Source organism: Algoriphagus aquaeductus (assembly GCF_003253485.1).
Classification (GTDB): Bacteria; Bacteroidota; Bacteroidia; order Cytophagales; family Cyclobacteriaceae; genus Algoriphagus; species Algoriphagus aquaeductus.
On record NZ_QKTX01000003.1, the window covers coordinates 346,028 to 402,234 of the forward strand.

Consider the following 56,207-nt stretch of genomic DNA (forward strand, 5'->3'; position numbering starts at 1 on the left):
CCCGTGCTTTGATGCCTCGGACGCTTTGGTCCTTGACCAGGTAAAAAGGGGAGTCAAGCGGAAACTCCAAAATATCGATTTGATCGAGGATGTCCTGTCGAATGTCGGTTTCGTCCAGTTCGGGGACTTGTGGAGGTTTTTTGCCAAAGCTGATCTCTGTCGTGGCTGAGCGAAAAAGCTCATTCGTGCTCACGACAGCCTTTCGCTTGTTCTGAAGAAAATGCGCCTCCCACAGCAGTTCCTGCTTAGTTTTGCCGGTAAACCGAAAGCAGGTCATCCGGATCAGAATCAGCAGCTGCTCCAGTCCGATCTCCACGCGGGCTACAAAGTCCGCCAAACCCAGAAATGGCCCATTTGCTCTCCGCTCCGAAAGCAGTTTTTCGACGGTTGCTTTTTCCAGGTATTTCATGTGGATAAAGCCGAGGAAGACAGTTTTTCCTGTGATTCGGGTCAGGTATTCGCTCTCGTTCAGATGTGGAGCCTGGATGTCTGCCCCGTTCATCCGGAGCTCGTGTACATAGAATTCGGTGTGGTAAAATCCCCCGAAGTTGTTGATCACGCCGACCATAAACTCCAGTGGAAAATAGGCCTTGAGGTACAGGCTTTGATAGCTTTCCACGGCGAAGGAGGCCGAGTGTCCTTTGGCGAAGGAATACCCCGCAAAGCTCTCGATCTGATGCCAGACCTCAGCTGCGACTTTTTCCTCCCGGCCCAGCTTTTTGCAGTTTTCGAAAAATTGGTCCTTCACTCGCTGGAATTCATCCTTGGAGCGGGATTTTCCGCTCATTCCTCTGCGCAGTACGTCCGCTTCGCCCAAACTCAGTCCGGCAAAGTAGTGCGCTACCTTAATCACATCCTCCTGATAAACCATGATGCCGTAGGTCTCAGGCATGATGTCTTTCATGACAGGATGTGCTTGATTTCGGCGGTCTTCACTGATGTGTCGCAGGATGTATTCCCGCATCATTCCCGATCGGGCTACACCCGGGCGGATGATGGAGCTGGCGGCGACGAGTTCCAAATAGGTGTCTGCCTTCATTTTGGCAAGCAGCATGCGCATGGCGGGCGACTCCACGTAAAAGGCACCAATGGTGTGTCCGGTGCGGAGGTGTTCTTTGATTTTGGGATCCGTTTTGAACTTTTCCACTTCCCGAATATCCACTTGGATACCTTGGTTTTGGTAGATGATCTCCAGAGCCGACTTGATGTGGCCGAGCCCCCGCTGACTCAGGATGTCAAACTTGTGCAATCCGATATCTTCCGCTGTGTGCATGTCGATATGCGCGAGCGGAAACCCCTTCGGAGGCATATCAGTCGCCGTGTAGTAGTGGATCGGCTTATGTGAGATCAATATCCCACAGGCGTGAATCGTCAGATGCGAAGGCATGTCGTGCAGCACCTTCGAGTATTTGATAATCAACTTGCCAAATTGATCGGGTTCGTAGCCTTCCTTATCGGCATGATGGATGAGCGATTCGATGTCGGTCTTGGGCAGGCCAAAGACCTTGCCCAGCTCCCGCAGCATGGAATTGTATTGAAAAGTACTGTAAGATCCCAGCAGGGCTACATGTTCTTCTTGCTTTCCGTTGTATTTGCGGAAAATGTAATCTGTCACCTCATCCCGATCCGTCCAGCTGAAGTCGATGTCGAAATCGGGGGGATTTTCCCGATACAGGTTGATAAAGCGCTCAAAATACAAATCCAGCTCGATCGGATCCACGTCCGTGATGCCCAAGCAGTAGGCCACAATGCTGTTGGCACCGGAGCCCCGACCGACGTGATAGAAGTTGCGGTGCTGCGCAAAAGTCACGATATCATAGTTGATCAGGAAATAGGAGACAAAGCCCTTTTGCCGGATGAGTTCGAGTTCCTTGTCGATCCGTTCGGAGATTTTTGGAGAAAAATTCGGGTAGCGATTGAGGGCACCTTTGAAGGTCTCTTGTCGGAGAAAGTCAAAGTCTTCCCAGTCTGAGCCCAAGATGTCCCGTCGGTTTTTCACCGCTTGGAAGTAAAAGGAAAACTGGCATTGCTCGAGGAGTTTTTGGGCATTGACGAGGAGGTAGCTGTGGTTTTCGCAGCGGGCAATGAGGTCGGCGTAGGAGTAGAATTGATCCGTAGGATCAGCCTGTTCCGATGCGGGAAGCTTGCTTAGCAAGGTGTTCAGATCCATGCTGCGCAAAAGTCGATGGGCGTTGAACTCGAGTTTGGAGCTGAAAGTAGCCGGCTGCAGGAGTACGAGTTTTTCCTTTCGTCGATACCAAGGTGAGTTCAGTACTTTGTTGAGTTGTGCGGGATGCACCCCGACGTATTCATTTTCCCGCAGGGGAAAGGCCTTCTCCGAAAAGGGATAGATCACAAAGCTGTTTTCAAAAGCCGGGGCCTTGGACTTAAATTCCCGCTTGCGGGTCAGATGCTCGGAAAGGTGTTTATTGAGTTCGAAAAAACCCTCCTGATTCTGCGCCAGGCCGATGTATTGCTGCTGTACCCCGTTGCGGAAGTCGATGCCGATTACGGGATGGATGCCTGCTTTTTGTGCAGCACGCATAAAGGGAAACACACCGGCCGTGCAGTTGATGTCGGTCAGGGCAAGGGAGTCGAGTCGTTTGCCTTTCGCCTCAGCGATCAGCGCTTCCATAGACATCGTCCCGTATTTGAAGCTGAAGTGAGAATGGCAGTTGATAAACATGTTCGATTTTTGATTGGGTAGAACCTTCGAGGTTTTTGGAAACCTCAAAGGTTTCGAGATATACTCCGTGAGATACGCTTCGCGAAATACGCTCCCTGTGGTCGTGAGATAGTTTGTGTCGGATTACAAATCCTACGATAGGACCTCGGGATTCCAAATCCCGAGGAGCAGATATCCAGACGCTGGACTTGATCGGATTTTAGCTTTCGGATTGCAAATCCAGAGGAGCTAAGCTTTTCCAAAGTTTCGAACTTTGGAAAAGCTGTTAGCGGGCATTAAAATGTTAATAATTTCAACATTTTAATGTTTATAAATTAAACAATAGGATTGGAATCAAGTCAAGGGATTGACTGATTTTTGGAGGAAAATGTCAGGAAAGAGGGTGGGGGGTACTCGTGCAGAAAATTGAATTCAATCAAAAAAGATCAGATAGAATCAAGCAGTGCTTTGATGTAGGCATCAGTAACATTTTCTTTTTCTGATTTATCATAAATCGATAGGAGAAAGACGCTGTCTTCATGGATTACAAAACTGGTAATCACTCTTGCTCCACCTGATTTTCCTCTGCCCTTACTTTTAATCGCTAGCCTGATTTTATAGCAATTTTTAAAAATGGGAGTGCCTTGAGTTGGGGCCGCTGATAGGCTTTCAGCAAGTTTTAAAATGTCAACTTTGAGCGAAGGATATTTTTTGACAAGCTTTTTGAGCTCTTTGTCAAATTCTGGCAATGTTTTGACCTGATAGGTCATAGTTCACTGAGTACGTCTTTAATATCCCTTGCTTTTAATTTACCAGCTTTGGCATCCAACATTTCCTTATAGCCTTGAGCCACACTTTTGGCAATTTTGATCGACTCCTCATCAGTTTCTGAAGTGGTAAATTTCACTTTAAGAGCCTGGAGAATAGCTTTAACAGTATTGGACTCTTCTTTGTCTTTTGTTTCTATCAAGATCGTTTCCATGGATTAAATATAAATTTTTAATCAACAGGTAGTCAAAATTTAAATTGAGCAAAAAATTTTTAAGAGAAAACTTTTAGGCCTTCGCCAGTGTCAGTTGAAACTCCAATGGGCTGCAAGGCTGGAACTCATCAGCGGCCAAATCCTCAAAAATCTCTTCATCGGCCTGAATCTCCGTTTTTTCGATCTTTCCATCCGGATGGACAATCAGTTCGATCCCGGTGAAATCTGTCGGGTTTACCATGACCAAAACTTGATAATCGTCAAATACCCGCTTGAAATACTGTGAAATTGCTTTGGCCATACTTTTTTATGCGAAGCTAATCAATCATTTCCTGTTATTGAAAGAGGTGACAGGTGCTGCGTAGTAGATCACATCAGCAGGTGGCTTTTGGGTAGCTTTTATCTGATCGAATACAAAAAAGGTGTGGGCAAGAAAATCTTGTTCATTTAGGGGCTTCACGGGATTAATCCCGAAATTCTCTACAATGAAAACAGGCCCAAAAGGTCCGATGATCTCAAGCCCATTCCGATTTCGTGTTCGTTTCAATTTGAAAACTTCTCCTCCCACAAATTCAAATCGGGCATTTCCCCAAAAGTAACTTCCTTTTCCTCTTGCCACTTGCAGTTTGGAGTCTTGGTCAACAATTCTTGCGTTTTTTAGAATTCCATTGGCATTATTGTAGAACATGCGGAAAACACGCCCATCGTAATGAAGATCTGCATATTGAAATCCGGGATCGATTTTCAACAGCGTGTTTTCACCTCCGGATTCCTGGTATTTCACCTCAATCATCGGGACTTCCCAGGACGCGGCTGATTGAGACTTGACTTGGAAGGAGAGGATCATCAGTCCGAAAAGCAGAAAAATAGAACGGGTTTTCATGGGAGTGGCTGTTAGTTGTTAGCCTTAACGAAATCATTTGGTTGAGGTTCAGTTGCTTTGAAAGCAAATTCGACCCATTCATTTATCAAAATGGCAGATAAAAATTATTTTTTTTGAAAAATCCGAAATGATGCTTTGTCTTTTCCAATCCCTTTCTAAATTTGCTCACCTATTATGAAAACAATCGCAAACAAATACTGGTGGTGGCATTCTTCAACTTTCCAAGGGAAAGCTCAGAAAGCCGTTGCCTAAATTTTGCGCAGCACATATCACAGAAGGCTTACTGGATTTCCCGGTAAGCCTTTTTTTATGCCAAAAAATAATCCCTGATGAACCACGTCAAGTATCCGATTCTCACTACGTACCGTAAGCGACTGGCTGATACCATCACGCCGGTGAGCATTTACCTGCAGATCCGGGACCGATTTGCCAATCCGATTTTGCTGGAGTCTTCTGACTATCACGGACAGGAAAACAGCTATTCCTACATCTGTTTCAATCCTTTGGCGACTTTTGACTTCAATGCCGGGCAGGTCACCGAGAAGCTTCCCGATGGCAAAGAACTAGTCTACGAAGTCACAGCACAAAAGCGTCTGATGGACTGTCTGCGGGCTTTTGGGAATAAATTTGATCCGACTCCGGACAAGTTTAAGTTCAGTACCAACGGGCTTTTTGGATACATTCAGTACGATACGGTGGGCTGGTTTGAGGATATCAAACTGAGCAAAACTTCGCCCAATGAGATCCCTATGATGCACTATGCGATGTATCAAAACATCATCGTAGTGGATCATTACAAAAACGAATTGCACCTCTTTGAACACCGAGTGGCAGGAGCAAACAATGCCGAATACATTGCTGAGATCGAAACGCTTCTTAACAATAAGAACATCCCGGCTTATTCCTTCAAAACCGTGGGCGAGGAAGTTTCCAATTACACCGATGAGGAGTTTTTGAAGATTCTCAACCAAGGCCGCGAGCATTGCTTCCGAGGAGATGTATTTCAGATTGTGCTTTCGAGACGCTTTTCCACTGAGTTTAAAGGCGATGAATTCAACGTCTATCGTGCACTCCGTTCAGTTAATCCTTCACCCTATCTGTTCTATTTCGACTATGGTTCTTTCAAAGTCTTTGGCAGTTCGCCCGAGGCACAGATTGTGGTCAAAAATCGTAAAGCGACCATTTTTCCGATTGCGGGTACTTTCCGAAGAACAGGCAATGACATTGAGGATGCGGAATTGGCCAAGAAGCTCTTTGATGATCCCAAGGAAAATTCAGAGCATGTGATGCTGGTGGATTTGGCCAGAAATGACCTTTCCCGATCCTCTGACTTGGTTGAAGTAGATGTTTTCAAAGAAATTCAATATTACTCCCACGTGATTCACCTGGTTTCTAAAGTGACCGGCCAGCTTGCTCAAGGCGCGAATCCGCTTCAACTCGTTGCGGATACTTTTCCGGCGGGTACCCTTTCCGGTGCTCCGAAATACCGGGCGATGGAACTGATCGACGAACTCGAAAATGTCAGCCGCCAATTCTACGGCGGAGCGATCGGCTACTTGGGGTTCAATGGAGATTTTAACCACGCCATCTTGATCCGATCTTTTGTCTCCGAAAATAATCACCTGAGATTCCAAGCTGGAGCAGGAGTGGTAGCTAAATCATCCATTCCTTCTGAATTACAGGAAGTGGCGAATAAGCTGGAGGCGCTGAGAGTGGCTTTACGGGCTGCTGAACAAATTTAAACCTATTGAACCATGCGAATATTGGTATTAGATAATTACGACTCCTTCACCTACAACTTGGTCTATATCGTCCGGCAGTTGGGTTATGGAGCGCAGATGGATGTCTTCCGAAATGATAAAATCAACTTGGAAGATGTCGCCAACTACGACAAGATTCTCCTTTCTCCCGGTCCGGGTGTTCCTTCCGAAGCTGGGATTATGCCGGAGTTGTTGAAGAAATATGCCGCCACCAAGTCGATTCTTGGGGTATGTCTGGGACATCAGGCGATCGGGGAAGCATTTGGCGGAAGCCTGATCAATCTGTCTGAGGTGCTTCATGGAGTAGCCTCTGAGGTGACGGTGCAGGATGATTTGTTATTCAGAGACATTCCGAAAACCTTCAAAATCGGTCGTTACCACTCTTGGGTGATCGATGAATCGACGCTTTCTCCGGATTTGGAAGTCATAGGAAGGACGCCTGATCATCAGATTATGGCGGTGCGCCACAAACAGTTTGATGTCCGTGGAGTTCAATTTCACCCCGAAAGTATTTTGACCGAAAATGGAGTCAAAATCATGCAAAACTGGTTAGAATCTTAAATTTGAAGTTCACCCCACCACTAGCCTTAACATGAAAGAGATTTTAAACCAATTGATCGCACATCAGACCCTATCGCAAGATCAGGCTCGCGAAGTGCTCAAAAATATTGCAACAGGAGGATACAATACGAGCCAAATAGCCGCATTCATGACGGTTTACTTGATGCGAAGTATCACGGTGGAGGAATTGCGGGGTTTCCGTGAGGCCATGCTTGAGTTATGTATTCCCGTGGAAATCGACGAATACGATGCTATGGACCTTTGTGGTACAGGCGGTGATGGCAAGGATACGTTTAATATTTCTACACTTTCTTCCTTTATCGTTGCAGGGGCAGGTCAAAATGTTGCCAAACATGGCAATACAGGAGTGTCTTCCATCTGCGGTTCCTCTAACCTGCTCCAGTATTTCGGTTACCAGTTTACTAACGACATCGGAGAAATCCGACGTTCTCTGGATGAAGTCGGACTTTGCTTTTTGCATGCTCCGCTTTTTCACCCTGCCATGAAAAATGTGGCTCCGATCCGAAAAGAGCTTGGGGTGAAAACTTTCTTCAATATGCTAGGCCCGATGGTAAACCCAAGCTTTCCAAAAAAACAATTGGTTGGGGTTTTTAGCCTTGAACTGGCGCGTTTATATGGCTATTTGTATCAGGAGACCGAAGGGAAATTTTCCATTCTACATTCCTTGGATGGATACGACGAGATTTCGCTTACGGGTCCTTTTAAAATGATTTCCAACTCGGGAGAAAAGCTTTACAATCCAGAAAATATCGGCCTTTCCAAACTCACAGCAGAAAGCATCAAAGGTGGAGATACCGTGGAAGAATCGGCTAAGATCTTCGAAAATGTCCTTCGCGGAAAAGGTGAAAAAGCCCAAAACGAAGTGGTTATTGCCAATGCAGCAGCGGCTTTGGTTACAGCCCGTGAAGGATTGAGCTTCTCAGATGCCGCCCTCGAAGCCGAGGAGGTTTTACTAAGCGGCAAAGCCCTCAAGGTGTTCAATGGTCTCGTCAATCCCCTAACTACCATTTCATTAGCCTAATCATTGATTATGAATATTTTAGAAAAAATCATCGCGGACAAATTCAAAGAAGTCGAGGAGAAAAAAAGCTTGGTTCCTGTCAAGTTGCTGGAGAAAAGTACTTTTTTCTCAGGTCCTACCGTGTCCATGAAAAAGTACGTTACTCATCCTGACAAGTCCGGCATCATTGCAGAATTCAAGCGAAAGTCTCCTTCCAAAGGCTGGATCAATGGTTCTGCCTCTGTGGAGCAGGTTAGTATCGGCTATATGCAGGCTGGCGCTTCGGCTTTGTCAATATTGACCGACAAGGAATACTTCGGCGGTACCAATGAGGATCTCAAAATCGCCCGAAAATTCAATTTCTGCCCCATTCTTCGAAAGGACTTTGTCGTGGATGAATACCAAATCTTAGAAGCCAAATCCATCGGGGCGGATTGCATTTTGCTGATTGCAGCAGCTTTGGAACCGGAAAAACTCAAGTCATTGGCCTATTTCGCCAAGAGCTTGGGCCTCGAAGTGCTGATGGAAGTGCATGATGCAGAAGAACTGGACCGCAGCCTTTGTGATGGGTTGGATCTGGTTGGGGTGAACAATCGGAATCTGAAGACCTTTGAGGTGTCCATTGATACTTCTCTTGCCTTGGTTGATCGGATTCCGTCCAATTTTATGAAGGTTTCCGAAAGCGGGATTTCTGATCCAGCTACCTTGATTCAGTTGAAAAAAGCGGGTTTTGACGGATTCTTGATCGGGGAAAACTTCATGAAATCCAGCCGTCCGGAGCAGGCTGCTTACAATTTCATTAAGGAATTTCGAATGCTGCTAGAAACCGAATTCACCAAAGCCTGATGGAACTCAAAGTCTGTGGCATGCGGGAACCGGAGAATATCCGAAGTTTGATTTCGGAAGTGAATCCGGATTGGATGGGATTGATCTTTTATCCCAAGTCGCCTCGCTATGTCCCAGATGAACAGGCTGCTGAATTGAAGGGACAGCCAGTGAAAAAAGTTGGGGTTTTTGTCAATGCAAGTGAAGCGGAAATCCTGAGAAAAGTAGATCAATTTGGGCTTTCTGCCATTCAGCTACATGGAAGCGAGTCGCCTGATTTTGTGAAAAGTCTTGCTGAAAAAACCGAGGCCGAACTCTGGAAAGTAGTTTCAGTAGGAACCGAGATCGATTGGAAAAGTCTGGAAGGCTACCTGCCATTTGTGAGCAAGTTTCTTTTCGATACCGCTACAGCGGCCCATGGAGGTTCGGGAAAGCGCTTTGACTGGAAAGTTTTGGAAACTTATCCCTTTGACAAAGGCTTTCTGCTGAGTGGAGGATTGGATGGAGAAAGTGCTGAGGAAGTCTTGGCTTTGCGACAGCAAATCCCCCAACTCAAAGGCGTCGATCTCAATTCCAAATTTGAAGATGCTCCCGGAGTGAAAAACATTGAAAAATTGAAGAATTTCAAAAGTCGCTTGATTCAATCAGGCACGAATAACTAACCACCTTATAACTAGTAACCGATGATACGTGTAGATGAAAAGGGATTTTACGGAAAGTTTGGCGGGGCGTATATCCCCGAAATGCTCCATCCGAATATTGAGGAGCTGAGGGATAACTACGAGGCGATTGTGGCAAGTCCGGAGTTCCAGCAGGAGTTTCAGACCTTGTTGAGGGACTTTGTGGGTCGTCCGACACCGCTCTATTTCGCCAATCGTCTTTCGGAAAAATATGGCGCTAAAATCTACCTCAAGCGGGAAGACCTCTGCCACACCGGCGCGCATAAAGTCAATAATACAGTAGGGCAAATCCTTTTGGCCAAAAGACTGGGCAAAAAGCGAATCATCGCCGAAACCGGTGCCGGTCAGCACGGAGTGGCTACGGCTACCGTCTGCGCCTTGATGGGCATGGACTGCACGGTGTACATGGGCGAGTTGGATATTCAGCGTCAGCGTCCCAATGTAGAGCGGATGCGAATCCTCGGAGCCAAAGTGGTTCCGGCAACTTCAGGTTCCAAAACCCTCAAAGACGCGACCAACGAAGCCATGCGTGCCTGGATCAATGATCCTGTCGGAACGCATTACATCATCGGTTCGGTCGTAGGTCCTCATCCTTATCCGGAGATGGTGGCACGGTTCCAATCTGTGATTTCAGAAGAAATGAAGTGGCAGCTGAAGCAAAAAGAAGGACGTGAAAATCCCGATGCCGTCATCGCCTGTGTCGGTGGTGGATCGAATGCCGCAGGAGCTTTTTACCATTACTACAATACCCCTGAAGTTCGCCTGATCGCAGCCGAAGCTGCTGGACTGGGCGTGTATTCCGGGAAGTCAGCGGCAACAACCGCGCTCGGTACTCCTGGGATTTTGCATGGTTCGAAGACCATCTTGATGCAGACCGAAGACGGACAAGTGGTGGAGCCGCATTCCATTTCGGCAGGCCTAGACTATCCTGGAATTGGGCCTGTTCACGCGCACTTGTTTGACATCGGAAGAGCGGAGTTTGTAGCTGTGGAAGATGAAGATGCCATGAAAGCCGGAATTCTACTCAGTCGAACCGAAGGAATCATCCCGGCTATTGAGACTGCCCACGCCATCCATGCCCTCAACATGATCGAATACCGAAAAGACGACGTGCTCGTGATCAACCTTTCCGGCAGAGGAGATAAGGATTTGGAAACGTATATCAAGTGGGGAGGATATTGATTTCGGATTTCGGATTTCAGATTTCGGATTTCAGATTTACGACATGGATATGGACCTCAATCCTTAAATCCAATAGAGGTTTGAATTTGGTTAATTGCTCTACTCCACTCATCATCTCATAAATCGTAATTCGTAAATCGTACTTTTCAATACCTACGCAAAAAATAGCCATTACACTGATGAATAGAATTCACTACTTATTCAATACCAAACAGGATCGGGTGCTCTCGATCTACTTTACGGCGGGATTTCCCAAGCTGGAAGATACCATTCCGGTCATGGAAGCCATCGAGGCGGGAGGTGCAGACATTATCGAAATCGGGATTCCGTATTCCGATCCGATTGCCGACGGTCCCACGATCCAAGACAGCAATATGATCGCTCTGGAAAATGGCATGAGCATGAAGAAGCTCTTTGATCAACTTAAAGGTTTCCGTGCCAAAGTCCACCTTCCGGTAGTTTTGATGGGATATCTGAATCCGATCATGCAGTTTGGGATGGAGGAGTTTTGCAAAAAGTGCAAGGAAGTCGGAGTGGACGGACTTATTGTTCCTGACTTGCCGATGCAGCAATACTTGGATGAGTACAAAAGCCTGTTTGACTCCTACGGCTTGGTCAATACCTTTTTGATCTCTCCACAGACTTCCGAAAAGCGTATTCGGGAAATCGATGAAAATACCGACGGGTTTATCTACATGGTGTCTTCCCATTCGATTACGGGAGCCAAGGCGGATATTTCAGAAGAGCAGATTGCCTATTTCGAGCGGGTGAAAGCCATGAACCTCAAAAATCCCCGACTAATCGGCTTTGGTATTTCCGATGCACAGACCTTCACTACCGCTTCTAAATACAGTAATGGAGCGATTATCGGTTCGGCATTTATCAAAACAGTAAAAAATTCTCAAAACCTGAGTAAAGACATTCAAGAATACATTCAGTCTGTGATTAGTTAAATGAGCTTTTCCAAAGTTTCAAACTTTGGAAAAGTTTCAACACTACTCACAATGGCGTAAATCAAAAATCGTACTTCCCCATGATTATCCAACTTCAACCCGATATCACCGATTCCCAAAAAGAAAAACTGATCTCCAAAGTCAATGAGAGCGGTTATAAAACCACCGAGGTTAAAACCCAACTTGGCGATTACATCATCGGTATCGGCAAAAATGAATTTGACATCCGCCGCATCGGTCAGATGGACGGCATTCAGGACATCCACATCGTCTCGGACGAATATAAGCTCGTGTCCAAAAAGTGGAAAGCGAAGCCGACTTCAGTTGATCTAGGCGATGGGGTTTTTATCAAGGATGGGGAAATGGCCATCATTACCGGCCCATGCTCCATTGAGTCCGAAGAGCAGATCCGCAAAGTGGTCAATCACTGCGTGGAAAACGGTATCACCATGATGCGTGGTGGGGTGTTCAAGCCTCGAACTTCCCCTTATGCTTTCCGAGGGATGGGCATCGATGGTCTGAAATTGTGGCATTCCATCGCATCCGAAGCCGGTGTGAAGATCGTCACCGAAGTGATGCAGACTTCCCAAATCGAGGAAATGTACCCTTACGTCGACATTTACCAAGTTGGTGCGAGAAACTCCCAAAACTTCAATTTGCTTGACGAACTCGGCAAAGTGGACAAAGCCGTGATGATCAAGCGTGGGATTTCCGGTACGATCGAGGAACTTCTGCAATCTGCGGAGTATGTATTCTCCGGTGGAAATGAAAAACTGATCCTTTGCGAACGAGGTATCCGAACTTACGAGCGCGCCTCCAGAAATACGCTTGACCTCAACGCCATTCCGATCTTAAAAGCCAAATCTCACTTGCCGGTAATCGTTGATCCTTCACACGGGATTGGGATTCGAGCCTATGTGCCGCAGATGGCCTTGGCAGGAGTCATGGCCGGTGCGGATGGGATCATCTATGAGTCGCATGAAGTTCCTGAGAAAGCTTACTCTGATGGACAGCAAACCCTGGACTTTGCCCAAAGTGCGAGACTCGCCGCTTGGATCAGAGAGATTTTTGCGAAAAGGAAAACGTTCGAGCTGTTGTAAAAAACGATACAGGTTTGAATAACTATCCTGCTTCTGGAGAAGCAGGACAACAAGTTCCCGCTGTTATGCTGCTTTTCCAAAAGCAGCATTTTTTGTTTTCAACGTCCAGCTCCTAGAGAAGCAGGTCAACAAAAAAGCTTAAAATCAAAGGATTTTAGATAAGTCCTGTCTTCCTACAATCGCCATAATTTCGACCGTTTCCTCATTTAATCGAAAGTAAATACTGTCAGACCCGCAGACGCAGCGTCTATATCCTGTTTTGATGTGATCTACAGATTCAAATGAGAAAGGCCTTTCTGCAATCATATCAAAGCAGTTGAAAAAATTATCGAAATACCGGTCAGCCTGACTCATTCCGAACCTTTTTACTCCAAATTGGTAAATTCGGATCAAGTCCGCCTTAGCTTCCTCGCTTAATCTATAATTAGCCATTTACCAAAGCTTTTGCTTCAGCCAAAATCTGCTCTTTGGTATCGGAGGTAAATCCACCTTTTTCGGCTTTTTCAATTTTTGCTCTTAGCCAATCTATTTCAGCCTGCTGTTTCCTTGCTTGCCTGATCAGATCATTGATCAATTCACTTTTGCTTGAATATTCCTGATTATCCACTTGGGATTTTAGCCACTCGTCATTTGGAGGGGTAAGGGATATGCTTTGTCGTGCCATATTTAATTGATTTGATGTAATATTACACCAAAAACGAATCACCATCAAGCTGTTTCTAACCTTCTTAGGAAATAATCCAGAACCAGTAGGTTTTTGATTACGTACGGAAAAAGGTACATTTGATAAAATTCTGCAGCGATGAAAGTGGTGAATTACACGGACCTGAGAGTCAATTTGAAGAAATGGTTTGATTTGGTAGTGGATGATATGGAAGAGGTCATTATCAAGCGAAAGGACAACAGGGATTTGGTCTTGATTTCGTTAGAGGAGTACAATGCGCTCAAGGAAACCAGCTATTTGCTCTCCGGAAAAAACCGTGAGGTTTTGATGAAATCACTGGAGGAAGCGAAAGCTGGGAAAGTGGTTGAAAAGCCTTTGATTGAGGAATGAGGATCGCCTGGACCCTCACAGCTTGGGAGGATTACCTGTACTGGCAGACGATCGACAAGCAGAAACTCAAGCGCATCAACGAACTGGTCAAGGCGATCATTCGTGATCCATTTAAAGGAATCGGCAATCCAGAGCCGTTAAAACATGACCTACAAGGCTTTTGGTCAAGAAGGATTGATGGAGAACACCGACTGGTTTATTCCTTTCAAAATTCCGAATTGTTGATCATTGCCTGTCGATACCACTATTGAAACCCAAAAAAATATTGGACTTTACTCAAAGTGCGGGACTAGTGGCTTGGATCAGAGAGATTTTCGCAAAGAGGAAAACTTTCGACCTTCTGTAAAAAACTTTTGTACCAAGCCAAAACCCTGATTAAATTCGAAGCATGAATCCAACTCCAAGAACCTACGTGCATCATTCTTATCACTTCCTCCAATGAGGGATAGGAATGACTTTGGTTTTTGCTGAAGATATAAAAAGGCCTATTCCGTAACCGGTTTAGGCCTTTTCTGGTTTTAGAAGTAAAAAGTACTGTTATAAACCCAAATAGAAAATGAGTAACCAAGCCAAAGACTGGGTCTTTTCCGACCCGAGACTGAAAGAAATGAGGCAGGATTACGCTGCATACACCGAGGAAGATTTTAAAGTATGGAAGATTCTCTTCGAAAGGCAGATGCCCAACCTACCCAAGGCAGCCTCCAAGGCCTATTTGGAAGGGGTGAAGACCGTGAATTTTACTGCGGATCGCATTGGCAATTTTGAGGAGCTAAACGAGATCCTTTTGAAAACCACCGGATGGGCAGTTCAGGTAGTTCCAGGGCTGATCGATGACGATTTGTTCTTCGGCTTGCTGAACAACAAGCGTTTTCCATCGTCGACTTGGCTTCGCAAAATGGAACAGCTAGACTACCTCGAGGAGCCGGACATGTTTCACGATGCCTTTGCCCACATGCCTTTGCTGACCAATCAGCACTATGTGGATTTTCTGGAAAAGCTCAGCGGAATTGCGCTGAAGCACATTCAGGATCCTTGGGCGATCCAGTTGCTGAGCCGGATTTATTGGTTTACGATTGAGTTTGGATTGATTCGGGAAGAGGGAGAGTTAAAAGTGTACGGCGCTGGGATTTTGAGTTCGGCAGGAGAGACGAAGTTTTCACTTTCTGACGAACCCAAGCATTTCCCCTACGATGTGCGCCACATCATGAGTACCGAGTACTGGAAAGATCGCTTTCAGGATAAATACTGGGTGATCGACAGCTACGAACAGCTTTTCAATTCCCTTCCTGATATTGAGGAAGTGTTGGAGGAGATGCTGGCTGAGAAAGAAGCAAGAAGCTAGATACAAGACACAAGAAAACGGTTGGATGTCGGATGACCGATGTCGGATGTAATTCATCGGACACCGGACATCGGACACCGGACTTCAACAAATGAAAATAGCAGTAATCAAATACAACGCGGGCAATGTTCAATCGGTCCTCTATGCCTTGGAGCGATTGGGGGTAGATGCGGTATTGACGGATGATCCTGAGGAAATTCACGCGGCCGACAAGGTCATCTTTCCCGGTCAGGGAGAGGCAAGTTCGGCCATGACTTACCTCAAAGCCCGCCAACTTGACCAAGTAATCAAGGATATAAAACAGCCCTTTTTGGGGGTTTGCTTGGGATTGCAGTTGCTTTGTGCCCACTCCGAGGAAAATGACACCGAGTGCTTGGGGATCTTTCCAGTGAAAGTGAAGCGCTTTATTCCGGAGAATTCACAGGAATTCAAAGTGCCTCATGTGGGCTGGAACGAACTCGAAAATTTAGCCGATAACGTGTTGCTGAAGGACCTTCCCGATTCGAAGTTCCTGTACTACGTGCACAGCTACTACGCTGAGTTGAGCGAAGCTACAATTGCCACGACGCATTACATTCATGACTTTACCGCCATTCTTCACCGGGATAATTACTGGGCGATTCAAGCTCACCCGGAGAAAAGCAGCACGGTAGGGGAGAAATTGCTAGCTAACTTCTTAAACATTTAAAGGATTTACGATATACGATTTTTGATTTACGACATGTTGAGGAACTTCAGGTGAAATTCTCAAAGTTTAAATTTTGGGTGGCATGATTGAAGTTCAGAAAAGGTCGTAAATCGTCATTCGGAGATCGTAAATTATCCCCCCAGCCCCCTTTGAAAGGGGGAGTTGGCCTAATAGAACCTCAAACCTTAAATCCCGCAAGTCTTGTGTCTTAGGTCTTGCATCTAAAGTCTTACTATGTATATCATTCCCGCCATCGACCTCATCGGAGGCAAGTGCGTTCGCCTCAGTCAGGGCGATTACAGCAGCAAGAAAGAATACCACGACGATCCGCTCGAAATGGCGAAGCGCTTTGAAGGCGCAGGGATTACTCGCTTGCATTTAGTGGATTTGGATGGTGCCAAAGCCAAAAAAATCATCAACGGTGATGTTTTGGAGCGAATTTGTGCCGGCACGAATCTTCAAGTAGATTTTGGTGGAGGTATTCAGTCGGATGAGGAGATCGAAAAAGCCTTTGCACTCGGAGCCAAGCAAGTGACAGGAGGAAGTATTGCGGTGAAAAATCCAACTCTTTTCGACGAGTGGATTACCAAGTACGGATCGGAGAAAATTATCCTCGGTGCAGATGCAAAAAACAAGAAAATCGCTGTGGGAGGTTGGGAAGAGACCACATCCGTGGAATTGATTCCTTTTATCCAAAGCTATTTCGACAAAGGAATCCGCTATGTGATTTGCACCGATGTGGCCAAAGATGGCTTGCTTCAAGGCCCATCGGTGGACTTGTACCGTGAGATTTTGCAGGAAATTCCCGAGTTGAAGCTCATCGCCAGTGGAGGAGTGTCTTCCGTCAAAGACCTCGAAGAACTCGAGAAAGTCGGGGTTTACGGAGCGATTGTAGGCAAAGCGTATTATGAGGGAAGAGTGACGTTAGAGGAGTTAGCAAGTTTTGGATGATTGAAATATGCTGCGCGAGATCCGTTGAAATACGCTTCGCGAAATATTTACTCCAACATTATGACTAAACTATTTCTATTTATTTCTTCCCGATTTATCGGGATTTATTTCAACAGTATTTCCATTTTATGCTAACCAAACGAATCATCCCCTGCCTCGATATCAAAGACGGCCGCACGGTCAAGGGAGTCAATTTTGTCCAGCTTCGGGATGCCGGCGACCCGGTCGAGTTGGCCAAAATCTACTCAGATGAAGGGGCGGACGAACTCGTCTTTTTGGACATCACAGCAACAGTCGATAAGCGAAAAACCCTTGCAGAATTGGTGACCAAAGTGGCCAAGGCGATCAATATTCCATTTACCGTAGGAGGAGGAATTTCCACCGTGGAGGACGTGAAGGTGCTTTTGGCAGCTGGAGCGGATAAGATTTCCATCAACTCCGCAGCAGTGAAGAATCCCGGAGTGATTGACGAAATGGCCAGAGAATTTGGTTCGCAGTGTGTGGTGGTGGCCATCGATACCCGGAATGTGGACGGGATTGATTTTGTCCATACGCATGGGGGAAGAAAAGCCACTTTGCTCAGAACCCAAGCTTGGGCCCAGGAAGTTGCCGATCGGGGTGCGGGAGAGATTTTACTTACGTCTATGGATCATGATGGGACCAAGGCGGGTTTTGCCAATGAACTCACAGCGGAGATTTCATCAGCTTTGTCCATTCCCGTGATTGCTTCGGGAGGAGCAGGAAATATGCCGCATTTCAAGGATGTGTTTACCTTTGGCAAAGCGGATGCAGCCTTGGCAGCGAGTATTTTCCACTTCAAGGAAATCGGAATTCCGGAGTTGAAGGAATATTTGATTGGAGAGGGGATTAGTATTAGGAAATAATTGAGAATGAATTATAGAAATGCCCTGCGAGATAAAAATGAAGATATGCTTTGCGAGATAATGAATTAAGATGTGCAAAGCGAGATGGCTGCTAAACAGCGAATTACATATCTCAGCTTTAGCCTTATCTTTTAAAATATCTGCGCAGCTATCTTATTGTATTTCAAAGAAATAGAAAACATGAATATCGATTTCACGAAAATGAACGGCCTCATCCCTGCCATTGTGCAAGATGCCGTGACTGGAAAAGTCCTGATGCAGGGCTTTATGAACGAGGAAGCAATGGCCAAAACGCAGGAGACGGGAATGGTGACTTTTTTCTCCCGTAGCAAAGACCGTCTTTGGACCAAAGGCGAGACTTCAGGCAATTTTATGGAGTTGGTATCCATTTCAGTGGATTGTGACGGAGATTCGATTTTAGTCAAAGCCAATCCCAAAGGTCCCGTATGCCACACCGGAACTGATACTTGTTGGGGCGAGGAAAATGCTTCGAAAACGGGCTTTATTGATCAGCTACGAGCCATCATCAAAGACCGAAAAAACAATCCTTCTGACAAATCCTACACGGCATCTCTTTTTGCCAAAGGCATCAATAAAATCGCTCAAAAAGTAGGAGAGGAAGCTGTGGAAATCGTGATTGAAGCGAAAGACAATAACAAGGAGCTATTTTTAGGCGAGGCAGCCGATCTGCTTTTTCACTACCTCGTTCTTCTCGAAGCTAAAGGGTATGAGCTGGATGAGGTGATGGAGGTGCTGATCCAACGGCATAAAAAATAAACCAAAAGCCCGGTCAATTGTCCGGGCTTTTGGTTTTAGAAAGCGGGGAATTCTTGCTGCAAGCCTTTGAAGGCATCGATGATTTCCCATTTAGGTTTGTAATAGGTATCTGCCATTCTACCGCTCACATTTCCTGTCTGTATGTATTGGAGGGCTGCGGCTAGCCTTAGGTCTCTAGGATCTCCCCAAGGGAACTGTGGACTGTCACCAACTCTAAAATCAGCAGGGAATCCATCAAAATATTCTGCTTTTCCCTGTGCATTTGCTGTGGCAAAAGTAATCGGAACAAGCTCCACGTTGTTGTCTAGGAGGGTTCTGCTATATCTCGATAGAGGAAATGAACCAACTGGTTTTCCAAAGGTATTGTCACCTACTATCACGACTTGCATGTATGGAGTCAAATTGTTGATGACCAATTCAGACGCCGAAGCAGAGCTTCTGGAGGTAATAAAGATTACCCTAGTCAAATTGAGATTTCCAATTTTGCTGAAGTTTACAGAAGCGTTGCTTGCCGATTTCAGGTCATTCAGTTTATTGGTGTACATCAATCTGCCTGAGTTTGCAGTTTGAATCAGGTAATTGCTGATCTGTGTGCAGACATCTACCGATCCACCCCCATTGTACCTCAGGTCAATGATCAATTCTTGAATTCCCTGACTTTGGAAGAATTCCATTGAACTTTGCACTTCAGAACTTCTAATAGGGTTGAGTCCTGCTGTAGCACGGAAGCTTTGATAAGCCCAATATCCCACTTTTTTTCCGCCTGCCTCAAAAATCCTTTGATCCAATACCGAATTCGATTGGTACTCGGCTTTTATATTGGTTCGGGTAGTGGTGGTTCCGTCAGGTAGTCTGAAGGTAAAGGAATTGCTTATACCAGGATCTGGTCCTCCGAGCTTGAAATCATATCCGCCAGAGGCCAGTTTGTACTCAGAGATAGGTTTTCCATTGATTTGGGTGATTTCCCATCCACGTTTCCAACCGTCTTTTCCAGCAGGAGCTTCGTCAAAAACAAAGGAAACGAACAATCTTTCATCTGAGGTAAATGCAAATCCAAACCCGTGTCCTGCATTTCTTCCTACAAAGGAATTATTGAAGGCTTCCTGAGTAGTCAGGTAAGAGAAGCGGTCAAGCGGTTTGAAGATAATCCCGTCCAGCAATTCCTCGTTGGATAAGAACTTGGTCAGGTCCACAGTAGCAGGTATTCTGGTATTCCAGAAATACCACTCCCGCATGGTATCTACGATCGCTTTTTTGACATCAGATCCGTTTTGGGTAGGGGTGGGATCTTCTTTGGGATCACATGCTACAAATGCTATCCACACTATTCCAATAATCCACTTGAGCTTTTTCATAATCCTATTTTATTTCTCTTCCTAAACGGATTAAGATGGGGGATTTGTTTTCTTAAATGGCGATATCGTAGACTTTCACCGTCTTCCACATATGGGAATATTTGGCGATGAATTCGAGGTGAAGCGGGTCAGACTGATAGGCAGCCTGAGCCTCTAAAGAATCAAAAAACATGGTGCAGGAAACATGGAAACTATGGTCTACCACTTCTCTTTTTTCGGTAGGGGCAGGAGTTCCCATGATAAACTGAGCCACATCCTTGCAGCGTCCAAGCATAGGGGCAGCATCTGTCATAAATTCTTTGAGATCAGAATCCTTGTGTAACCAAAAGTAAACTTGATGAATCATTTTTTGAGCTGACATAGTGTTTGAGGTTAGGGTGTGAATGGGTAAAACACTCGCAGCGCCTGCTGCGGTGAGGGTTTTTATAAAAGATCGACGTGATTTCATTCCTCTTTCGGAAGCTTTTTGATGGTTGGTAATTCCCCTTTAAAGGTGGATAAAGATAAAGATATAAATTGCTTTTCGAATGAAGGATTGGAGTAGACAAGGTGGGAATGTTGATCGTTAAAAGTGAAATTTCATGAAATACAGGACTTTGGGAAAAACCGGTTGGCAAGTTTCTGAGATTGGTTTGGGGACTTGGCAAGTAGGTGGAGGTTGGGGAAAGCCTTTCGACTTGAAGAAAGCTGAATTGATTTTGAATTCTGCTTTGGACCAAGGGATCAATTTTGTGGATACAGCAGATGTCTACGATGGTGGTCTTAGCGAAGCTTCTGTAGGTAGAGCAGTTCGACAAAGTAAAAATAAAGTCTACGTCGCCACCAAATGCGGCCGACGGATTCAGCCACATCTTAATGAAGGCTACACTCCTGAAAGACTTCGAAAACACGTTGAAGACAGCCTAAGTAATTTGGGCTTGGGGCAAATAGACCTGATTCAGTTGCACTGTCCACCATCGGAAGTTTATAAGCGAGATGAGATTTTTTCACTTTTTGAGGATTTGAAAAAGGAGGGGAAAATTGCCGAAATGGGGGTAAGTGTGGAGCGGATCGATGAAGCGATTGGGGCGATGGAGTATGAAGTGGTTTCTACGGTTCAGGTGATCTTCAATTTATTCAGGCAAAAGCCAATTGAACAGCTATTTCCACTTGCCGAAGCAAAGAATGTAGGTTTGATTATCCGTGTCCCTTTGGCAAGCGGGCTATTATCAGGGAAAATTACTCCATCGACTATCTTTCAAAAGGATGATCATCGCTTCTTCAATCGTGAAGGTAAAGCCTTTGACAAAGGGGAGACCTTTTCAGGGGTTCCTTTGGAAAATGCCTTTCCTGCTTTGGAAGAATTAAAGGGATACTTTGCGGATGATCACAACTTGGCTGCTCAAGCTCTGAGATGGATTTTGATGTTTAAACAAGTAGGGACAGTAATTCCCGGAGCCTCTTCTGTGGATCAAGTGGAAAAAAATATCCGAGCATCTCAATTGCCTCCTTTGAGTCCGCATCAGATGCAAGAGGCGGTAAGGATTTATGAAAAGTATATCAAACAAGAAATTCACCCTCAGTGGTAAAACAACGGGGCCGGAGATATTTTCCGGCCCCGCTGTTTTAAAGAACTATTCGGGAAGCTAAGTTTTTGAAATAAGGGTTCTGGTCAGAAATCAAGAAGTAATTGGTGGTGATTTTTTCGTTTCGCTCCATCAAAATCAACGATTCTTCATCGGCATGGATTACTTTTAGCTCTCTGGCTTTGGTAGGTAGGTCTTTGGTTTTGACATAGATTTCGCCCTCTTTTTCCAATACTTCTGTAATTCTGAACATGATTGGTTTTCTGTCTTCGCCATAGGTTGTGGCAATGGTTCGCTCTGGAGACCAAGCGTTGCGGTTTAGTCTGTGTGTCTGGTAATGATGGAAAGATCGGGTATTCACCAGCTCTTTTACTTTACTAGCGTTAACCTTTTTGGTGGAATAGCCGGTGCCATTGAATGTCGTTTGGGTAGAAGATCCTGCTTGGTTTTGACTACCGAATCGGTTGCCGCGCTGGTAGACATCCCCAATGTACACCACATTTGCCCCGATCATGGCTGCTTCGGCTTTCAATTTGTCCAAGGCTCTATTTTTCACTTCATTGATGCTGGAAAGTGTCGTCACTCCCGTGGCTTTGCTAAACAATTCTCCAGTTGGCTCTAGTCCCGCGATGTCCTCTGGATTGTAAGTGATGAATACCTTTTCAAAATCATCCAAGCCATTCACTTCTTTGATTGGGCTTTCGAAAACCTCCTCTCGTCCTGATGAAAAGACAATTTTGGTGACTTGGTGCTTGCTGATGGTGTAGACCGTTTCCTCATTTGGATAAGAGTACTTGATGCTGTTTAGCCCGACTTCTTTGATGGAGACTTCTTTTTGCCCATCTAGGAGGAAAAGTACATCAGGTTGTTTTTGTCCAAAAGCACTTGAAAAATTGGCTAAAATGGCGAGGGAAAGGATTGATTTTTTAATCATGCTTATAAGGGTTTGCTATTAATGGACGGGAGAATTTGCTTTGGGTTCCGTGTTTTTCCATTTTTGCAATAAAAAGATTAATAAAAAGCAAAAGTAAGCAAAACGATTAAAACCGTTTATATACAATGCTTTATGAAACAGTAGTCTTAGTTTGGAACTCGGTGTCTGATAGGTTTTAGTCGTGAAAGCACAAAGTTAGGTTACTAATTCGTTACCGATTGACAAAGGCAATCTATAAACTAACTATCTATATTTCAGTGTTTTGCGTTCTTTTTCATATTCCCTTGTAACTCAATATAATTTAATTTTAACATTAAACATTTGAGTTATGGAGCAGACAAAAAAATCCACGTTCAAACTACTTTTCTACCTGAAAAAGAATGAGCCAAAAAAGAACGGTAACGCCCCTGTTATGGCACGTATTACCATTGATGGAATAGCTAAAACTTTAGGAACAAAGTTAGAAATCAACCCTAATAATTGGGATTTAAAGCATGGAAGAGTTGAAGGCAAGAGTGCCAAAGCATTGAGTATTAATCAAAAATTGGATAACATACGGGGACGTATTGACACTATTTATGAAGATATGCTAAAACACGAGGGATTTGTGACAGCACAAAAACTAAAACTTGAATTTCTCGGTGTTGGTGTTATGGAAGATTCCTTGCTGAAAGTATTTAAAAAGAACAATGAGGACTTTGGAAAAATGGTGGCAAAAGGAGAACGAGCCAACAGTACATACTACAAATACAAATGTAATCGAAAAAGGTGGAGAATGATGGATCAATTTCAAATACAATGCTGTTAAGCCCATCGTGATAATTTATATTTCCTCTTTTAAAATAGATTTGATCACGATCCGTTCGTCCAGAACGGTAATATCGGTAAAAATCCGAATTACAAACATGCTCACTGTATTCTCGTTTCAGATGTGCTAACTGCATAGTGAAATAGTTATAATACATTTTACCAGTATCAACCGGGCAAGTGGTTTCTATACGATAGATCTTGTTGTAATAGATCAATTTTCCAAGTATTTGAGGTTTTATGGTACGAAAGAAATTTATCTCTTCAGTGTCATTCTCAAATCCTTCTTCCAGTATATGTTTCTTAACAGAAAATAAGTGATCTTGCAAATATTGAGTCATCTCAAAAGCCTCATCAATAATCCTTTTACTTTCTAATGAAATTTTATCCTCCTTATTGTGGATTTCTAAAATAATGTTCTGTAAAGTATATTCCATAATTAATAATTTTGTGAGGATTACCTAAGTTTCAATAAGAATTCCCCAGTTAAATCACAAAATTTATAATTACAAATGAATAAAACCCCCAAGTTGGGTGGAACTTGGGGAATTTTTTCTGGCCCAAAAGAACCTAAAAAATTGAATGAGGAAGATAAAAATAGTATAAAAAGATAAAATCTCTTGACCTATTTTTTGTATTTTTGTTTTGTTGTTACAAGGAAAACAAGATTAAATGAATGCAATGAGCACCATTACTAAATCGTTACCTATAGTATTTTCCATTCTTGTAAACTACTCTTTATTACTCACTTTAGGCTAGATTAGTTTTTTTTTAATATAAAAGACGCTAGCTCAGATAATAATTTGTTAATAAGAAATATGAAAAAAATAGGTTTTGGTGGAGGCTGTCATTGGTGTACAGAAGCCATATTTCAGGCTTTAAATGGCGTTGAGTCTGTGGAGCAGGGCTGGATCTCCTCATTGAACCCCTATGATACATTTTCAGAAGCCGTTATTGTCCATTTTAATGAAGGCATCACACTGGATGTGTTAATTGAAGTGCATCTGCTGACGCATAGTAGCGCAAGCGCACACAGTATGCGTTACAAGTATCGTTCGGCAGTGTATTATATTGATCCCAATGATAAAGACACTATCGAAATAATAATCAATAAACTGTCAAAGGAAAATGACACCAAATATATTACACAGACACTGCCCTTGGCAGACTTCAGATTGAATTCGGAGCGTTTCCTCAATTATTATAAAAAAGACAAACAGAAACCTTTCTGCCAAACCAATATAAATCCTAAACTAGCTGCAATACGCAAAACATTCGGTCATCATATTCGAAATGATTTTTAAGATGGGAAGAATTGCCAAAATATCGGGTGATAACGGTAAGAGAAAGGGTATTGCCGTATATTAACTTTGTGGAGTTAGATAACAATTAAAGTTTTTAGTTATGAGAAAAATAGAAAGTAAACAGGAATTTGAAGAAACAATTCAAAAAGAAGCAAGCGTAGTTGTAGATTTTTACGCCGACTGGTGTGGTCCTTGCCAGACGCTATTACCCACATTGGATGACCTGTCCAAAGACTTTGAGGGGAAGGTCAAAATAGTTAAAGTTAATGTTGATAATCAACAGGAACTTGCCCAGCGTTTTGGTGTGCGTAGCATCCCCACATTGATCTTTTTCAAGAACCAAAAAGCTGTGGAGACCATAGTAGGTCTTCGAACCAAGGATGAACTTCAAAAGAAGATATCCGCGTTGGAAATAGGAAATAAATAGTAACATTCAAAATAAATAGTTATGTTAAACTGGAATGATATCATCAAGTTCGTAAACAAAGGTAATCCTGTTCCGACTCGCAGGGTGGAAAAAACAGACGAGGAATGGAAAGAACTGTTAAGCCCCGATTCGTATTTTGTTACCAGGGGGAAGGGTACTGAGCGAGCACATAGTTCGGATATGTGCGGCTTATTTGAACCGGGTAAATATGAATGTATCAGTTGTGGAACACCTTTGTTTGATGCAACTGAAAAATTTAACAGCACTTCTGGCTGGCCTTCTTTCACTCAGCCCATAGCTGTTGAAAATATTGCCTACCATAAGGATGGTGGTTATGGTATGATAAGAGTGGAAACGACCTGCAATGTCTGTGATGCGCATTTGGGCCATGTTTTTCCGGATGGTCCTGCACCAAGTGGTCTTAGATACTGTATCAATGCCGTGGCGCTTAAGAAAGTAGAGGGCTGAGATCTCTCAAGCATTTCAGATCAAAAATTTTAAAGAACTTAAATAAAATAAAAGCTATAAGTAATGGAAAATTTGAAAAAAGCATATTTGGCGGGTGGATGTTTCTGGGGCATGGAAGATCTTTTCAGAGCACGTCCTGGCGTAATTAATACCGAAGTCGGGTACTTAGGGGGACAGAACGATAATCCCACCTACGAGTATCATCCCGGCCATGCAGAGGGTGTTGAAATTACCTATGATCCAAGCAAGACAACTTATAGGGAGTTATTGGATTATTTTTTCAGGGTACATGATCCCAGCACGGTAGATAGGCAGGGCAATGACAGGGGCAAAAGTTACCGCTCGGCACTATTCATTCAGAACGATGAAGAAGGAAATGATGCCGTGGAAATGATCAAATTAGTTGATGATTCGCAACGCTGGCCTGGAAAGGTAGTAACGACATTGGAGCCGTTCACAAAATTTTGGCCTGCCGAAGACTACCATCAAGATTATCTGGTCAAAAATCCGAATGGCTACACCTGCCACTTTGAGCGCTTTGGAACTTTTTTGTAAAGCAATGAACAAAGTAACGGCAGAAATTTACCAGCTGCATCCCGATCGGTATATATTGGTCTCTGGACAGGAGGAAGGCGCACCTACATGCCCTTATGAAAATGTCCAACAATGGGTTGGCTATGATACCTTAACCAAAGAATATATTCGGTTTACAAAGTCGGTATACAAAAAGCTTGTTGAAGAAATGGAAAATAAAAAAATAAAGATATGAATATAGTAGTTTTCTTATCGACCGCACTCGGCTTCTTCGCCATGACAGGTTGTAGCAACAGTATGAGTAACAAAGCCGAGCATAATAAGGGCTTGGAAGAAAAAGTAAGCATTACTGAAATGACAGGCAATAGCGATAGCACGGACGTTATCTATTTTGCCGGAGGATGTTTCTGGGGAACAGAGCATTTTTTTAAACAGGTAGATGGTGTTATCGCTACCGAAGTAGGCTTTGCCAATGGCCGTACCGACAATCCGACATATGAGGATGTAGTACAGAAAAATACGGGCTACGCTGAAACCGTAAAGGTTACATACGATGCTGAAAAATTGGATTTGAATCTGTTACTTGATTTGTATTTCCTTGCTATTGATCCTACGAGCGTAAATAAACAGGGTAATGATATCGGTGATCAGTACCGTACGGGCATTTATTACACCTCAGGCCAGCAGTTACCACTTATAAACCAACGGATAAATAAAGAGGCGGCAAAACATATCAGAGCTATAGCAGTTGAAGTAACCCCCATAAAGAAATATTATAAAGCCGAGGATTACCATCAAGACTACCTGGATAAGAATCCGGGAGGATACTGCCATATTAATCCGGCACTTTTTAAAGTGGCGAAGGAAGCTAATAAGGCAACCAATAAATGATAATATCATCAAAAAACTATAAAAAATCATGAAAAAAGTAGCAATCAACGGATTTGGTCGCATAGGAAGGGCAGCATTAAAACTGATTTTTGAAACCGATGACCTTGAAGTCGTCGCCATAAACGATTTGATGTCGGTAGAAAATGCAGCATATCTGCTTAAATACGACAGTAACTATGGTAAGTATGCTAAAGATGTTAAATTTGAAGGAGACAGCTTATTTGTGGGGGATAAAGAAATCAAGTATTCCAGTCTACGCAACATTTTAGAGTTACCATGGAAAGCACTCAATGTAGACGTTGTTATTGAAAGTACCGGCATATTTACCAACAGTGCCGATGCTGAAGGGCATATTCTGGCTGGTGCTAAAGCAGCTGTAATTTCAGGTCCTACAAAAGACACTCCAACAGTTGTTTATGGCGTAAATACTACAGATGATAAGACATTGGTCTTTTCTTGTGCAAGTTGTACGACCAATAACATCAGCCCTGTAATAGAAATTTTGGGAAGAAGGTTAGGTATAAAAAAAGCAATTCTTAATACCATACATGGATATACTGCTTCACAAAGCCTTGTCGATGCGCCTTCGAAAAAAGAGCCACGCATGGGTAGAGCGGCCGGCTTGAATCTGGCACCGGCTGCTACGGGAGCAGCCATAGCGACTACTAAAGTATTACCTCAGTACGCCGGAAAGTTCGACGGCGTTGCCATTAGAGTTCCCGTCCCTGTTGGCTCCATTTCGGATATTACTTTTATTGCTGAGAGACCTACCACGGTTGAGGAAATCAATCAGATTCTGTCAGAAGAAGCGACCACAGAACGGTATAAAAAAGTGATCGCTGTAACAAATGAACCCCTTGTATCAACTGATATCATAGGAAGTGCTTTCGCTTCTACCGTAGATTTAGAAATGACAAGGGTTGTTGATGGAGACCTAGTGAAAATAATGGCTTGGTATGACAATGAATGGGGATTTACCAATCAGATGATCAGACAGATTCAATCAATATGGCAACCTGAATAAACTGATTTAAGCGCACATGCTTACGTCGATTAACTGCATTCCCCTTCTGAAAAGGATAGGGGAATTTTGATATTTATTGTTATGGAAATTTTGAACAACCAAATCCAACCCTGGCATTTGGAAAGTATCGGACAGAAAGATCTTCCACATTACGATAGCTTCAAAGGAAAACCCTTATTGATCTTGTTTTTCTATTTAGGCTGTCCGGGATGTGTAGGAAGAGCTATCCCATTTGCCAATAAAATGGCGTATGAACACGGGGACAAGATGAACGTATTAGGGATTCATAGCAATTTTGAAGGTCCCGAATATACCAATGATGAAATTATTGAAAATTTAAAGTCATTGCATGTTAGGTTTCCGGTTTTTAGGGATGCCGGTATGGCCACCACTTTTCACGATTACCAAGCCGGGGGGACACCTCACTGGGTTTTGGTAGATAAAAACGGTAAGGTAGTCCGTTCCATATTTGGTTCGGATCCCAATCGAGCATTATTATGGTTAGATTACGCAATTATTGAAGAGTTGGAAAAGTGAATTAGAATTTACCTTCAAAACATTGCAACTTTTGAATATTCAATATGACTATATATAAAGATCATCCACTGAAAATATATAACTCACTTTCGAACGAAAAAGAAATATTCACACCGATTCAAGATGGTCACGTTGGGATGTATGTCTGCGGTCCGACGGTGTACAGTAATGTACATCTTGGTAATGTAAGGACATTCCTCTCGTTCGATATCATCTATCGCTATCTTCTGCATTTAGGCTATAAAGTCCGTTATGTGCGTAATATCACTGATGTAGGACACCTGGTTGATGATGCAGATAGCGGTGAAGATAAAATTGCAAAAAGAGCGCGTTTGGAACAACTTGAACCAATGGAAATTGTTCAACGCTATACCGTTGATTTCCATGATATCCTCCAAAAATTCAACCTTTTGCCGCCAAGCATTGAACCAACGGCGACCGGTCACATGATTGAGCAAATCAATGTCATACAGAACATCATAGATAAGGGCTATGCCTACGAATCGAATGGATCGGTATATTTCGACGTGGCAAAGTATAGTGAGGATTACGATTATGGTGTGCTCAGCCATCGGGACCTGATACACACGCTTGATAACTCCAGACCACTTGACGGCCAGTCTGACAAACGGAATGAACAGGATTTTGCGCTATGGAAGCGTGCTGATCCACACCATATAATGCGCTGGCCTTCGCCGTGGAGCGATGGTTTTCCGGGATGGCATACGGAGTGCACCACAATGAGCACAAAATACCTTGGGCAAAGATTTGACATCCACGGTGGAGGTATGGATCTGAAATTTCCACATCATGAATGTGAAATAGCTCAGGGAGAAGCCTCCACGGGCCATGCACCGGTTAACTACTGGCTGCATGCCAATATGTTAACGCTGAATGGAAAGAAAATGTCCAAATCTAGTGGAAATAATATTCTGCCAGATGAGATTTTGGCTGGCGACAATCCTGTTCTTAGCAAAGCGTTTTCAGCTTCGGTGACGCGTTTTTTTATGTTACAAACGCATTATCGAAGTATTATGGATTTTTCGAATGAGGCGATCCTGGCTGCTGAAAAAGGATACGACCGCCTGATGAAAGCGATAAATAGCTTATCGAAGCTTGAGCCTGGAAATAGATCGACACTCGACATCGCTGGTTGGGAAGCCAAATGTTATGAGGCGTTGGATGACGATTTTAATACGCCGATACTTATCTCACACCTTTTTGAAGGCGTTACGTATATTAATCAACTGAAAGACAAGACTGCCATACTTTCAGCAACCGATCTGGAACATTTCAATAAAGGTATTTCAACCTTTGTTTTTGACGTACTAGGATTGGAAATGAGATCGGGTGTGTATGACAGCTACGCTGAAAAACTCGACGGGACAATCAAATTACTAATTGAAATTAGGAATAAGGTGCGAGCAGATAGAAACTTTACTTTGTCAGATCAGATACGCAACCGACTCGCTGAGTTAGCTATCAAATTGAATGATTCAAAGGAAGAAACAACTTTTAACTATTGATCTGATTTAAAGATTCGCTTTAAATTAAATTGTGTTTTGAGATTATATGTATTTTTGATAATAATATAGAAGTACTTTAAATTGAATATTAATATGATCTATCAAGGAAAGCAGAACGAATACTTTGAGTTGGAGTATGTAGATTGTGACAATTTCAGAAGCTTTAGGCCGATTGTATCTGGGGCTCTGCAGCTACTGTGGTTTCAATCTGACGGAAACAAATTGATCATCGATGGCATTCACCAAACTTTTAATAACAACCAGATTGTTAGTCTCTCTCAATACCATCATGTGCAATATGAGCAGATTAACGCTATGAAAATGCTTCGGTTCAATTCAGAATTCTATTGCATAATTAACCATGATAGCGAAGTCGGCTGTAAAGGTGTATTGTATTATACACCTGCAAAAATACCGGTTGTTTCGGTTCAGGAGCCGCAATTTGCGATAATGAATGATGCCTGGAACCTAACCGATATGGAATTAGAAATGAAAGACGAATTGCAGCTTGAAATGCTGCAAATTGTCCTCAAGCGCATCCTGATACTGTGCACAAGAATATACAAAATGCAAGGTACCTTGTCTTTCATCGACGATAGTCAGCATAATTTAATAAGGGAATTCAATTTTCTGGTTGAACAAAACTTTAAGGAGCAGCATAGCGTCTCTTACTATGCAGGTTTATTACACAAATCACCAAAGACCATTACCAATACCTTTAAGAAGATTGATGAAAAATCACCACTTCAGCTTATCCATGACCGTATTCTGTTAGAGGCTAAAAACTTGCTGCATTATACAAAACGGGATATTTCTGAAATAGCGTACGAACTCGGATTTGAAAACGTGCAGGTATTCAGCCGATTTTTCAAGAGACTCTCAGGTATTTCTCCTACCGAATTTCGACTCAAATAAAAGAAGAGAATTTAGGCGGATTAGGCTTAAAAACATAGCAATTAAAAACGTAGACCTCTTTAAGGGCAGATCTTGAACAGTAGGGTAAATCGATCTTAATAGGTTTCGATTTAATTATTGTGCGACCTGATTGACTGAGTTTTTAATGTCTTGAAAAAAACTCTAACTCAGTAAGGCTGTCATTATGGATATAAAACAGCACCATAGCTTTATGCTCAGTGTTCCTGGTACATGGATAGGTCAAACTACCAGCCTTTGCTTAAGCCATATATCTAAAGCATTCTGTATCTCTCTGTTTGGGTACATATTCTATATACACCTTGCCATGTCTTATACTAAAGCAGGGCTCATACTATTGGGATTACGGTAATGCGCAATTGTAGGAGCACACAAATGAGCAACCTCCGCAATAACTTTGTAAGTCGAAATAAAGGGTAAAGAGCCAATGTACTCTACCCTTTATTTTTTATATTTGCAATATTGATTTACAAGGTAATCAAATGAAAAAGAATGTAATAAGCACCATTACTAAATCGTTACCGATAGAGTTTTCCTCTCTTGTAAACTACTCTTTATTAGTCACTTTGTGCTATATTAATCTTTTTTCCATAAAAAAAGCCCTTCAAGTGATGAAGGGCTTAGTCAGTATTGGGTTAGAAAGATTAGTCTTCTTTCTTCGCCATTCTAGTTCTCTCGTTTTCATCCAAATAGATTTTTCTCATTCGGATAGACTTTGGAGTGATTTCCAAGTATTCGTCTTTTTGGATGTATTCCATGGATTCTTCCAAAGAAAAACGCTTAGGAGGAGCGATTCTTACGTTGTCATCAGAGCCTGAAGCACGCATGTTGGTCAATTTCTTGCCTTTCTGCACATTGACTACGATATCGTTGTCTCTGGAATGCTCTCCGATTACCTGTCCTGTATACAAATCATCACCTGGCTCAATAAAGAATACGCCACGATCCTGAAGCTTGTCAATCGCATAAGCAGTACATGGACCGCCTTCCATAGAGATCAAGGAACCGTTGATTCTGCCTGGGATTGGACCTTTGAATGGCTCATAGGCAGTGAATCGGTGATTCATAATCGCTTCACCTTGAGTGGCTGTAAGTACGTTATTTCTCAAACCGATCAAGCCTCTGGAAGGAATCTTGAATTCTAGGTGTTGAAGATCTCCTTTTGGCTCCATGATCAGCAATTCACCTTTACGCTGAGTAGCCAATTCGATTACTTTTCCGGCAGTCTCTTGAGGAACATCCACCACCAAAGTTTCGATAGGCTCACATTTCACTCCATCAATTTCTTTGTAAATCACCTGAGGCTGGCCTACCTGAAGTTCATAGCCTTCACGTCTCATGGTCTCGATCAAAACAGACAAGTGAAGAATACCACGTCCATAAACGAGGAATCGATCTTCTGAATCAGTCGATTCTACTCTCAGCGCCAAGTTTTTCTCGGTCTCCTTCATCAATCGATCTCTCAAGTGACGGGAAGTCACAAACTTTCCTTCTTTACCGAAGAATGGTGAGTTATTGATCGTGAAAAGCATGTTCATCGTAGGCTCATCGATGGAGATACGAGGAAGTGGCTCAGGATTTTCTACATCAGCAATGGTGTCACCGATCTCGAAGTCTTCAATACCGGTCACCGCGCAGATATCTCCTGCCGTTACGGTCTGTACTTTATTTTTTCCAAGACCTTCAAAGGTATGAAGCTCTTTAACGCGCATTTTTTTGATGGAACCATCCGCTTTGCAAAGTGCGATCTGCTGGTTTTCAGAGATAGTGCCTCTTGCTACACGTCCGATTGCGATACGACCTACGAAGTTTGAGTAGTCCAAAGAGGTGATTTGCATCTGAAGAGTTCCTTCGGAGATTTTTGGAGCAGGGATGTGATCCAAAATCGCATCTAAAAGTGGAAGAATGGAGTCGGTTGGATTTTTCCAGTCTGGACCCATCCAGTTTTGCTTGGCCGAACCGTAAAGTGTTTGGAATTCCAATTGCTCTTCGGTTGCGTCTAGGTTAAACATCAGTTCAAAAACTGATTCATGTACTTCGTCAGGGCGACAGTTTTCTTTGTCTACCTTGTTTACTACGACGATCGGAGTAAGACCCAACGCAAGGGCTTTTCCCAATACAAATCGAGTCTGAGGCATAGGACCTTCGAAAGCATCCACCAAAAGGATTACTCCATCAGCCATTTTCAATACTCGCTCCACTTCTCCACCAAAGTCGGCGTGACCTGGAGTGTCAATGATGTTGATTTTGTGGTCTTTGTAGCGTACGGATACGTTTTTAGAAAGAATAGTGATACCGCGTTCACGTTCCAGGTCGTTGTTGTCGAGAATCAGGTCGTCGAATTGCTGATTTTCTCTAAAGATTTTTGAAGCGTGGATGATTTTATCCACCAAAGTTGTTTTACCGTGGTCAACGTGTGCGATGATCGCGATATTCCGAATATTCTGCATGGTTTGCCTTATTGAGGGTGCAAAAGTAAGAATAATATTTCGGAGTAAAGTTATCGGCCTGTGAAGTTTCTGAATTTGCAAAAGTCCAGTCACTAGGTAGTTACCTTTCTTCGGGTTTGATAGACTGAAGAAAAAAACACTATTTCAAGTCTGAAAACACCAAGCCATGTTCAAACTTATTCTACGCGCTTCACCTTTGGTTTTTTTGAGTTGGATTTTGGTATGGTGGTTAAATGGACTTGAGGATTCAGGCTGGATTTTGGTTGCTTTTTGGCTTTTTCTTGGCTTGGGCTTTCAGGCAAAAGAAGAATTAAAGCCGTTTAGCTTTCCTGTGGCTATTTTAGGCGTGGTGGCTTTAGCCATGTTTTTCCCTCAGTATTTTCAGGAAGTTAATGGCTTCAAACTTACAGGCCTCATCAATCCTTTGATACAGATGATCATGTTTGGGATGGGGGCGACGCTGAGTTGGAAGGATTTTGCGGCTGTGGCCAAAAGTCCCAAATCTGTGGCTATTGGAGTTTTATCTCAATTTTTGATTATGCCTTTGGTAGGTTTTGGCTTGGCTAAGGTCAGTGGGCTGGCACCTGAGGTCGCAGCCGGGATTATTTTGGTAGGCTGTGCTCCCGGAGGTACCGCTTCCAATGTGATGGCTTTTTTGGCGAAAGCCAATGTGGCACTTTCAGTAACCTTGACTTCGATTTCCACACTTCTTGCACCCTTTATGATGCCGGTGTTGATGAAAGTTTTAGCAGGCCAGTTTATAGAGATTGACTTGCTGAAAATGATGTGGGATATTTTCAAAATCATTCTTTTGCCCGTAGGAGCTGGTTTGGTGATCAATCAGCTGCTCAAGGGGAAGTCTAATGTGGTCGAAAAGCTTCTTCCGCTAGTTTCCATGCTGGGAATTGCACTTATCATCTTGGTGATCACGGCTGTCGGTCGTGACGCGTTGCTGGAAATAGGCTCCATTTTGATCCTTTTGGTGCTGCTTCACAACCTCTTGGGGTATGGAATCGGCTATGGGTTTTCGAAGGTGATTGGAATGTCCGAGCAAGATTCTCGCACGATCGGGATAGAGGTGGGGATGCAAAATGCAGGCTTGGCTTCTGGTCTTTCCAATATTCTTGGGAAAATCGCCACTGTAGGTTTAGCCCCGGCTGTATTTGGACCGATACAAAATGTAACGGGATCGATTTTGGCGACTTTTTGGAGTAGGAAAAAATAAATTGACCTAAGGATAATTTTTTCATTAAAGTTTAGTTTAATAGCTAGACCTTACAACATTGCTTTTTATGAAAAATAAAATTTTGATTCTTGCTTGTTTATTAACTGGCCTTTCAGTCACTTCTTATTCTCAGGAGAAATTCAGCTTTGAGCTATATGCAGGGCCTTCCCAAGCTTTTCTTCCATATGAATTGATACCTCGAAATGACTTTATTTCTCCTTCAAATGAGTTGCAATACCATTTTGGGTCTACGTTTCTTTGGGGTTTGAAGAACGACTGGCAGATCACCGCTCAATTGGAATTTTTTAAGCGGGAATTAGGAACTTATGGAATATCGAGGGCAATCGATACCCTGCAAATTACAGGTTATTCGACACATGGGATTCCATTAATTGCCATAGGTGCTAGGAAAAGCTGGGGTAATTTTTTCCTACAGCCAAGTGTGAGTTTGATGAGAAGCCCGTCGGATTTGGACGTTTATGACAGAGGCCGGGTCTGGAATGATATTCCTCTTGGCGTGATATCCATGTCTGATTTGGGATTGGGAGTTAGAGTTGAAGGAGGTTATAAAATCTACAATCGAAGGGGTAATTATTTTCTGGGAGGTCTCCGATATCAAAAAGGTCTGATCCTAATGGATCAAATGAATGCGGCTGTCAGGTATAATGAGCGATTGGAACATGTCTTGTCTGCAAAAAGCAGAGGCTCATATCTGGGAATGTTTCTCGGGTACGGAATTAATGGGCATAATTTAAAATCATTTGGAAGCCGTGCTCCAAAAAGATTGTATAATGATAATAAGTTGCTTAAGCATGATCTTTCTTTAGAAAACGGCTTATATGCAATGCTTTATGGAGGCTTTAGAAGGAGGGAAAATGCGCTTTTCTATGATAGCCCTTACACGAACATGAGTGGACAGTTTCAAGCGGTAGTGGGTTACAATTACAATAGATTTTCAATCGAGTCTGGGTATGGAAACTTTAGCTATAATGCCAATTATCAAATCGATTTTGACGGAGTAGAAGCTTTAATCATAAGATGGGAGCACTTTGATATGCCAGTGATTCCATTGACTTTTAAGTATCATATTCCTTTGAATGGGCAAAATACAGTAAGATTTGGCTCCAGTTTCAGTACTTATTTTGGATTGCGGGATCAAAGCAAATCCTGGTTCTTTTCAAGAGGGAGCGGTTCGGTGGAATTTGATCAAAAGAGGTATGAATACACCAGTGTAGAAGCTACCGACCGAGATTTAATCCATGGTCGATTTGTATATAATGCTGGCGTTTTTGCTGAAATGTCTATTTTCAACTCCAGCTTTTTGACGGTTAAACTTTCCGGAAATTTTGCTTCTCCTGATTTTGTTAAACTAAACGCTAACTACTTAATAGAGGGAGTCCCTGTGTCAGTGGAAAGCTTTGGAAACTTGAATGGCTTTATGCTCGATGTAGGTTATAAAATCCCTCTTAAAGTCCTGAATAGACAGTTAAAACAGCTGAACAAAGCGACAACCTAGTTTTGATTGGGAAAGTATGGTTTAAAAATCTCCCCCCAAATCAAATAGCCGTCCTGATTTAAGTGGAGCTGGTCTTGGATATACAATTCAGGGCGTGGTTTTCCATCGGAATTTATAAAAGCTTTCCAAGTATCGACATACTCCACTTTTTCCTTTGCTAGGCAGTATTCGGACAGTTTTTGGTTGAAAATCTGATAGTTCGCCTTTTTCTCCCATCTCAAAGGACTCGGCTTGGCGCCGATTAGGTAGATTTCTACCTCGGGATTGATGAGGTGAATGCGGGTCACGATATTATCCAAGCTAGTCAGGATTTCGGCGACTTCTACGCCTGCCCAAATGTCATTGTCTCCTTCATAGATAAACACTCTGGCCGGCTCAAACTTGATCACGAGCGGAAAAAGATGCCGTTCGAGATCGGCTGCTTTGGAGCCTCCAAAACCCGTATTGATCAGATTTTCCTGAGGAAAAGTTTCTTCCAGGTTACTCCACATTCGTATCGTTGAGCTTCCGGTAAACACCGTCGATCCTGCTTTCCAGCCTAAGCTGTCATACTTGGCTGAAATTTGTTTAACCTCGTTTTCAAATGGTACTTGCTGTGCAAAACCCAGTTGACTGATTAAAGCCAATAAGAAGAATAGTTGAAGCGAAAATCTGTTCATAGCCTCAAACATAAATCAAAAATCACCTGAACCAAAACCGTTCATCCTCCTGACCGAATGTGAACATGCCGAGCAGTTTTTGATTTTGTCCATCAGCATTCCGTGAGGATCAAAAAGCCACTTTCTATCCCAAAATCGACCCTTTTCATCCCAAAATCAATGAATTGACAGCTCGGTTGATTTCTTTGGTCGTGTTTTCGCGTTATACAGCTATTCATCTACCAAATCCCCTTGCTATGAATTCGATCACCCGGTTTTTCTGGTTTTGCAGCGGTGCCAATTTTGCCATTCTGAAGCGTATACCTACCGAATCCAATAAGTATGTAGGGATCGGGGCAACAGTTTTTTTTACTGGAGTCTTGGCCGCCTTGGCCGCTGGCTATGCCTTGTTTACGGTGTTCCAAGCCTTACTTCCGGCTATCTTTTTTGGACTGCTTTGGGGGATGATGATCTTCAATCTGGACCGCTTTATCGTGTCCAGCATGCGAAAAAAGGAAAATGCATGGGCGGAATGGAAACTTGCCATCCCGAGGTTGGTTTTGGCTGTATTGCTGGCTTTGGTGATTTCTAAGCCCTTGGAATTGAAAATGTTTGAGCGGGAGATCAACCGAAAGTTGGATGAAAAAAAGACCGAGTTTATCGCCCAGTCCAAAGCCAATCTTGCGAAGGGATTTCCGGAAATTCAGGAATTGGAAGCCAAAATTGACACATTGAAATCCGAGGTGTCGCAGGCAGAAGCTTTTCGAGACCAGCTTCAAAAGGAATACGATGCGGAGCGTTTTGGCGAGAAAACCTCAGGAACCAGCGGTATAGTTGGTTTGGGTACCAATGCGAAGAAAAAGGAGCAACAACTGGACGCAGCACAGCTTGCTTTGGATGACCTTCGAAAGCGAAATCAAGTCAGGATCGATACCCTTGAAGCTCAAATCCGGGAATTTATGGCTTTGCGTCAGGCGGAATTTGAAAAGCAGCAACCCGGTATCGAAGGATTTGACGGGTTGGCGGCACGGATGGATGCGCTGTCTGCTTTGACTAAAGAGAGCTCCGCTATGGCCTTGGCTAATGTCTTTATTATGCTGCTTTTCATCGCGATCGAGACGGCTCCGATTTTTGTCAAATTGATCTCCAGTCGTGGGCCGTATGATGAACTTTTGGAACTACATGAAGAGAAAGTGAAGCTTTTTAAAGGAGAAAAATGGACCATCGCCAAAGGGGAATCAGAAGCTCGGGTGGGTTATTTTCAGGATACGCATTTCTATGCGACAGATTTGAAAAAGGAAAAAACCAATCGAAAAAACCGGGCCGAAACTGATCGGGAACTGGCCAATTGGGAATGAGAAAGGAAAGAAAATCAAGGGGTTGTTTTGATTTACGTGTAAATTTATTTTTCTTTACGGTGCATTTAAAAATCAACGAGTTATGGACACCAAGATCACCTTGTCTTTCAATAAAGACATTATTGACCGAGCCAAAGATTTTGCCGACCAAAATAACATCAGTCTTTCACGCCTGACCGAGTTTCTGTATGCGCAGATGACTTCCAAGACCTACAAGTCTTTGGAGGAGCTTCCGATTTCCGATTGGGTGAATATGGTGTCCGAGGGTGAAGTGGAATATAAGCGCATGCCTTCCAGTCGCAAGGCCATGAAGGATGAGTTCTTCGAAGGTAAAAAATGAGGGTATTTCTGGATGCAAACGTGCTGGTGTCCGTGTTGAATAAGGAATACCCACTTTTTCCGCATTCTGCCCGGATTTTAAGTTTGGCGGATCAGCTGCGATTCCAACTCTACACCACTCCGATTTGCTTGGCTATAGCTTTTTATTTTGCGGAGAAAAAATGTGGAACCGCCCAAGCCAAGCAAAAAATGCAGGTTCTTTCTTCCAAACTTCACATTGCCTCCGTGGATTCGGAAACCGTTAAAAACGCTGTTTCAAATCCCAGTGTGATGGATTTTGAGGATGGTTTGGAGTATTATTCAGCTTTGCAGCATGACTGCAAAGCCATCATTACCGAAGATTCCGAAGGTTTCTATTTTTCAGAGATTCCAGTCTTTGATTGTCGGAAGTTTCTGGAAGAGGTGGTGTTTTAAATGATTTAACTCTCCAAGGGTTTAGAACCCTTGGAGGGTTTCATTGGCTACCTGATCCAATTGATCCATCGTTCGGCTCACCGATTTCCATTCAGCAAATGCTACGATTTTGATCAAGAAACCCAGAAATTTCCCCGGATTGATCAGCTTTTTGGCAAGTGCGGAGATGTTTTTGTCCCGATCCTGAATCTGAAAGTCTTTGTTTGGATATGCATGGTATTCGCCGGCATATTTCCATGCACCATCACGGGCGACTTGAATGGAAAAGTTAAGCAGCATTTCATCTTTACCTTTAGCCAGTGGGATCAGCCAACCAAAAATCGGAGATACCATGCTGATATTGGCTTTGACTCCGTCGACCAACTCGGCAAGGACTGAATTGATCTTGTCAAAGTCTCCCTTGATAGCTGCCAGATTTTTCCCTTTCATAGTTTCTGAAGCGGCAATTCCCAAATCCAAGTTGATATGGGCATTGATCCCGAGGAAAAGGTGTTGGAGGGTGAGATGCCCGGAACTTTTGCTTGCCTCAAAAGCCAATCTCCAGCTTTCGGTTGGTTTTTGTCCTGTTTTCCAAAGTTCGTAAGCATCAATAAACCGCTTGGCGAAAAGTACGTCCAGGACTTCCATTCGGGGGTTGTCTTCAAATTCTCCGGCTAAAATCCCATCCCAAACTCGCCTTGTGACCTGTCGGTAAAGGATGGCGAAAAAGCCGATTCGACTTTGTTGATTTTTACACTCCTCCACAATTTGATCCATGCGGACCAGGACTTCTTCAATAGTTTTCATGAAAAATTATTTGAAAAATTGTTCTAAAATATCTCCCACATAAAAGGCTACCACTGCGGCCAGTAAACCCAAACCGACTGTTTCAATAATACTTCGCAAGGCTGAGGTCTGATTGACAATCCCTTTGAGCCAGCCCACGATCAAAAAGGCAAATCCGGTCAAAATACTCGTCCAAAGGAAGGTATTGATGTCTGAGGGGAAAAAGAAATCCCAGAGATACACCAAAAGAGGAATGAGGCCTACCAAAACAAAGGATATCAATGTCGCTAAACCAATCTTGAACGGGCTCTTGGTCTCTCGCATCATGCCCAATTCATCCTTCATCATCTCGGATACCCATAGATCTTTGTCTGCACAGATATGGTCCACGATTTTATCCAAAAGCTCCCCTTTGAACCCCTTTTCACGGTAAATCCCCGCAATTTCTTCCCGCTCCAGTTCCGGCAGATTTTCGATTTCCCAGTATTCGATTTTTTCATGTTTGGTGAAGTTGTCTTGGTCACTTTTGGCAGATAGATAGGCTCCTACAGACATGGAAAATCCGTCCGCGAGAAGGTTGGCAAATCCCAAAATGATCAAGATACCCGGGTCCAAGTTGGCTCCGAATCCCCCGGCAACAACCGCAAAAGTGGTGACGGCACCATCAATTCCTCCATAAACAAATTCCCGGAGGTATTCCTGAAGTTTTCCAAAGTTGGCTTTGGTAAGGTGTATTGATGACTCCATTTAGTTCAGGTTTTTCAGGAAAAAGTTTTTAACATTTTCTCCCATCACAGCTCTAATCTCATCCTCGGAAAATCCTGCCTCCATAAGCCCTTCTACAATCAGTGGTAATCCAGTAATGTCAAATGGAACAGCTACTGAACCATCATAATCAGAGCCCAAGGCGACGAATTCTATCCCTACTAGGTCCCGGACATGCTGGATCGATGCGATGATATTTGGTAACTCAGGCTCACCCACAGCCATGTCAAAAAATGCGATACCGATAATTCCTCCATTGGCTGCGATTTTTTGAATTTGAGTATCACTGAGATTCCGTTGTGAATCGAGAACTGCCCTTACTCCGGTGTGAGAAACTATTACAGGTTTTGTACTGATTTCTAAAACATCATCGATGATGGCAGGAGAGGAGTGGGCCAGATCAATGAAAATTCCCAACTCATTCATTTTTCGGACAGCTGATTTGCCAAAATCAGTCAAGCCCTCGCTATTTTCTCCATGCGCGGAACCGCCAAATTCATTGTCGAAAAAGTGTGTGGGACCGATCATCCTAACTCCTGCTTCGAAGACTTTATCCAGGTTTTCCAGAGAAGCTTCGAGGGCATGCCCGCCTTCGATTCCCAGCATGGCACCAATGACTTGTTTGTCGGTTTTCCGTATGGAGATCAGTTTTTCTAGATCTGTCTTAGATTTTATGAAAATGGCTTTTTCTCCCTCATTTTCTACAAAATCAGCCAAAGCATTGGATTGAGATAGCGTTCGGTTCATCAGGCTAAACCAATTCCAAGGGCTTTCTCCCTTGGCAATGGTCAGTGGGGTAATGTTGTCAAAGGCATCTTCCGAATTACTTTGCATATTCTGACCTGCAGGAGACTTGGAAACGATGGTAAACATTTCCAGAGCGACATGGGCTTCACGCATTCGGGGAAAATCCACATGGCCGCGATCTCCTCGCTTATTTAGATTCCTTCCCCAAAGGAGTGCGTCGCAATGAAGGTCTGCGATGAAATCAAGGCGGTCATAGAGCGCTTTGGCCTCAGAAGAAACGGAGTAGGGGGGCGCGATTTTGACTGGATTTCGCTGAGTTTCTATATACTGGGGGACTGTATTGATTCCAATCAGGTAAATGACAAATAGTAGGAAAAGAAAGAATAGAAACTTCTTCATGGAGAGCGGGTTTTCCTCAAGTTAAGAGAAAAAAGAAATCCTTGACAAAGAGCCGATCTAAAATTGAGATCAATGAGTAAAAAAATATTGCTGAAATTTTTTACTGAAATTTTGATTATTTATTCGGTTTTCATAGGTTTAAGAAACTTTAGCGAACGAATTATCTGCTCAACCCAGCACTTTGCCAAAGTTTATATGGTTTTAATCCATTAACAATAAACCCTCCCTGGGAGCCTAGTTTAAAAAAGGCTCCCTTTTTTTATGCGCAATTTTTTATAGATTTTGTCAGTTTTGGAAAAAGTGGTTAAAAAAATCATTGAATTTGGCTTGAAATATGTCAAAAGTGGAAAAAATGGTTTTCGAGAGTTTAAGAAATTGATTTTCATAAGATTCTGAAAATGGGCCCGAAAACAAAAAAACCTTCACGAAAATTTCGCGAAGGCTTTCCCATTTAATTAACCCTTTAATCCAAAATTCTTCTATTTGTTCCCGTTAAGCTCATTTTGACAAGCTTGATTGATGGAGAACAGAATATGGGAGTAAAGGTATATTTTGAACTTCTTCGGCTCAGTGATTGGTGTCACAAGCCTAGCATATTGATCAACAATCTTTTTCGAAGGGAAAAGGAAAAATGGGTTTTGATTCGTTCACGTGCTGAAGGAAGAAACTGGTACGACGAGGTTAGCAATTGCACCTGATTGTCCAATTCGGTATAGTTTTTTTGAATGAGGATTATACCCGTATCTCCAATAATCTCCGGAATCGCCCCGACAGCCGATCCAATCGGTACACACCCGGAAGCCATGGCTTCACCCAAGGCATTTGGAAAACCTTCGGAGGTGGACAGTTGGAGGTAGAATTGATGGGAATTGTAAAGTTCTAGCAGTTCGTAGGGTTTCATTTTCCCCAAAACCCGTATATTCTTATTTGAAGAGAAATAGGCTGAATCGCCAACTAAAGTGAAACTCCAATTGGGATGTTGCTCGGCCAGTTTCTCAATCAAATCATAGCCTTTGACGATTGCCCTTGAAGGATTGGAAGTGCCTGTAGCCACGGAAATAAAGCTCAAAGGCTTTCGTGTTTTTCCGAGGTCTCTCCAAAAATCTGTATCAAACCCGTTTGGAATCACCTGAATCGGAGTCTTCAAGTCAGGAATTAAATTCAGCAATCCTTGCATTGGATTGATCTGTGGATCATAAGAATAGTCCTGCTTGACCAAAGCTTCTGCCACCGGCAAAATCAATGAGCAATTTTTGAAAGAATAAACGGTGGCTATGCGAAGCCATTTCTTGCGGAAATTTCCATAGCCGATCTCAGGCATATTGATGCAATCGGTGCCTCCGGCTTGGATGGTACATTTTTTTCCAAACACCTTCCCAATCCAAACCGGCAAGACGCTGTGATACCCTCCAAAAAAGCAGAGGTATTGGCTGGTGCGAGGCAAAAACCAAAGCAGTTGAAAAAACTGGAGAATAAAGTAAAATGGAAGTTTGACCGGGCTTTGGGTGAACTCCAAAGGCTTGATTGCAGCTACCGGACGGATCATTTCCAGGTCACGGTCGATAAATGCGGTGCGGACGGGAAAGGTGTAGAGGATCATTTTTCCTCCAAGAGTTTTTTGACTTCTTCTTTCAAAAAAGGGAAATGATCCCTAATAGTTCTGGTAATAATTATAGGTGAAACCGACTCATATTCATGAGCAATATAGTTCCTAGCTCCAATTATCTCATTTGCGTCAGAGATTGGGATGTTTGGGTCAAGTTTGATCAATCTTTTGGTTGCTTCCCCAATTATTTCAAGATTTCGCTCGACTGCCCTGAGCGTTTTTCGATCTCCAGTTAGGTGTTCGATTGTGATTTCTTTTCCATCAAAGAAGGATTCGATTTCATCAATACAGGTCAAAATATCAAAAAGGTATTTTTTAATTTTTCGACTCATACAAAAGAGATTTGGTTTCGTCGATTTCTTCTTTAAAGTAAGGGTTGCTAATTGACCTATATTCTATAAGGTCAACTTCTCTATTAAAAAGTGTTTCCAGTTCCTCTTTAAGGGTGAAAAAATTGGTCACATACTTATCAATATTTTGAATATGGAATTCTACCAAAAAATCAACGTCACTTTCTTCATTAAATGCCGAAGTGAGCACTGAACCAAAGGCATAAAGCTTTGATACTTTGTGTTTTTCACAAAGAGCGTTAATTGCTTCACGATTTGTCTCCAATAGGTTCATTAATCAAAGATAGCCTTATTTCCATTAAACGGAAAAAGGCTCAATTCCTTAAAATTGAGCCTTTTGGAGATAGATTTTTAGCCTATTAAAATCCCAGTTTCCTTTATCTCTTTTGCAAAAGGATTCTGAGAATTAAAGTCTTGTGATTTAAGAGGATGTGGTTCGATTCTGAGATCTATTTTCCTTCTAAGTTTTCTGAGGACCTGTTGAGTTTGAAAAAAATCATCCATCCGGTCAAAGACCAAAGCCACATCCACATCGCTGGATTCTTTTTCGAGACCTTTAGCATACGAACCAAAAACGTATGCTTCTCTCAATCCCAAGTTATCAGGGATTAAGGTTAGAAAACTCTTGACGTTTTTTAGAATTTCTGAATTAACCATAACCTTAACGTTTCGATTCGTTCTTTCCAAAGAAACGAAAATTCTTCGGTGCAAAGTTTATAAAATTCTCTTTTATAACTGTCATACCTGGCATTTAGGTTAAATGTGGAGATTTGATCCAACCAATCTTTTTGGGTTTCATCGAGTGAAAAATTGCATTTATCAGCTAGTCTCAAAAGGTCATGGGTAAAAAGAGCGTGCTTTTGATTATCTCTGACATAGTGGGCTTTCAAAAGTTTTTCTAGAACCAAATGTCCGATGAACAATCCCCAACTAAAATCCTTTGATTTAAATAGGTTCTGCATGGTTTTAAAGTCCTGATCAGATGAGTCTTTCCAATACTGAATGATCTTTTCTATATCTTCAATTTTTTCCTCCATGCTTCAATTTAAAAAATAAGGGCCAAAAGAATTTCTATTGGCCCATTGATTTTTAAGAGTTTATAGCATTTTAAACCACCAAATTCACAATCTTACCCGGCACGATAATCACCTTTTTGGGAGCTTTTCCTTCCAGCCATTTTTGAACGGTGGCATCAGCCAAAGCGGCTTTTTCAATTTCAGGAACAGACAAATAAAGCGGCAAATCCAACTTAGCTCGCATCTTGCCATTGATCATGACCGGATATTCGAAGTTGCTTTCTGCCAAATACTCTTCCTTAAACTCAGGGAAATTCGCTGTGGTGATTGAATTTGAGTGACCTAGTAGCGACCAGAGTTCCTCAGCGATGTGAGGTGCGTATGGAGAAATCAAAACCGCCAAAGGCTCCAAAACTTCCCGCTTGTTGCATTTCAAAGCCGTCAGCTCATTCACGCAGATCATAAAGCTGGATACCGACGTGTTGAAAGAATAATTGGCCATGTCTTCTTCCATCTTTTTGATGGCTTTGTGCAGGGCTTTGAGCTCTTCTTTGCTGGCTTTTTCATCCGAAACTGCGAATTCTCCATTGGAATTGTGGTAAAGGTTCCAAACCTTTCTTAGAAACTTATATACCCCATCAATCCCGTTGGTATTCCAAGGCTTAAACTGCTCCAAAGGTCCCAAGAACATCTCATACAATCTCAGGGTGTCAGCTCCGTAGCGCTCGATGATATCGTCCGGATTGACCACGTTGTATTTGGATTTGGACATTTTTTCTACTTCCGATCCGCAGATGTACTTACCGTCTTCCAAGATAAATTCCGCATCGGCCAAGTCTGGTCTCCAAGCTTTGAACTTTTCCAAGTTCAGCTGATCGTTGTGGACGATATTTACATCCACGTGCATGGCGGAAGTGTCGTATTGGTCCTTTAGTCCGTAAGAAACAAATGTATTGTTGCCTTTCAATCGATACACAAAATTTGACCTTCCCTGAATCATGCCCTGGTTGATCATCTTTTGGAAAGGCTCGTCGATGCTCACCACACCCAAGTCATACAAAAACTTGGTCCAGAAGCGGGAATACAGCAAGTGACCGGTGGCATGCTCGGAACCTCCGATGTACAAATCCACCGCTCCCCAGTAATCGGTTTTGGCTTTATCAGCAAAGACCGTATCGTTTTTCGGATCCATGTAGCGGAAGAAGTACCAGCTCGATCCCGCCCAACCCGGCATAGTGGAAAGCTCTAAAGGATATTCTCCATCAGCGGTTTTGTAGGTCCAATTTTTTGCCCTGCCTAGTGGAGGCTCGCCATCTTCGGTAGGCAAATATTTATCCACCTCAGGAAGGACCAAAGGCAGGTCTTTTTCTTCGATCAAGTATGGCAATCCGTCCTTGAAATAGACAGGTAGCGGTTCGCCCCAATAGCGCTGACGGGTGAAGATTGCATCCCGCATTCTGAACTGGATTTTACCTTTTCCGATTCCTTTTTCTTCCAAGAATTCAATGCATTTCTGCATCGCTTCCTTCATGTAAAGACCAGAAATAAAGCCTGAATTAATGATTAAACCGCCTTTTCCGGGGAAAGATCCATTTTCCATGGAGCCTTCGATCACCTGTCTGATTTCCAAGCCGAAGTGCTTGGCAAAGTTGTAATCGCGCTCATCATGTGCAGGAACTGCCATCACTGCACCAGTTCCGTAGCCTGCCAACACGTAGTCTGCCACCCAGATTTGGATTTCCTCACCGTTGAAAGGATTGATCGCATAAGAACCTGTGAATGCTCCGGAAATGGTTTTTACATCGCTCATTCGCTCGCGCTCAGAGCGATTTTTGGCCACTTGGATATAGGCTTCTGCAGTTTCCCGCTGATCATCAGTGACCAGTTCGGCCGCCAAGTCAGATTCCGGTGCCAACGCCAAATAGGTTACCCCGTAAATGGTATCTACTCGGGTGGTGAACACTTTGATTTTTTTATCAGAACCCTTCACATCGAAAAGTACTTCTGCGCCGATCGATTTACCGATCCAATTGCGCTGCATTTCTTTGATGGGCTCAGACCAGTCCACTTTTTCCAAACCCTGAAGCAATCGATCGGCATAGGCCGTAATCCGCATGGACCACTGCATCATCTTTTTTCGCTCCACAGGATGGCCGCCTCTTTCGGAGAATCCGTCTTTCACTTCGTCATTGGAAAGTACCGTTCCCAAAGCCGCACACCAGTTGACAGTCGTTTCAGCCAAGAAAGTCAGCCGGTATTTGAGCAGCATTTCCTGCTTTTCTTTTTCAGAAAATGCATTCCATTCCGCTGCGCTAAAAGTTGGGGTGTCGTCATCACACACCGCTTTGATTTTCGCGTTTCCTTCTTTTTCAAATCGGGAAATAAGCGAAGAGATCGAAAGCGCTTTGTCCGCGTCGTGGTCATAATAGCTGTTGAACAGCTGCATGAAAATCCACTGCGTCCACTTGTAGTAAGATGGGTCAGAAGTGCGGACTTCTCGATCCCAATCGAAGGCAAAGCCGATATTTTTCAGCTGCTCGGTATAGCGGGTAATGTTTTGCTCCGTGGTGATGGCGGGATGCTGGCCGGTTTGGATGGCATACTGCTCAGCCGGCAAACCAAAGGAATCATAGCCCATCGGATGGAGGACATTGAAGCCCTTCAGCATCTTGAATCGGGAGACGATATCCGAAGCGATATATCCAAGAGGGTGGCCGACGTGGAGTCCGGCGCCGGAAGGGTAAGGAAACATGTCCAGGGAATAAAACTTGGGACGATTGCTGTCCACTTCGGCTTTAAAAGTGCCTTTTTCTTTCCAGTAGCCTTGCCATTTTTGCTCGATTTCCCTGAAGTTGTACTCCGCCATAATTGAAATTTTCTTGATTTTTTGACTAAATGCCTGCAAAAATAGGAAAATCAGGCGGCTTTGGTAGTCAAATTTCCAATTCCTCCCAAATCGGGATTTTGTCCACTGATCAATTTTGTTTGAGGCACTTGAAGCTTTTTTGTACTTTCCCAAACCTAACCAACCGACCTTATGAGAAAGAGAATTCTGATTACACTTGCCCTGGCCGGAGGAATTTACCTTTCGGCATTTCCCCAGAAAAAATATACCCCCAAGCAAATCGAGGCGCTCAAAGCCGAAGCCGCTCAAATCGTCCAAGCCAATCACAAGCAAAGCCAGGTGATGGTGGACAAAATTTTCTCCTTTGCCGAATTGGGATTTCAGGAGATTGAATCATCCAAATACCTGACTGGAATTTTGGAGAAAAATGGATTTACCATCGAGCGGGGAGTTTCCGGAATTCCCACGGCTTGGTTTGCCACGTGGAGCAACGGCGAAGGTCCTGTCATCGCGCTAGGCTCGGACGTGGATAATATTCCTAAAGCCTCCCAGTATCCCGGAGTAGCCTATCACAAACCCATGGTTGAAGGAGCACCGGGACATGGAGAAGGTCACAATGCCGGGATTCCACTGAATATCACTGCTGCCTTGGCCGTAAAGCAGATTATGGAGCGAGAAAAAATCGGAGGAACCTTGGTCCTTTGGCCTGGTATTGCTGAAGAATTGGTGGCTGCAAAAGCTTGGTTTGCGCGAGATGGTAAGTTTGATGGAGTGGATCTTTGCATTTTTACCCATGTAGCCAATAACCTCGGTGTGAGCTGGGGTCAGGCGAGCGGTACGGGCTTGATCTCGGTGGAATACACGTTCACTGGAGATGCCGCCCACTCAGCTGGAGCACCCTGGAGAGGAAAAAGTGCCGCCGATGCCGTGGAACTGATGAACATCGGCTGGAACTACAAGCGGGAGCATTTGCATCCTTTGAAAAGATCCCACTCAGTGATTACCGATGGGGGCGATCAACCCAATGTGGTACCGTCCAAAGCTTCGATTTGGTACTATTTCAGGGACGTCAAGTATGACGGCATCATGGAAATGTATGCTCAGGCCAATGACATTGCCAAAGGTGCAGCCTTGATGACGGGTACGACAATGACTTCCAAAGTATTGGGAACGGCCTGGCCAAGACATTTTAATAAGGTGATTGCGGAAAAAATGTATCAAAACATCCTCAAGGTAGGGTTGCCGACTTGGGATGAAAATGATCAGACCTTGGCGAAAGCCATTCAAAAAGAATTGGGCTCCAAAGAAGAAGGGATGCCGACCAAGCTTGATACACTCGGACTTCCTGTGAAGGAACCGATTTCTGGCGGTTCGGATGATATCGGAGACGTATCCTGGGTGGTACCAACAGTGACTTTGAGGTTTCCTTCCAATATTCCCGGACTTCCCGGTCACCACTGGAGCAATGCCATCGCGATGGCAACTCCAATTGCGCACAAAGGTGTGACAGCCGGTGCAAAGGCCGAAGCGATGACCATTTTGGACTTTTTGCTTCAGCCCGAACTAGTCGAGCAAGCTTGGGATTACTTCAAAAATGTGCAGACCAAAGAGGAAACCTATAAACCGATGATCACCAAAGACGATGCTCCTCCTATTTACCTGAATGAAGGGATTATGAAGCAGTTCCGTCCACAGTTGGAGAAATTCTACTACGACGAGACGAAGTATGATACCTATTTGCAGCAGCTCGGGGTTACGTATCCAACGGTGAAGAAGGATTAATCAGTTTAATTAAATTACGAATTACGATTTTTGATTTACGACCTAAATTTGAACTGCAATCCTAATTTCCAGAGGGTTACCCACCATTATAACGATTGAGGTTCAAAACAGGGTCGTAAATCGTAATTCGTACCTCGTAAATCAAAAATGACAACTTCAAATTTAACATTTTTAATTAGAGAAGCTTCTCCCACCGAACTCCTCTGGGTTCACGAGCAGATTCCCGAGTTTCCTGGTAAAGCTTCATTGGATTTTTACACCGAGCGGCTTAAGCATCGGCTTCATTTGAGGCTGGTGGCGGAAAAGGATGGGGAGTTGTTGGGTTTTAAAGTAGGCTATCAAAGTGATACCCCTGATACCTTTTATTCCTGGATGGGAGGAGTGAGGCCTGAGTATCGAAAACTGGGAATTGCAGATGCCTTGGCAGATTATCAGGAGAATTGGGCTAGGGAAAAGGGATTTAAGGCTATCTTTTTCAAAACCCGCAACCGCTTTCCAGCCATGATTACCTTCGGATTGAAGCGTGACTTCAAAATCATGGAGGTTATCCCGAAGGGTGGGGTGGAGGATTATCGGGTGGTGATGTGGAAGGAATTGTGAGGGATTATATTTACGAATTACGATTTTTGATTTACGACACTATGTTGGACTTCAGCGATGAAAAGAAGGAAACCTTTTGAAAAAAGGATTGAGGTTCTAATCCAAGTCGTAAATCGTAAATCGTAATTTCCTCTTACCTTTGTGTCTCATTCAGCGGTCGAATCACCCGCTTTACCAAAAATTCATGCACACACTCGATTTGGTAGCACCTACTACCCAAGAACTTGTATCCGCAGGGCTTCAGCTTCCAGTCATGGAGGCATTTTACACCATCCAAGGAGAAGGCAGATTTACCGGACATCCCGCATATTTTATCCGGCTGGGAGGCTGTGATGTGGGTTGTGTGTGGTGCGATGTCAAAGAATCTTGGGAAGCTGCCAAGTGGCCGGTTTTATCCATTGAGAAAATCGTGGAGGATGCCTTGGCTTTTCCCGGAAGATTGGTAGTCATCACCGGAGGCGAACCTTTGATGTATAATCTCGATCCGCTCACTAGGCTTTTGAAAGAAAAAGGATTCACGACCAATATTGAAACTTCGGGTGCACATCCATTTTCAGGGAACTTTGACTGGGTGTGCTTTTCTCCAAAGAAATTCAAAAAGCCACATCCTTCCATCTATGCTCAAGCAGACGAATTGAAAGTGGTCATATATAATAAGAGTGATTTTGCCTTCGCCGAAGAGCATGCTAACATGGTGAATGCTGATTGTGAACTCCGCCTACAGCCCGAGTGGAGCAAGGCATCCAAGCTTACTCCCGAGATCATCGATTATGTGAAAAATCATCCAACTTGGAAAATATCCCTGCAAACTCATAAATTTATGGACATACCCTGAGTCCATGCGCCCTGTTTTATTTGCTGTATTCTTCTTTTTATTGGCATTTTGTGCCAATTCTCAGACCTATTCGATCATAGATGGCAGGGCAATAAAACTTTTTCAGGAGGGGGAAGAACTGACCATCTCCCGAAGATACGACGAGGCAATAGCAAAATTTCAGGCGGCTATCTCCAGAGAACCTTCGTTTTTGGAAGCTTATGTAAAGGCATCCCAGATTTTTATCACACTGGGAAGATTGGATGAAGCTGAGAAAATAGCCATAGTGGGGAAAGCCAAACTTTCAGGAAAAAACGCCAAACCTAAAAATCATGCAGATTATGGGTGGCTTTTTTCAAACCTTTATTTAAAACAGGGGAGATTTACAGAAGCCTTTCGACAGTTTCAGGAAGTAGATCCTTTATTTGACGAAGCATTTAAAAAGTCGCTTTACTACACTCAGATGAAGGCTAAGATTGATTTTTTGAGTACTCAATTGGACAAGGCTCAAACGATCGAAAAAGAAATGCTAATGTCTCCACTCAATGAGTTTCAGTTGCAATATTTCCCTGTTTTGACAGCGAATGGAGAGCAAATTTTATTCACAAAAAGGGATGGAACCGGCAATTTTGATAAAGAGGATATTTTTACAGCCTTTCTTACTCCGGACAATAAATGGACTAAACCCCAGAGCATTGCTCAAACGATCAACTCCCCCTACAATGAAGGTACCTGTTCGATTACCGCCGACGGGAATATTCTGATCTATACCTCATGTGATGCGCCAGATTCTCAAGGCAGCTGTGACTTATATGTTGCTTACCGAGTAAATGGTTCATGGCAGCGCCCGACCAATATGGGGCCAAAGGTAAATTCCAGATCCTGGGATTCGCAGCCTTCGCTTTCAGCGGATGGTCGGATTTTGTTTTTTTCATCGAATCGACGGGGTGGATTTGGAGGTAATGATATTTGGTACACCGTCAGGATGAATGATGGATCTTGGTCCGAAGCAAAAAACCTTGGAAGTACCGTCAATACCGATAAAGATGAAATCTCGCCTTTTATGTTTTTCAATAATGAGATACTTTTTTTTGCTTCAGACGGTCATCAGGGATTTGGAGGAATGGATATTTTTCTGTCCAGAGTGAAAAATGGGGTTTTTCAAACACCTGAAAATCTGGGCTTACCAATCAACGACCATTTGGATCAGGTCGCCCTATTTATCACTGCGCAAAAAGATTATGCCTATTACACCGAACTCAATACTTCTGATGGTTCAAAAGACCGCTCTTTTCTTTACAGATTTAGATTTCCTACGGATATCTATATAGGTGAAAACCTTACGGTGACAGAAGGGAAGGTCTTCAATTCAAAAACAGGTCAACCCATCAGTGCTACGCTTTCATTAGTGTCTTTGACTAATGACAGCACGCTGTACCAATTTCAATCCGACGGAAAAACCGGCGATTTTATGATGCTTTATCCGGACAAGGCCATATCCGGGCTATATGTGGAAAGGCAAGGGTATCTGCCTAAAATCTATAATGTGGAGCGGGATAAAATCAAGAATGTAAAAGACCTCAAGGTGGAGTTGGTTCCGGTTTCTTCAGGCGAAGAATTTGTTTTTGAAAATGTGTTTTTTGATTTCGATAAATTTGATTTGAAACCTGAATCAGTTTCCTCCCTAAAGAGGCTGAAGAAGTTCCTCCTGGAAAACCCAAATGTTAATATTTTGATTTCCGGTCATACCGATAATGTGGGGAGTGCTGGGTACAATCAGAATCTGAGTCTTCAACGAGCTAAAAGCGTACAAAGCTATTTGGTCAAGGAGGGATTGCATCCAGGAAGGATGCTGGTCGAAGGGAAAGGAGATAAAGAACCGATGGTGCCGAATACTACTCCGGAAAATCAGGCTTTAAATAGAAGGATTACAATAAAGGTGTTGTAAAATCAAAATATAATTTTGATTGTAAGGTTTATAATATATTATAATATTACTAGACAACGATTTACAGTGTTCTTAAAACATATAAATAAGGATCTCAGAATATTGTTTTATTTGATCATTTTGAAGGAGAATTCAACGGGTAAATTCTGACTTAATCTTTAGAGAATCTTTAAAAAAGGGCGCTTTTTCTGCGGTACTAAAAATTCGACCCGTAATTCTTCATGTTTTTTTACAAATTGTTAAAAAAAAATTATAAAAATTAACTTTTGTTAACATTGATTTTTCGGAATAATTGAGGGTAAATCGACCTTCGTTTTTCTTAAACAGAATAAAGTATTGATTTTTTTCCCAAATCAGCTTTTTGAGGAAGTTCTTTTACTTGAACTTTTCTACTCCTTTCGTGGTAATCGACTTGAGATATTCAATATTTCAGAATATCATTGAGTTTATTAAACCAAAATTTAACCAATATGAGGAAAGTTTTACTTCTAGGACTCATGCTTTTCTTAGCAAGTGCAGTGGCATTTGCTCAGGATCGTGTGATCACCGGTACAGTGACTTCGACCGAAGACGGTCTCGGTGTACCCGGTGCAACAGTTCTGGTCAAGGGAACCACTATTGGTACTGCCACAGATATTGATGGTAAGTATTCAATCAGTGTCCCTGCCGGAAGCAATGTCTTGGTCTTCACATTTGTGGGACTAAGAACTCAAGAGGTCTCCATCGGTAACAGAACCACGATCAACGTGGCACTGGAGTCTGATGTGACAGCACTTGGGGAAGTGATTGTAACAGGTTATGGTACCCAGCCTAAGCGTGAAGTGACCGGTGCGGTTTCTTCCGTAAAGGGGGAAGCGATCCAGAACTTGCCTATGCAATCTTTTGACCGTGCATTGCAAGGTCGTGCGGCAGGTGTGCAGGTGAGATCTTCCAATGGTCTTCCAGGTGGTGCTGTTAACATCCGTATCCGAGGTGTTGGCTCCATCAACGCTGGTAATGAGCCACTCTTTATCGTAGACGGTGTTCAGTTGAACAATCAGTCTAATGCTGCCTTTACCCAGTCTAACCCATTGGCTTTCTTGAACCCGAACGACATCGAGTCTATGGAGATCTTGAAGGACGCTGCTTCTGCCGCGATTTATGGTTCTCAGGCTGCTAACGGGGTAGTGATCATTACCACCAAAAAAGGTAAGCAAGGAAAGGCTAAGTTTGAATTCAATGCATTCGCCGGTGAAACCCAACCCATGAAATTCTTGGATGTATTGGGTGGTGCTGAGTGGTTTGACAGAGAAAGAACTGCTTGGATTAATTCAGGAAACGCAAACCCAGAAGCTAATGCTCTAAACAGCATGGGTATTTTGCCTTCCAACTGGCAGACTCTTTCCAGAGAGCAGTTGGCTCAAATCGGTGCTGAATTGCCTACTTACGATTGGCAAAGAGAAGTAATGGGTGCCGGTAGACTTCAAAATTATGAAATGTCAGTTTCTGGTGGTGATGCAAAGACTACCTTCTTCCTTTCTGGATCTTACAACTATCAGGAAGCTTCGTTCAAGCCTGTAGACTTTGAAAGAGGTACGGTAAGATTGGCACTTTCGCATCAAGCCAATGATCGATTGAATATCGAAACCAATATTAACCTTTCTACTTTCCAGCAAAATGTTCCATTTGCAGTAGAAGGTTCGTTCCTAGGAAGCCCGGCATTCTCTGCATCAGCAATATTGCCTCACAACGCAATCTATAACGAGGACGGAACATTCAATACCGCGATTAGAGGCGTATTAGGTCAGAATGTGGTGTTGGTAAACGAGTATAACTCAGGTATCCAAAGAACCAATACAGCTGTAGGTAATATTATTACCAATTATAAAATCCTAGACAATTTGTCTTTCCGTTCCTTGTTCGGCTTGGATTACAGATTGCTACAGGGGGACAACTACCGTGATCCACGAACTCCAGACGGAGCAGGAGTAAGAGGTAGAAGTTCTGTTCAATCTGACTGGAGAACCCGTTTCATCACGACTCAGACGTTGAACTGGAATAAGTCCTACAATGCAGTTCACAACTTATCCGCGATTCTAGGTGTAGAATATTTGTCTGAAACCAGAGAAGGACTTTCAGGTGCTGGTATTGGATTCCCTACATTCCAATTCAGAACTATTCAATCCGCAGCAACTCCTGAATCTATTACAGGTTTCTGGACTGGATACAGAAGGGCTTCTGCTTTCGCTTCTGTAAACTATGATTACAAAAAGAAATATTTGGCAACTGTAACTGCCCGATATGATGGATCTTCCCGTTTCGGTGCTAATAGCAGATATGGTCTTTTCCCATCTATCCGAGTTGGATGGAGCATGGTTGAAGAAGAGTTTCTTAAATCTTCTTCTGTAGTATCAGAAATGAAGTTGAGAGCTTCTTACGGTTTGACCGGTAACGACCAAATCGGAAACTTTGCTGCTAGAGGTCTTTACGGTGGTGGAGGAAACTATGCAGGTAGTGCTGGTATTCGTCCAACCTCCTTGGCAAACTTGGATTTGGGTTGGGAAACAAATAACACGTTCAACATTGGTTTAGACTACGGATTCTTTGGCAATAGAGTGACTGGATCGGTTGACGTATTTGACAGAAGAACCAAGGATCTCTTGTTGGATCAGCCAATCCTTTGGACAAATGGTTTTAGTGACATTGCAAATAACGTAGGAGAGCTTCAGAATAAAGGTATTGAATTTGAAATTTCAACTGTAAACATAGATAAAGGTGGATTCCGTTGGAATACCAGCTTCAACTTCAGTAAAATTAAGAATCAAGTTATAAGCTTGTATGATGACTTACAGTTCTTGCCAGCCAATCCAGGCATTGCAGTAGGTCAGCCTGTGGGAAGAGATGGCGGAGGTTCGGTTTTTGCTGCTGAGTATGCAGGTGTTAACCCAGCTACGGGACGTCCAATGTGGTATGATATCAACAGAAACATTACCTACCTTCCACTTGCTGCAGACAGAATCTATTATGGTTCTAACCTTGCGACAACCTTTGGTGGTTTGAACAATACGTTCTCCTACAAAGGATTCGAGTTGACTGCATTCTTTGTTTATGAGTATGGAGCTGTTTTCACCGACGGCCAATATAGTTTCTTGAGAGAAAATGGTACTCGGTTGGCTTTGAACGGCTTGAGAGAAGTGAATGACAGAAAATGGACTGAACCTGGTCAAATCACTGACATTCCAAGAGATGTGAAAACCAACGGAGGTAATGAAACAAGAGGCGCAGGTAGAAACTCTGGTACAGCAGCATTGTTGAAAGGAGATTTCATCAGACTTGCTCAGACGACTATAGGCTATCGCTTTAATCCAACCTTGGTAAGTAAAATTGGGTTGTCAAGTGCAAGAATTTACCTCCAAGGTTTGAACCTGTGGACTTATGCTGATTATCCAGGGTATGATCCTGAATTTACCGGTGCAGGTACAGGTCAGGTGCCTTTGACAAAGAACTACACAGTGGGTGTTCAAATCGGCTTCTAATCACCTAAAGGAAAAAATATCATGAAATTTATAAATAAAGCTTTCTTATCTCTGGTGCTTGCAGGTACTTTCCTAGTGAGTTCCTGTGATAGCCTGCTTCAGGTAGACCCAAGACAATCCATTGATGCCAATGGTGCCTTGAATACCCCTGATGCGGTAGATGCAGCGCTCAATTCTGTCTATGCAAGATTGAGATCTGTCAGAAATTATGGACGGGATTTATTTGCCTTGGCAGATGCTTTGGCTGATGTAGGACAGACAACCAGTAACTCCGGACGTTTGATTGGCGAAAATAACAACCAACCAAATGCGCACTTTCAGGCTGGATTCTGGCAAAACTCTTATTTTGCGATCAATGAAGCTAACCTTATCCTTGACGGTTTGTCTGGTGTTCAAGGTGCTTCTGCTGCTCAGCTTGCCCGTTGGGAAGGTGAGGCTAAGTTCTTAAGAGCACTTTACTATTTTGATTTGGTAAAGGTTTACTCTTACATCCCAACTGCTA

General features: G+C 43.2%; 59 protein-coding genes and 2 pseudogenes (2 of these 61 running past the window's edge). 38 read left to right on the forward strand and 23 right to left on the reverse strand.

The features are described 5' to 3' along the window. The 5 genes from CLV31_RS05915 to CLV31_RS05935 all read right to left on the reverse strand — a co-directional run. Positions 1–2,686 carry the 5' portion of a DNA polymerase III subunit alpha gene (locus CLV31_RS05915; RefSeq protein WP_111391961.1) on the reverse strand. It extends 281 nt beyond the left edge of the window, so the window shows 2,686 of its 2,967 coding nt (coding positions 1–2,686); the start codon lies at positions 2,684–2,686; the stop codon falls past the left edge of the window. A gap of 425 nt (positions 2,687–3,111) precedes the next feature. Beyond that, positions 3,112–3,435: a type II toxin-antitoxin system RelE/ParE family toxin gene (locus CLV31_RS05920; protein ID WP_111391962.1), complete on the reverse strand. Its 324-nt coding sequence runs from the start codon at positions 3,433–3,435 to the stop codon at positions 3,112–3,114. Next, on the reverse strand, positions 3,432–3,647 hold the full coding sequence (locus CLV31_RS05925) for a DUF2683 family protein (protein WP_111391963.1): 216 nt from the start codon (positions 3,645–3,647) through the stop codon (positions 3,432–3,434). Before CLV31_RS05925 ends, CLV31_RS05920 begins: the two co-directional genes overlap by 4 nt. Before the next feature lie 73 nt (positions 3,648–3,720). Next, positions 3,721–3,948 carry a hypothetical protein gene (locus CLV31_RS05930; protein WP_111391964.1) on the reverse strand — a complete coding sequence of 76 codons (228 nt, stop codon included), beginning with the start codon at positions 3,946–3,948 and terminating at the stop codon, positions 3,721–3,723. Between the two features lie 24 nt (positions 3,949–3,972). Continuing rightward, on the reverse strand, positions 3,973–4,530 hold the full coding sequence (locus tag CLV31_RS05935; protein ID WP_111391965.1) for a hypothetical protein: 558 nt from the start codon (positions 4,528–4,530) through the stop codon (positions 3,973–3,975). 329 nt (positions 4,531–4,859) lie between these two features. On the opposite strand from CLV31_RS05935, the gene CLV31_RS05940 reads away from it, so the two are divergent. The 8 genes from CLV31_RS05940 to aroF all read left to right on the forward strand — a co-directional run bounded on the left by CLV31_RS05940 (position 4,860) and on the right by aroF (position 12,612). Next, positions 4,860–6,272, forward strand: coding sequence for an anthranilate synthase component I family protein (locus CLV31_RS05940; protein ID WP_111391966.1), 1,413 nt, complete (start codon positions 4,860–4,862; stop codon positions 6,270–6,272). A 12-nt stretch (positions 6,273–6,284) separates the two neighbouring features. Further along, positions 6,285–6,851, forward strand: coding sequence for an anthranilate synthase component II (locus tag CLV31_RS05945; RefSeq protein WP_111391967.1), 567 nt, complete (start codon positions 6,285–6,287; stop codon positions 6,849–6,851). A 31-nt stretch (positions 6,852–6,882) separates the two neighbouring features. Further along, positions 6,883–7,893, forward strand: coding sequence for an anthranilate phosphoribosyltransferase (gene trpD, locus CLV31_RS05950; RefSeq protein ID WP_111391968.1), 1,011 nt, complete (start codon positions 6,883–6,885; stop codon positions 7,891–7,893). A 9-nt stretch (positions 7,894–7,902) separates the two neighbouring features. Then, positions 7,903–8,718, forward strand: coding sequence for an indole-3-glycerol phosphate synthase TrpC (trpC, locus tag CLV31_RS05955; protein ID WP_111391969.1), 816 nt, complete (start codon positions 7,903–7,905; stop codon positions 8,716–8,718). Then, entirely contained in the window at positions 8,718–9,359 is a 642-nt protein-coding gene (locus CLV31_RS05960) for a phosphoribosylanthranilate isomerase (protein WP_111391970.1), read from the forward strand. Before trpC ends, CLV31_RS05960 begins: the two co-directional genes overlap by 1 nt. Positions 9,360–9,380: 21 nt before the next feature. Then, the gene (gene trpB, locus CLV31_RS05965) at positions 9,381–10,559 is read left to right on the forward strand and encodes a tryptophan synthase subunit beta (RefSeq protein WP_111391971.1); all 1,179 of its coding nucleotides are present in this window, start codon (positions 9,381–9,383) and stop codon (positions 10,557–10,559) included. A gap of 179 nt (positions 10,560–10,738) precedes the next feature. Beyond that, positions 10,739–11,512 (forward strand): tryptophan synthase subunit alpha, encoded by a 774-nt coding sequence (gene trpA / locus CLV31_RS05970; RefSeq protein ID WP_111391972.1) that lies wholly within the window; start codon positions 10,739–10,741, stop codon positions 11,510–11,512. An 80-nt stretch (positions 11,513–11,592) separates the two neighbouring features. Beyond that, positions 11,593–12,612 (forward strand): 3-deoxy-7-phosphoheptulonate synthase, encoded by a 1,020-nt coding sequence (gene aroF / locus CLV31_RS05975; protein WP_111391973.1) that lies wholly within the window; start codon positions 11,593–11,595, stop codon positions 12,610–12,612. A 144-nt stretch (positions 12,613–12,756) separates the two neighbouring features. On the opposite strand, the gene CLV31_RS05980 is transcribed toward aroF, so the two are convergent. Together CLV31_RS05980 and CLV31_RS05985 are read right to left on the reverse strand one after the other, a co-directional pair. Next, positions 12,757–13,044, reverse strand: a complete 288-nt coding sequence (locus CLV31_RS05980; RefSeq protein ID WP_111391974.1) for a type II toxin-antitoxin system RelE/ParE family toxin — start codon at positions 13,042–13,044, stop codon at positions 12,757–12,759. Continuing rightward, positions 13,037–13,276 carry a ribbon-helix-helix domain-containing protein gene (locus CLV31_RS05985; RefSeq protein ID WP_111391975.1) on the reverse strand — a complete coding sequence of 80 codons (240 nt, stop codon included), beginning with the start codon at positions 13,274–13,276 and terminating at the stop codon, positions 13,037–13,039. The genes CLV31_RS05980 and CLV31_RS05985 overlap by 8 nt, the downstream gene beginning before the upstream one ends. Positions 13,277–13,414: 138 nt before the next feature. Between CLV31_RS05985 and CLV31_RS05990 the strand changes: the two genes are divergently transcribed. The 7 genes from CLV31_RS05990 (at position 13,415) to hisIE (ending at position 18,308) form a co-directional block, all read left to right on the forward strand. Then, complete coding sequence (locus CLV31_RS05990) at positions 13,415–13,666, forward strand: type II toxin-antitoxin system Phd/YefM family antitoxin (protein ID WP_111391976.1); 252 nt, start codon at positions 13,415–13,417, stop codon at positions 13,664–13,666. After that, on the forward strand, positions 13,663–13,917 hold the full coding sequence (locus CLV31_RS05995; RefSeq protein ID WP_111391977.1) for a Txe/YoeB family addiction module toxin: 255 nt from the start codon (positions 13,663–13,665) through the stop codon (positions 13,915–13,917). The genes CLV31_RS05990 and CLV31_RS05995 overlap by 4 nt, the downstream gene beginning before the upstream one ends. Before the next feature lie 305 nt (positions 13,918–14,222). Then, on the forward strand, positions 14,223–15,008 hold the full coding sequence (locus CLV31_RS06000; protein WP_111391978.1) for a phenylalanine 4-monooxygenase: 786 nt from the start codon (positions 14,223–14,225) through the stop codon (positions 15,006–15,008). Between the two features lie 91 nt (positions 15,009–15,099). Continuing rightward, positions 15,100–15,696, forward strand: a complete 597-nt coding sequence (gene hisH / locus CLV31_RS06005) for an imidazole glycerol phosphate synthase subunit HisH (protein WP_111391979.1) — start codon at positions 15,100–15,102, stop codon at positions 15,694–15,696. A gap of 234 nt (positions 15,697–15,930) precedes the next feature. Beyond that, a complete protein-coding gene (gene hisA, locus CLV31_RS06010; protein ID WP_111391980.1) occupies positions 15,931–16,647 on the forward strand; it encodes a 1-(5-phosphoribosyl)-5-[(5-phosphoribosylamino)methylideneamino]imidazole-4-carboxamide isomerase in 717 nt (238 codons plus the stop codon). A 128-nt stretch (positions 16,648–16,775) separates the two neighbouring features. Then, a complete protein-coding gene (hisF, locus tag CLV31_RS06015) occupies positions 16,776–17,531 on the forward strand; it encodes an imidazole glycerol phosphate synthase subunit HisF (protein WP_111391981.1) in 756 nt (251 codons plus the stop codon). Positions 17,532–17,702: 171 nt separating this feature from the next. Then, the gene (gene hisIE, locus CLV31_RS06020) at positions 17,703–18,308 is read left to right on the forward strand and encodes a bifunctional phosphoribosyl-AMP cyclohydrolase/phosphoribosyl-ATP diphosphatase HisIE (protein WP_111392038.1); all 606 of its coding nucleotides are present in this window, start codon (positions 17,703–17,705) and stop codon (positions 18,306–18,308) included. A gap of 35 nt (positions 18,309–18,343) precedes the next feature. On the opposite strand, the gene CLV31_RS06025 is transcribed toward hisIE, so the two are convergent. From CLV31_RS06025 to CLV31_RS22170, 3 genes and pseudogenes are all read right to left on the reverse strand, one after another. Beyond that, positions 18,344–19,663, reverse strand: a complete 1,320-nt coding sequence (locus tag CLV31_RS06025) for a S41 family peptidase (RefSeq protein ID WP_111391982.1) — start codon at positions 19,661–19,663, stop codon at positions 18,344–18,346. A 52-nt stretch (positions 19,664–19,715) separates the two neighbouring features. After that, positions 19,716–20,024: a Dabb family protein gene (locus CLV31_RS06030; protein ID WP_245943336.1), complete on the reverse strand. Its 309-nt coding sequence runs from the start codon at positions 20,022–20,024 to the stop codon at positions 19,716–19,718. A 27-nt stretch (positions 20,025–20,051) separates the two neighbouring features. Further along, positions 20,052–20,111, reverse strand: a pseudogene (locus tag CLV31_RS22170) (twin-arginine translocation signal domain-containing protein); the annotation flags it as partial. Between the two features lie 133 nt (positions 20,112–20,244). Here CLV31_RS22170 and CLV31_RS06035 point away from each other — a divergent pair. Then, on the forward strand, positions 20,245–21,231 hold the full coding sequence (locus CLV31_RS06035) for an aldo/keto reductase (RefSeq protein ID WP_111391984.1): 987 nt from the start codon (positions 20,245–20,247) through the stop codon (positions 21,229–21,231). Positions 21,232–21,268: 37 nt separating this feature from the next. On the opposite strand, the gene CLV31_RS06040 is transcribed toward CLV31_RS06035, so the two are convergent. Further along, complete coding sequence (locus tag CLV31_RS06040) at positions 21,269–22,162, reverse strand: hypothetical protein (protein ID WP_111391985.1); 894 nt, start codon at positions 22,160–22,162, stop codon at positions 21,269–21,271. A 328-nt stretch (positions 22,163–22,490) separates the two neighbouring features. On the opposite strand from CLV31_RS06040, the gene CLV31_RS06045 reads away from it, so the two are divergent. Continuing rightward, on the forward strand, positions 22,491–22,970 hold the full coding sequence (locus tag CLV31_RS06045; protein ID WP_245943332.1) for an Arm DNA-binding domain-containing protein: 480 nt from the start codon (positions 22,491–22,493) through the stop codon (positions 22,968–22,970). Positions 22,971–22,974: 4 nt separating this feature from the next. Here the strand turns inward: CLV31_RS06045 and CLV31_RS06050 are convergent. After that, positions 22,975–23,406, reverse strand: a pseudogene (locus CLV31_RS06050) (RteC domain-containing protein); the annotation flags it as partial. 381 nt (positions 23,407–23,787) lie between these two features. Between CLV31_RS06050 and CLV31_RS06055 the strand changes: the two are divergent. From CLV31_RS06055 to CLV31_RS06100, 10 genes are all read left to right on the forward strand, one after another. Further along, positions 23,788–24,273 (forward strand): peptide-methionine (S)-S-oxide reductase, encoded by a 486-nt coding sequence (locus CLV31_RS06055; RefSeq protein WP_070562102.1) that lies wholly within the window; start codon positions 23,788–23,790, stop codon positions 24,271–24,273. Positions 24,274–24,373: 100 nt separating this feature from the next. Next, entirely contained in the window at positions 24,374–24,700 is a 327-nt protein-coding gene (gene trxA, locus CLV31_RS06060; RefSeq protein ID WP_070562100.1) for a thioredoxin, read from the forward strand. Between the two features lie 21 nt (positions 24,701–24,721). Then, positions 24,722–25,168 carry a peptide-methionine (R)-S-oxide reductase MsrB gene (msrB, locus tag CLV31_RS06065; RefSeq protein WP_070562098.1) on the forward strand — a complete coding sequence of 149 codons (447 nt, stop codon included), beginning with the start codon at positions 24,722–24,724 and terminating at the stop codon, positions 25,166–25,168. 63 nt (positions 25,169–25,231) lie between these two features. Further along, positions 25,232–25,723 carry a peptide-methionine (S)-S-oxide reductase MsrA gene (gene msrA, locus CLV31_RS06070; RefSeq protein ID WP_070562096.1) on the forward strand — a complete coding sequence of 164 codons (492 nt, stop codon included), beginning with the start codon at positions 25,232–25,234 and terminating at the stop codon, positions 25,721–25,723. Positions 25,724–25,727: 4 nt separating this feature from the next. Continuing rightward, positions 25,728–25,937, forward strand: a complete 210-nt coding sequence (locus CLV31_RS06075) for a hypothetical protein (protein WP_070562094.1) — start codon at positions 25,728–25,730, stop codon at positions 25,935–25,937. Then, on the forward strand, positions 25,934–26,593 hold the full coding sequence (gene msrA / locus CLV31_RS06080) for a peptide-methionine (S)-S-oxide reductase MsrA (RefSeq protein WP_070562093.1): 660 nt from the start codon (positions 25,934–25,936) through the stop codon (positions 26,591–26,593). Before CLV31_RS06075 ends, msrA (CLV31_RS06080) begins: the two co-directional genes overlap by 4 nt. 28 nt (positions 26,594–26,621) lie before the next feature. Then, on the forward strand, positions 26,622–27,617 hold the full coding sequence (locus CLV31_RS06085; protein WP_070562090.1) for a type I glyceraldehyde-3-phosphate dehydrogenase: 996 nt from the start codon (positions 26,622–26,624) through the stop codon (positions 27,615–27,617). Between the two features lie 81 nt (positions 27,618–27,698). Next, a complete protein-coding gene (locus tag CLV31_RS06090) occupies positions 27,699–28,154 on the forward strand; it encodes a TlpA disulfide reductase family protein (RefSeq protein ID WP_070562088.1) in 456 nt (151 codons plus the stop codon). A 44-nt stretch (positions 28,155–28,198) separates the two neighbouring features. Then, complete coding sequence (gene cysS, locus CLV31_RS06095; RefSeq protein WP_070562085.1) at positions 28,199–29,680, forward strand: cysteine--tRNA ligase; 1,482 nt, start codon at positions 28,199–28,201, stop codon at positions 29,678–29,680. 93 nt (positions 29,681–29,773) lie between these two features. Beyond that, positions 29,774–30,595, forward strand: coding sequence for a helix-turn-helix domain-containing protein (locus CLV31_RS06100; protein WP_072996003.1), 822 nt, complete (start codon positions 29,774–29,776; stop codon positions 30,593–30,595). A 662-nt stretch (positions 30,596–31,257) separates the two neighbouring features. Here the strand turns inward: CLV31_RS06100 and typA are convergent. Beyond that, positions 31,258–33,063, reverse strand: a complete 1,806-nt coding sequence (typA, locus tag CLV31_RS06105) for a translational GTPase TypA (protein ID WP_111391986.1) — start codon at positions 33,061–33,063, stop codon at positions 31,258–31,260. 166 nt (positions 33,064–33,229) lie between these two features. On the opposite strand from typA, the gene CLV31_RS06110 reads away from it, so the two are divergent. After that, a complete protein-coding gene (locus tag CLV31_RS06110) occupies positions 33,230–34,288 on the forward strand; it encodes a bile acid:sodium symporter family protein (RefSeq protein WP_111391987.1) in 1,059 nt (352 codons plus the stop codon). Positions 34,289–34,355: 67 nt separating this feature from the next. Then, a complete protein-coding gene (locus CLV31_RS06115; RefSeq protein ID WP_111391988.1) occupies positions 34,356–35,804 on the forward strand; it encodes a hypothetical protein in 1,449 nt (482 codons plus the stop codon). On the opposite strand, the gene CLV31_RS06120 is transcribed toward CLV31_RS06115, so the two are convergent. Then, a complete protein-coding gene (locus CLV31_RS06120; protein WP_181452580.1) occupies positions 35,801–36,463 on the reverse strand; it encodes a GDSL-type esterase/lipase family protein in 663 nt (220 codons plus the stop codon). The genes CLV31_RS06115 and CLV31_RS06120 overlap by 4 nt on opposite strands. Positions 36,464–36,699: 236 nt before the next feature. Here CLV31_RS06120 and CLV31_RS06125 point away from each other — a divergent pair, with 236 nt between their 5' ends. The 3 genes from CLV31_RS06125 to CLV31_RS06135 all read left to right on the forward strand — a co-directional run bounded on the left by CLV31_RS06125 (position 36,700) and on the right by CLV31_RS06135 (position 38,553). Further along, positions 36,700–37,800: a DUF4407 domain-containing protein gene (locus CLV31_RS06125; RefSeq protein WP_111391990.1), complete on the forward strand. Its 1,101-nt coding sequence runs from the start codon at positions 36,700–36,702 to the stop codon at positions 37,798–37,800. 82 nt (positions 37,801–37,882) lie between these two features. Continuing rightward, positions 37,883–38,140 (forward strand): DUF6364 family protein, encoded by a 258-nt coding sequence (locus tag CLV31_RS06130; protein WP_111391991.1) that lies wholly within the window; start codon positions 37,883–37,885, stop codon positions 38,138–38,140. Continuing rightward, positions 38,137–38,553, forward strand: coding sequence for a type II toxin-antitoxin system VapC family toxin (locus tag CLV31_RS06135; protein ID WP_111391992.1), 417 nt, complete (start codon positions 38,137–38,139; stop codon positions 38,551–38,553). Before CLV31_RS06130 ends, CLV31_RS06135 begins: the two co-directional genes overlap by 4 nt. 21 nt (positions 38,554–38,574) lie before the next feature. Here the strand turns inward: CLV31_RS06135 and CLV31_RS06140 are convergent, their stop codons facing one another. The 9 genes from CLV31_RS06140 to leuS form a co-directional block, all read right to left on the reverse strand. Further along, positions 38,575–39,339 (reverse strand): DUF5995 family protein, encoded by a 765-nt coding sequence (locus tag CLV31_RS06140; protein WP_111391993.1) that lies wholly within the window; start codon positions 39,337–39,339, stop codon positions 38,575–38,577. Between the two features lie 6 nt (positions 39,340–39,345). Continuing rightward, positions 39,346–40,065, reverse strand: a complete 720-nt coding sequence (locus CLV31_RS06145) for a VIT1/CCC1 transporter family protein (RefSeq protein ID WP_111391994.1) — start codon at positions 40,063–40,065, stop codon at positions 39,346–39,348. Continuing rightward, positions 40,066–41,229 carry a dipeptidase gene (locus CLV31_RS06150; RefSeq protein ID WP_111391995.1) on the reverse strand — a complete coding sequence of 388 codons (1,164 nt, stop codon included), beginning with the start codon at positions 41,227–41,229 and terminating at the stop codon, positions 40,066–40,068. Between the two features lie 580 nt (positions 41,230–41,809). Continuing rightward, positions 41,810–42,829, reverse strand: coding sequence for a glycosyltransferase family 4 protein (locus CLV31_RS06155; protein WP_111391996.1), 1,020 nt, complete (start codon positions 42,827–42,829; stop codon positions 41,810–41,812). Beyond that, complete coding sequence (locus CLV31_RS06160; RefSeq protein WP_111391997.1) at positions 42,826–43,167, reverse strand: HepT-like ribonuclease domain-containing protein; 342 nt, start codon at positions 43,165–43,167, stop codon at positions 42,826–42,828. Before CLV31_RS06160 ends, CLV31_RS06155 begins: the two co-directional genes overlap by 4 nt. Next, complete coding sequence (locus CLV31_RS06165) at positions 43,151–43,459, reverse strand: nucleotidyltransferase family protein (protein WP_111391998.1); 309 nt, start codon at positions 43,457–43,459, stop codon at positions 43,151–43,153. Before CLV31_RS06165 ends, CLV31_RS06160 begins: the two co-directional genes overlap by 17 nt. Before the next feature lie 77 nt (positions 43,460–43,536). After that, positions 43,537–43,842, reverse strand: coding sequence for a nucleotidyltransferase domain-containing protein (locus CLV31_RS22240; protein ID WP_111391999.1), 306 nt, complete (start codon positions 43,840–43,842; stop codon positions 43,537–43,539). Then, positions 43,821–44,222 carry a HEPN domain-containing protein gene (locus tag CLV31_RS06175; RefSeq protein ID WP_111392000.1) on the reverse strand — a complete coding sequence of 134 codons (402 nt, stop codon included), beginning with the start codon at positions 44,220–44,222 and terminating at the stop codon, positions 43,821–43,823. Before CLV31_RS06175 ends, CLV31_RS22240 begins: the two co-directional genes overlap by 22 nt. Positions 44,223–44,292: 70 nt before the next feature. Then, positions 44,293–47,067: a leucine--tRNA ligase gene (leuS, locus tag CLV31_RS06180; RefSeq protein ID WP_111392039.1), complete on the reverse strand. Its 2,775-nt coding sequence runs from the start codon at positions 47,065–47,067 to the stop codon at positions 44,293–44,295. A gap of 171 nt (positions 47,068–47,238) precedes the next feature. Between leuS and CLV31_RS06185 the strand changes: the two genes are divergently transcribed. From CLV31_RS06185 to CLV31_RS06210, 6 genes are all read left to right on the forward strand, one after another. Next, entirely contained in the window at positions 47,239–48,828 is a 1,590-nt protein-coding gene (locus tag CLV31_RS06185; protein WP_111392001.1) for an amidohydrolase, read from the forward strand. 147 nt (positions 48,829–48,975) lie between these two features. Continuing rightward, positions 48,976–49,428, forward strand: a complete 453-nt coding sequence (locus CLV31_RS06190; RefSeq protein ID WP_111392002.1) for a GNAT family N-acetyltransferase — start codon at positions 48,976–48,978, stop codon at positions 49,426–49,428. A 184-nt stretch (positions 49,429–49,612) separates the two neighbouring features. After that, on the forward strand, positions 49,613–50,263 hold the full coding sequence (locus tag CLV31_RS06195) for a 7-carboxy-7-deazaguanine synthase QueE (RefSeq protein ID WP_111392003.1): 651 nt from the start codon (positions 49,613–49,615) through the stop codon (positions 50,261–50,263). 4 nt (positions 50,264–50,267) lie between these two features. After that, positions 50,268–52,190: an OmpA family protein gene (locus CLV31_RS06200; RefSeq protein WP_111392004.1), complete on the forward strand. Its 1,923-nt coding sequence runs from the start codon at positions 50,268–50,270 to the stop codon at positions 52,188–52,190. 470 nt (positions 52,191–52,660) lie between these two features. Further along, positions 52,661–55,705: a SusC/RagA family TonB-linked outer membrane protein gene (locus CLV31_RS06205; protein WP_111392005.1), complete on the forward strand. Its 3,045-nt coding sequence runs from the start codon at positions 52,661–52,663 to the stop codon at positions 55,703–55,705. Between the two features lie 21 nt (positions 55,706–55,726). Further along, positions 55,727–56,207, forward strand: partial view of a RagB/SusD family nutrient uptake outer membrane protein gene (locus CLV31_RS06210; RefSeq protein WP_111392006.1) — the start only. Its footprint extends 1,025 nt past the window's final position; only the first 481 of its 1,506 coding nucleotides appear in the window; the start codon lies at positions 55,727–55,729; its stop codon lies off the right edge, out of view.

Excerpts from the sequence above, each read along its gene's own strand:
- CLV31_RS05920 (WP_111391962.1), bottom strand. The coding sequence starts at position 3,435 with ATGACCTATCAGGTCAAAACATTGCCAGAATTTGACAAAGAGCTCAAA.
- CLV31_RS05925 (WP_111391963.1), bottom strand. The coding sequence starts at position 3,647 with ATGGAAACGATCTTGATAGAAACAAAAGACAAAGAAGAGTCCAATACT.
- CLV31_RS05930 (WP_111391964.1), bottom strand. The coding sequence starts at position 3,948 with ATGGCCAAAGCAATTTCACAGTATTTCAAGCGGGTATTTGACGATTAT.
- CLV31_RS05935 (WP_111391965.1), bottom strand. The coding sequence starts at position 4,530 with ATGAAAACCCGTTCTATTTTTCTGCTTTTCGGACTGATGATCCTCTCC.
- CLV31_RS05940 (WP_111391966.1), top strand. The coding sequence starts at position 4,860 with ATGAACCACGTCAAGTATCCGATTCTCACTACGTACCGTAAGCGACTG.
- CLV31_RS05945 (WP_111391967.1), top strand. The coding sequence starts at position 6,285 with ATGCGAATATTGGTATTAGATAATTACGACTCCTTCACCTACAACTTG.
- trpD (WP_111391968.1), top strand. The coding sequence starts at position 6,883 with ATGAAAGAGATTTTAAACCAATTGATCGCACATCAGACCCTATCGCAA.
- trpC (WP_111391969.1), top strand. The coding sequence starts at position 7,903 with ATGAATATTTTAGAAAAAATCATCGCGGACAAATTCAAAGAAGTCGAG.
- CLV31_RS05960 (WP_111391970.1), top strand. The coding sequence starts at position 8,718 with ATGGAACTCAAAGTCTGTGGCATGCGGGAACCGGAGAATATCCGAAGT.
- trpB (WP_111391971.1), top strand. The coding sequence starts at position 9,381 with ATGATACGTGTAGATGAAAAGGGATTTTACGGAAAGTTTGGCGGGGCG.
- trpA (WP_111391972.1), top strand. The coding sequence starts at position 10,739 with ATGAATAGAATTCACTACTTATTCAATACCAAACAGGATCGGGTGCTC.
- aroF (WP_111391973.1), top strand. The coding sequence starts at position 11,593 with ATGATTATCCAACTTCAACCCGATATCACCGATTCCCAAAAAGAAAAA.
- CLV31_RS05980 (WP_111391974.1), bottom strand. The coding sequence starts at position 13,044 with ATGGCTAATTATAGATTAAGCGAGGAAGCTAAGGCGGACTTGATCCGA.
- CLV31_RS05985 (WP_111391975.1), bottom strand. The coding sequence starts at position 13,276 with ATGGCACGACAAAGCATATCCCTTACCCCTCCAAATGACGAGTGGCTA.
- CLV31_RS05990 (WP_111391976.1), top strand. The coding sequence starts at position 13,415 with ATGAAAGTGGTGAATTACACGGACCTGAGAGTCAATTTGAAGAAATGG.
- CLV31_RS05995 (WP_111391977.1), top strand. The coding sequence starts at position 13,663 with ATGAGGATCGCCTGGACCCTCACAGCTTGGGAGGATTACCTGTACTGG.
- CLV31_RS06000 (WP_111391978.1), top strand. The coding sequence starts at position 14,223 with ATGAGTAACCAAGCCAAAGACTGGGTCTTTTCCGACCCGAGACTGAAA.
- hisH (WP_111391979.1), top strand. The coding sequence starts at position 15,100 with ATGAAAATAGCAGTAATCAAATACAACGCGGGCAATGTTCAATCGGTC.
- hisA (WP_111391980.1), top strand. The coding sequence starts at position 15,931 with ATGTATATCATTCCCGCCATCGACCTCATCGGAGGCAAGTGCGTTCGC.
- hisF (WP_111391981.1), top strand. The coding sequence starts at position 16,776 with ATGCTAACCAAACGAATCATCCCCTGCCTCGATATCAAAGACGGCCGC.
- CLV31_RS06025 (WP_111391982.1), bottom strand. The coding sequence starts at position 19,663 with ATGAAAAAGCTCAAGTGGATTATTGGAATAGTGTGGATAGCATTTGTA.
- CLV31_RS06030 (WP_245943336.1), bottom strand. The coding sequence starts at position 20,024 with ATGTCAGCTCAAAAAATGATTCATCAAGTTTACTTTTGGTTACACAAG.
- CLV31_RS06035 (WP_111391984.1), top strand. The coding sequence starts at position 20,245 with ATGAAATACAGGACTTTGGGAAAAACCGGTTGGCAAGTTTCTGAGATT.
- CLV31_RS06040 (WP_111391985.1), bottom strand. The coding sequence starts at position 22,162 with ATGATTAAAAAATCAATCCTTTCCCTCGCCATTTTAGCCAATTTTTCA.
- CLV31_RS06045 (WP_245943332.1), top strand. The coding sequence starts at position 22,491 with ATGGAGCAGACAAAAAAATCCACGTTCAAACTACTTTTCTACCTGAAA.
- CLV31_RS06055 (WP_070562102.1), top strand. The coding sequence starts at position 23,788 with ATGAAAAAAATAGGTTTTGGTGGAGGCTGTCATTGGTGTACAGAAGCC.
- trxA (WP_070562100.1), top strand. The coding sequence starts at position 24,374 with ATGAGAAAAATAGAAAGTAAACAGGAATTTGAAGAAACAATTCAAAAA.
- msrB (WP_070562098.1), top strand. The coding sequence starts at position 24,722 with ATGTTAAACTGGAATGATATCATCAAGTTCGTAAACAAAGGTAATCCT.
- msrA (WP_070562096.1), top strand. The coding sequence starts at position 25,232 with ATGGAAAATTTGAAAAAAGCATATTTGGCGGGTGGATGTTTCTGGGGC.
- CLV31_RS06075 (WP_070562094.1), top strand. The coding sequence starts at position 25,728 with ATGAACAAAGTAACGGCAGAAATTTACCAGCTGCATCCCGATCGGTAT.
- msrA (WP_070562093.1), top strand. The coding sequence starts at position 25,934 with ATGAATATAGTAGTTTTCTTATCGACCGCACTCGGCTTCTTCGCCATG.
- CLV31_RS06085 (WP_070562090.1), top strand. The coding sequence starts at position 26,622 with ATGAAAAAAGTAGCAATCAACGGATTTGGTCGCATAGGAAGGGCAGCA.
- CLV31_RS06090 (WP_070562088.1), top strand. The coding sequence starts at position 27,699 with ATGGAAATTTTGAACAACCAAATCCAACCCTGGCATTTGGAAAGTATC.
- cysS (WP_070562085.1), top strand. The coding sequence starts at position 28,199 with ATGACTATATATAAAGATCATCCACTGAAAATATATAACTCACTTTCG.
- CLV31_RS06100 (WP_072996003.1), top strand. The coding sequence starts at position 29,774 with ATGATCTATCAAGGAAAGCAGAACGAATACTTTGAGTTGGAGTATGTA.
- typA (WP_111391986.1), bottom strand. The coding sequence starts at position 33,063 with ATGCAGAATATTCGGAATATCGCGATCATCGCACACGTTGACCACGGT.
- CLV31_RS06110 (WP_111391987.1), top strand. The coding sequence starts at position 33,230 with ATGTTCAAACTTATTCTACGCGCTTCACCTTTGGTTTTTTTGAGTTGG.
- CLV31_RS06115 (WP_111391988.1), top strand. The coding sequence starts at position 34,356 with ATGAAAAATAAAATTTTGATTCTTGCTTGTTTATTAACTGGCCTTTCA.
- CLV31_RS06120 (WP_181452580.1), bottom strand. The coding sequence starts at position 36,463 with ATGAACAGATTTTCGCTTCAACTATTCTTCTTATTGGCTTTAATCAGT.
- CLV31_RS06125 (WP_111391990.1), top strand. The coding sequence starts at position 36,700 with ATGAATTCGATCACCCGGTTTTTCTGGTTTTGCAGCGGTGCCAATTTT.
- CLV31_RS06130 (WP_111391991.1), top strand. The coding sequence starts at position 37,883 with ATGGACACCAAGATCACCTTGTCTTTCAATAAAGACATTATTGACCGA.
- CLV31_RS06135 (WP_111391992.1), top strand. The coding sequence starts at position 38,137 with ATGAGGGTATTTCTGGATGCAAACGTGCTGGTGTCCGTGTTGAATAAG.
- CLV31_RS06140 (WP_111391993.1), bottom strand. The coding sequence starts at position 39,339 with ATGAAAACTATTGAAGAAGTCCTGGTCCGCATGGATCAAATTGTGGAG.
- CLV31_RS06145 (WP_111391994.1), bottom strand. The coding sequence starts at position 40,065 with ATGGAGTCATCAATACACCTTACCAAAGCCAACTTTGGAAAACTTCAG.
- CLV31_RS06150 (WP_111391995.1), bottom strand. The coding sequence starts at position 41,229 with ATGAAGAAGTTTCTATTCTTTCTTTTCCTACTATTTGTCATTTACCTG.
- CLV31_RS06155 (WP_111391996.1), bottom strand. The coding sequence starts at position 42,829 with ATGATCCTCTACACCTTTCCCGTCCGCACCGCATTTATCGACCGTGAC.
- CLV31_RS06160 (WP_111391997.1), bottom strand. The coding sequence starts at position 43,167 with ATGAGTCGAAAAATTAAAAAATACCTTTTTGATATTTTGACCTGTATT.
- CLV31_RS06165 (WP_111391998.1), bottom strand. The coding sequence starts at position 43,459 with ATGAACCTATTGGAGACAAATCGTGAAGCAATTAACGCTCTTTGTGAA.
- CLV31_RS22240 (WP_111391999.1), bottom strand. The coding sequence starts at position 43,842 with ATGGTTAATTCAGAAATTCTAAAAAACGTCAAGAGTTTTCTAACCTTA.
- CLV31_RS06175 (WP_111392000.1), bottom strand. The coding sequence starts at position 44,222 with ATGGAGGAAAAAATTGAAGATATAGAAAAGATCATTCAGTATTGGAAA.
- leuS (WP_111392039.1), bottom strand. The coding sequence starts at position 47,067 with ATGGCGGAGTACAACTTCAGGGAAATCGAGCAAAAATGGCAAGGCTAC.
- CLV31_RS06185 (WP_111392001.1), top strand. The coding sequence starts at position 47,239 with ATGAGAAAGAGAATTCTGATTACACTTGCCCTGGCCGGAGGAATTTAC.
- CLV31_RS06190 (WP_111392002.1), top strand. The coding sequence starts at position 48,976 with ATGACAACTTCAAATTTAACATTTTTAATTAGAGAAGCTTCTCCCACC.
- CLV31_RS06195 (WP_111392003.1), top strand. The coding sequence starts at position 49,613 with ATGCACACACTCGATTTGGTAGCACCTACTACCCAAGAACTTGTATCC.
- CLV31_RS06200 (WP_111392004.1), top strand. The coding sequence starts at position 50,268 with ATGCGCCCTGTTTTATTTGCTGTATTCTTCTTTTTATTGGCATTTTGT.
- CLV31_RS06205 (WP_111392005.1), top strand. The coding sequence starts at position 52,661 with ATGAGGAAAGTTTTACTTCTAGGACTCATGCTTTTCTTAGCAAGTGCA.